The sequence below is a fragment of the Synergistes jonesii genome (genome assembly GCF_000712295.1).
Lineage (GTDB): Bacteria > Synergistota > Synergistia > Synergistales > Synergistaceae > Synergistes > Synergistes jonesii.
Genome location: NZ_JMKI01000016.1, coordinates 1 through 57,321, shown reverse-complemented (window position 1 = coordinate 57,321; position 57,321 = coordinate 1). Strand labels below are relative to the sequence as shown.

General features: G+C 53.5%; 59 protein-coding genes, 1 tRNA gene and 1 riboswitch (1 of these 61 only partly in view). Of the genes, 42 read left to right on the top strand and 18 right to left on the bottom strand.

Translation table 11 applies throughout. From position 1 onward, the window contains the following. Positions 1-649: the 3' portion of a sialidase family protein gene (locus EH55_RS04305; protein ID WP_037975085.1), read on the top strand. 428 nt of this gene lie to the left of the window's left edge; the window shows 649 of its 1,077 coding nt (coding positions 429-1,077); its start codon lies off the left edge, out of view; its stop codon occupies positions 647-649. 70 nt (positions 650-719) lie between these two features. Here the strand turns inward: EH55_RS04305 and EH55_RS04300 are convergent, their stop codons facing one another. Continuing rightward, positions 720-1,490, bottom strand: a complete 771-nt coding sequence (locus EH55_RS04300) for a class I SAM-dependent methyltransferase (protein WP_037975083.1) — start codon at positions 1,488-1,490, stop codon at positions 720-722. 210 nt (positions 1,491-1,700) lie between these two features. After that, positions 1,701-1,818: riboswitch (molybdenum cofactor riboswitch) on the top strand. Between the two features lie 76 nt (positions 1,819-1,894). Between EH55_RS04300 and EH55_RS04295 the strand changes: the two genes are divergently transcribed. The 8 genes from EH55_RS04295 (at position 1,895) to EH55_RS04260 (ending at position 11,657) form a co-directional block, all read left to right on the top strand. Continuing rightward, on the top strand, positions 1,895-2,590 hold the full coding sequence (locus tag EH55_RS04295) for a response regulator (RefSeq protein ID WP_037975081.1): 696 nt from the start codon (positions 1,895-1,897) through the stop codon (positions 2,588-2,590). A gap of 294 nt (positions 2,591-2,884) precedes the next feature. Further along, the gene (locus EH55_RS04290) at positions 2,885-5,740 is read left to right on the top strand and encodes a molybdopterin-dependent aldehyde oxidoreductase (protein WP_051682636.1); all 2,856 of its coding nucleotides are present in this window, start codon (positions 2,885-2,887) and stop codon (positions 5,738-5,740) included. 117 nt (positions 5,741-5,857) lie between these two features. After that, positions 5,858-6,298 carry a cupin domain-containing protein gene (locus EH55_RS04285; protein WP_037975079.1) on the top strand — a complete coding sequence of 147 codons (441 nt, stop codon included), beginning with the start codon at positions 5,858-5,860 and terminating at the stop codon, positions 6,296-6,298. A gap of 510 nt (positions 6,299-6,808) precedes the next feature. Continuing rightward, positions 6,809-7,951, top strand: a complete 1,143-nt coding sequence (locus EH55_RS04280) for an ABC transporter substrate-binding protein (RefSeq protein ID WP_037975076.1) — start codon at positions 6,809-6,811, stop codon at positions 7,949-7,951. A gap of 180 nt (positions 7,952-8,131) precedes the next feature. Continuing rightward, the gene (locus EH55_RS04275) at positions 8,132-9,013 is read left to right on the top strand and encodes a branched-chain amino acid ABC transporter permease (protein ID WP_037975074.1); all 882 of its coding nucleotides are present in this window, start codon (positions 8,132-8,134) and stop codon (positions 9,011-9,013) included. Between the two features lie 4 nt (positions 9,014-9,017). Then, positions 9,018-10,094 carry a branched-chain amino acid ABC transporter permease gene (locus EH55_RS04270; RefSeq protein ID WP_037975073.1) on the top strand — a complete coding sequence of 359 codons (1,077 nt, stop codon included), beginning with the start codon at positions 9,018-9,020 and terminating at the stop codon, positions 10,092-10,094. Continuing rightward, positions 10,084-10,935 carry an ABC transporter ATP-binding protein gene (locus tag EH55_RS04265; RefSeq protein ID WP_037975071.1) on the top strand — a complete coding sequence of 284 codons (852 nt, stop codon included), beginning with the start codon at positions 10,084-10,086 and terminating at the stop codon, positions 10,933-10,935. Before EH55_RS04270 ends, EH55_RS04265 begins: the two co-directional genes overlap by 11 nt. Continuing rightward, a complete protein-coding gene (locus tag EH55_RS04260; RefSeq protein WP_141730496.1) occupies positions 10,935-11,657 on the top strand; it encodes an ABC transporter ATP-binding protein in 723 nt (240 codons plus the stop codon). Before EH55_RS04265 ends, EH55_RS04260 begins: the two co-directional genes overlap by 1 nt. Positions 11,658-11,768: 111 nt before the next feature. Here the strand turns inward: EH55_RS04260 and EH55_RS04255 are convergent, their stop codons facing one another. The 3 genes from EH55_RS04255 to EH55_RS04245 form a co-directional block, all read right to left on the bottom strand. Beyond that, positions 11,769-11,999: a hypothetical protein gene (locus EH55_RS04255; RefSeq protein WP_037975070.1), complete on the bottom strand. Its 231-nt coding sequence runs from the start codon at positions 11,997-11,999 to the stop codon at positions 11,769-11,771. Continuing rightward, a complete protein-coding gene (locus EH55_RS04250; RefSeq protein WP_037975069.1) occupies positions 11,996-12,844 on the bottom strand; it encodes a ComEC/Rec2 family competence protein in 849 nt (282 codons plus the stop codon). Before EH55_RS04250 ends, EH55_RS04255 begins: the two co-directional genes overlap by 4 nt. A 184-nt stretch (positions 12,845-13,028) precedes the next feature. Then, positions 13,029-14,252, bottom strand: coding sequence for a CdaR family transcriptional regulator (locus EH55_RS04245; RefSeq protein ID WP_037975068.1), 1,224 nt, complete (start codon positions 14,250-14,252; stop codon positions 13,029-13,031). 401 nt (positions 14,253-14,653) lie between these two features. Between EH55_RS04245 and EH55_RS04240 the strand changes: the two genes are divergently transcribed. The 4 genes from EH55_RS04240 (at position 14,654) to EH55_RS04225 (ending at position 18,719) form a co-directional block, all read left to right on the top strand. Beyond that, complete coding sequence (locus tag EH55_RS04240) at positions 14,654-15,640, top strand: ornithine cyclodeaminase family protein (RefSeq protein WP_037975067.1); 987 nt, start codon at positions 14,654-14,656, stop codon at positions 15,638-15,640. A 103-nt stretch (positions 15,641-15,743) separates the two neighbouring features. Continuing rightward, positions 15,744-16,739 (top strand): TRAP transporter substrate-binding protein DctP, encoded by a 996-nt coding sequence (gene dctP, locus EH55_RS04235; RefSeq protein ID WP_051682635.1) that lies wholly within the window; start codon positions 15,744-15,746, stop codon positions 16,737-16,739. Positions 16,740-16,855: 116 nt separating this feature from the next. Continuing rightward, complete coding sequence (locus tag EH55_RS04230; protein ID WP_037975066.1) at positions 16,856-17,362, top strand: TRAP transporter small permease; 507 nt, start codon at positions 16,856-16,858, stop codon at positions 17,360-17,362. Then, positions 17,340-18,719, top strand: a complete 1,380-nt coding sequence (locus tag EH55_RS04225; protein WP_236617070.1) for a TRAP transporter large permease — start codon at positions 17,340-17,342, stop codon at positions 18,717-18,719. The genes EH55_RS04230 and EH55_RS04225 overlap by 23 nt, the downstream gene beginning before the upstream one ends. A gap of 84 nt (positions 18,720-18,803) precedes the next feature. Here the strand turns inward: EH55_RS04225 and EH55_RS04220 are convergent, their stop codons facing one another. Next, positions 18,804-19,757 (bottom strand): AEC family transporter, encoded by a 954-nt coding sequence (locus EH55_RS04220; RefSeq protein WP_141730495.1) that lies wholly within the window; start codon positions 19,755-19,757, stop codon positions 18,804-18,806. Between the two features lie 48 nt (positions 19,758-19,805). Beyond that, complete coding sequence (locus EH55_RS04215; protein ID WP_037975061.1) at positions 19,806-20,486, bottom strand: GntR family transcriptional regulator; 681 nt, start codon at positions 20,484-20,486, stop codon at positions 19,806-19,808. A 148-nt stretch (positions 20,487-20,634) separates the two neighbouring features. Here EH55_RS04215 and EH55_RS04210 point away from each other — a divergent pair, with 148 nt between their 5' ends. Further along, positions 20,635-20,931 (top strand): hypothetical protein, encoded by a 297-nt coding sequence (locus EH55_RS04210; RefSeq protein ID WP_051682634.1) that lies wholly within the window; start codon positions 20,635-20,637, stop codon positions 20,929-20,931. Positions 20,932-20,986: 55 nt separating this feature from the next. Here the strand turns inward: EH55_RS04210 and EH55_RS04205 are convergent, their stop codons facing one another. The 11 genes from EH55_RS04205 to EH55_RS04155 all read right to left on the bottom strand — a co-directional run bounded on the left by EH55_RS04205 (position 20,987) and on the right by EH55_RS04155 (position 30,127). Continuing rightward, positions 20,987-22,219 carry an MFS transporter gene (locus tag EH55_RS04205; protein ID WP_037975059.1) on the bottom strand — a complete coding sequence of 411 codons (1,233 nt, stop codon included), beginning with the start codon at positions 22,217-22,219 and terminating at the stop codon, positions 20,987-20,989. Next, positions 22,216-23,049: a sugar phosphate isomerase/epimerase family protein gene (locus EH55_RS04200; RefSeq protein WP_037975057.1), complete on the bottom strand. Its 834-nt coding sequence runs from the start codon at positions 23,047-23,049 to the stop codon at positions 22,216-22,218. The genes EH55_RS04205 and EH55_RS04200 overlap by 4 nt, the downstream gene beginning before the upstream one ends. 39 nt (positions 23,050-23,088) lie before the next feature. Next, positions 23,089-23,718, bottom strand: a complete 630-nt coding sequence (locus tag EH55_RS04195) for a hypothetical protein (protein WP_037975055.1) — start codon at positions 23,716-23,718, stop codon at positions 23,089-23,091. A gap of 168 nt (positions 23,719-23,886) precedes the next feature. Beyond that, entirely contained in the window at positions 23,887-25,179 is a 1,293-nt protein-coding gene (locus EH55_RS04190; protein ID WP_037975054.1) for a TRAP transporter large permease, read from the bottom strand. Beyond that, entirely contained in the window at positions 25,173-25,697 is a 525-nt protein-coding gene (locus EH55_RS04185; protein ID WP_037975053.1) for a TRAP transporter small permease, read from the bottom strand. The genes EH55_RS04190 and EH55_RS04185 overlap by 7 nt, the downstream gene beginning before the upstream one ends. Further along, positions 25,690-26,763 carry a TRAP transporter substrate-binding protein gene (locus EH55_RS04180; RefSeq protein WP_037975052.1) on the bottom strand — a complete coding sequence of 358 codons (1,074 nt, stop codon included), beginning with the start codon at positions 26,761-26,763 and terminating at the stop codon, positions 25,690-25,692. The genes EH55_RS04185 and EH55_RS04180 overlap by 8 nt, the downstream gene beginning before the upstream one ends. 113 nt (positions 26,764-26,876) lie before the next feature. Next, positions 26,877-27,719, bottom strand: coding sequence for a sugar phosphate isomerase/epimerase family protein (locus EH55_RS04175; protein WP_037975050.1), 843 nt, complete (start codon positions 27,717-27,719; stop codon positions 26,877-26,879). A gap of 34 nt (positions 27,720-27,753) precedes the next feature. Continuing rightward, entirely contained in the window at positions 27,754-28,260 is a 507-nt protein-coding gene (locus EH55_RS04170) for a hypothetical protein (protein WP_037975049.1), read from the bottom strand. A 35-nt stretch (positions 28,261-28,295) separates the two neighbouring features. Further along, positions 28,296-29,246, bottom strand: coding sequence for an aldo/keto reductase (locus EH55_RS04165; protein ID WP_037975047.1), 951 nt, complete (start codon positions 29,244-29,246; stop codon positions 28,296-28,298). A 106-nt stretch (positions 29,247-29,352) separates the two neighbouring features. After that, entirely contained in the window at positions 29,353-29,820 is a 468-nt protein-coding gene (locus EH55_RS04160) for a VOC family protein (RefSeq protein ID WP_037975045.1), read from the bottom strand. Between the two features lie 94 nt (positions 29,821-29,914). Continuing rightward, positions 29,915-30,127, bottom strand: a complete 213-nt coding sequence (locus tag EH55_RS04155) for a hypothetical protein (RefSeq protein WP_037975043.1) — start codon at positions 30,125-30,127, stop codon at positions 29,915-29,917. 1,243 nt (positions 30,128-31,370) lie between these two features. On the opposite strand from EH55_RS04155, the gene EH55_RS04150 reads away from it, so the two are divergent. From EH55_RS04150 to EH55_RS04025, 26 genes are all read left to right on the top strand, one after another. After that, the gene (locus tag EH55_RS04150; protein WP_037975041.1) at positions 31,371-32,504 is read left to right on the top strand and encodes a 1-propanol dehydrogenase PduQ; all 1,134 of its coding nucleotides are present in this window, start codon (positions 31,371-31,373) and stop codon (positions 32,502-32,504) included. 3 nt (positions 32,505-32,507) lie between these two features. Then, positions 32,508-32,858 (top strand): ethanolamine utilization microcompartment protein EutS, encoded by a 351-nt coding sequence (eutS, locus tag EH55_RS04145; RefSeq protein WP_037975039.1) that lies wholly within the window; start codon positions 32,508-32,510, stop codon positions 32,856-32,858. A gap of 10 nt (positions 32,859-32,868) precedes the next feature. Next, the gene (locus EH55_RS04140) at positions 32,869-33,387 is read left to right on the top strand and encodes a EutP/PduV family microcompartment system protein (RefSeq protein WP_256261491.1); all 519 of its coding nucleotides are present in this window, start codon (positions 32,869-32,871) and stop codon (positions 33,385-33,387) included. Next, the gene (locus EH55_RS04135) at positions 33,353-33,943 is read left to right on the top strand and encodes an ANTAR domain-containing response regulator (RefSeq protein ID WP_037975038.1); all 591 of its coding nucleotides are present in this window, start codon (positions 33,353-33,355) and stop codon (positions 33,941-33,943) included. Before EH55_RS04140 ends, EH55_RS04135 begins: the two co-directional genes overlap by 35 nt. A 4-nt stretch (positions 33,944-33,947) precedes the next feature. Beyond that, positions 33,948-35,387: a sensor histidine kinase gene (locus tag EH55_RS04130; protein WP_037975037.1), complete on the top strand. Its 1,440-nt coding sequence runs from the start codon at positions 33,948-33,950 to the stop codon at positions 35,385-35,387. Between the two features lie 115 nt (positions 35,388-35,502). Continuing rightward, complete coding sequence (gene eutA, locus EH55_RS04125) at positions 35,503-36,957, top strand: ethanolamine ammonia-lyase reactivating factor EutA (RefSeq protein WP_037975035.1); 1,455 nt, start codon at positions 35,503-35,505, stop codon at positions 36,955-36,957. Positions 36,958-36,998: 41 nt separating this feature from the next. Beyond that, positions 36,999-38,369, top strand: coding sequence for an ethanolamine ammonia-lyase subunit EutB (locus EH55_RS04120; RefSeq protein ID WP_037975033.1), 1,371 nt, complete (start codon positions 36,999-37,001; stop codon positions 38,367-38,369). Positions 38,370-38,393: 24 nt separating this feature from the next. Beyond that, complete coding sequence (gene eutC, locus EH55_RS04115; protein WP_037975031.1) at positions 38,394-39,287, top strand: ethanolamine ammonia-lyase subunit EutC; 894 nt, start codon at positions 38,394-38,396, stop codon at positions 39,285-39,287. 20 nt (positions 39,288-39,307) lie between these two features. Further along, the gene (gene eutL / locus EH55_RS04110; RefSeq protein ID WP_037975029.1) at positions 39,308-39,958 is read left to right on the top strand and encodes an ethanolamine utilization microcompartment protein EutL; all 651 of its coding nucleotides are present in this window, start codon (positions 39,308-39,310) and stop codon (positions 39,956-39,958) included. Positions 39,959-40,004: 46 nt separating this feature from the next. After that, positions 40,005-40,712: a BMC domain-containing protein gene (locus EH55_RS14935; RefSeq protein WP_070110079.1), complete on the top strand. Its 708-nt coding sequence runs from the start codon at positions 40,005-40,007 to the stop codon at positions 40,710-40,712. Between the two features lie 3 nt (positions 40,713-40,715). Next, positions 40,716-42,203 (top strand): acetaldehyde dehydrogenase (acetylating), encoded by a 1,488-nt coding sequence (locus tag EH55_RS04100; protein ID WP_081839425.1) that lies wholly within the window; start codon positions 40,716-40,718, stop codon positions 42,201-42,203. A gap of 21 nt (positions 42,204-42,224) precedes the next feature. Next, positions 42,225-42,512, top strand: a complete 288-nt coding sequence (gene eutM, locus EH55_RS04095; protein ID WP_037975027.1) for an ethanolamine utilization microcompartment protein EutM — start codon at positions 42,225-42,227, stop codon at positions 42,510-42,512. A gap of 24 nt (positions 42,513-42,536) precedes the next feature. After that, positions 42,537-42,824, top strand: a complete 288-nt coding sequence (eutM, locus tag EH55_RS04090) for an ethanolamine utilization microcompartment protein EutM (RefSeq protein WP_037975025.1) — start codon at positions 42,537-42,539, stop codon at positions 42,822-42,824. Between the two features lie 35 nt (positions 42,825-42,859). Continuing rightward, positions 42,860-43,690, top strand: a complete 831-nt coding sequence (locus EH55_RS04085) for an ATP-binding protein (protein WP_037975023.1) — start codon at positions 42,860-42,862, stop codon at positions 43,688-43,690. Between the two features lie 15 nt (positions 43,691-43,705). Beyond that, positions 43,706-44,326, top strand: coding sequence for a phosphate propanoyltransferase (gene pduL / locus EH55_RS04080; protein ID WP_037975021.1), 621 nt, complete (start codon positions 43,706-43,708; stop codon positions 44,324-44,326). 15 nt (positions 44,327-44,341) lie between these two features. After that, entirely contained in the window at positions 44,342-45,160 is an 819-nt protein-coding gene (gene eutJ / locus EH55_RS04075; RefSeq protein ID WP_037975018.1) for an ethanolamine utilization protein EutJ, read from the top strand. Positions 45,161-45,178: 18 nt separating this feature from the next. Next, positions 45,179-45,472, top strand: a complete 294-nt coding sequence (locus EH55_RS04070; RefSeq protein ID WP_037975017.1) for a hypothetical protein — start codon at positions 45,179-45,181, stop codon at positions 45,470-45,472. Between the two features lie 20 nt (positions 45,473-45,492). After that, entirely contained in the window at positions 45,493-45,774 is a 282-nt protein-coding gene (locus EH55_RS04065; RefSeq protein ID WP_037975015.1) for a EutN/CcmL family microcompartment protein, read from the top strand. 12 nt (positions 45,775-45,786) lie between these two features. Further along, entirely contained in the window at positions 45,787-47,157 is a 1,371-nt protein-coding gene (locus tag EH55_RS04060) for a 4Fe-4S dicluster domain-containing protein (RefSeq protein ID WP_236617069.1), read from the top strand. Further along, entirely contained in the window at positions 47,154-47,693 is a 540-nt protein-coding gene (locus EH55_RS04055) for a BMC domain-containing protein (RefSeq protein ID WP_037975013.1), read from the top strand. Before EH55_RS04060 ends, EH55_RS04055 begins: the two co-directional genes overlap by 4 nt. A 58-nt stretch (positions 47,694-47,751) precedes the next feature. Continuing rightward, positions 47,752-48,975 (top strand): ethanolamine utilization protein EutH, encoded by a 1,224-nt coding sequence (locus EH55_RS04050; protein WP_037975011.1) that lies wholly within the window; start codon positions 47,752-47,754, stop codon positions 48,973-48,975. Positions 48,976-49,011: 36 nt separating this feature from the next. After that, positions 49,012-49,449 carry a cupin domain-containing protein gene (locus tag EH55_RS04045; RefSeq protein ID WP_037975009.1) on the top strand — a complete coding sequence of 146 codons (438 nt, stop codon included), beginning with the start codon at positions 49,012-49,014 and terminating at the stop codon, positions 49,447-49,449. 143 nt (positions 49,450-49,592) lie between these two features. Next, entirely contained in the window at positions 49,593-50,408 is an 816-nt protein-coding gene (locus EH55_RS04040; RefSeq protein ID WP_037975007.1) for a Cof-type HAD-IIB family hydrolase, read from the top strand. Between the two features lie 76 nt (positions 50,409-50,484). Continuing rightward, on the top strand, positions 50,485-51,930 hold the full coding sequence (locus EH55_RS04035; RefSeq protein WP_037975005.1) for an HAD family hydrolase: 1,446 nt from the start codon (positions 50,485-50,487) through the stop codon (positions 51,928-51,930). A gap of 288 nt (positions 51,931-52,218) precedes the next feature. Further along, positions 52,219-52,533 (top strand): hypothetical protein, encoded by a 315-nt coding sequence (locus EH55_RS04030; protein WP_070113610.1) that lies wholly within the window; start codon positions 52,219-52,221, stop codon positions 52,531-52,533. Positions 52,534-52,993: 460 nt separating this feature from the next. Then, positions 52,994-54,484, top strand: coding sequence for a carbon starvation CstA family protein (locus EH55_RS04025; protein WP_037975002.1), 1,491 nt, complete (start codon positions 52,994-52,996; stop codon positions 54,482-54,484). Positions 54,485-54,603: 119 nt separating this feature from the next. Here the strand turns inward: EH55_RS04025 and EH55_RS04020 are convergent. Then, a tRNA-Tyr gene (locus tag EH55_RS04020) sits at positions 54,604-54,689 on the bottom strand. Between the two features lie 322 nt (positions 54,690-55,011). Here EH55_RS04020 and nhaC point away from each other — a divergent pair. Together nhaC and EH55_RS04010 are read left to right on the top strand one after the other, a co-directional pair. After that, complete coding sequence (gene nhaC / locus EH55_RS04015; protein ID WP_037975000.1) at positions 55,012-56,433, top strand: Na+/H+ antiporter NhaC; 1,422 nt, start codon at positions 55,012-55,014, stop codon at positions 56,431-56,433. A 106-nt stretch (positions 56,434-56,539) separates the two neighbouring features. Then, positions 56,540-57,292 (top strand): alanine racemase, encoded by a 753-nt coding sequence (locus EH55_RS04010; RefSeq protein ID WP_051682632.1) that lies wholly within the window; start codon positions 56,540-56,542, stop codon positions 57,290-57,292. Positions 57,293-57,321: the final 29 nt, after the last annotated feature.

Genomic DNA, 57,321 nt, shown 5'->3' with positions numbered 1-57,321 from the left:
CTACAACTCGGACCCGGCGCTGCACTGCGAGGGCGGGAAAATATATCTTATCTACCGCAGGAGCGAATATATGCGAAGCGGCGCTTCCGTGCGGCTTCTCGTCACGGAGACGGAGGACTGCGTGAACTGGAGCGCGCCTTCCGTCATGATGGAGGAATTCCACGGCGAAAGGGAGCTCGCCGTCCTGATGTCGCCCTCCGTCGTCAAGAGAGGCGGAGAATATTTCCTCTGGTACGTTGACGGCGCGGGCGGCGTCTTTTCGATCATGCGCGCGCGAAGCGGCGATATGCTCGGCTGGCGCGAGGCTTCGGCCGCGGAAATCAGCGGGTTGCCGGAGGGGGTCGAGCCGTGGCACGCGGAAGTCATCGAGAAGGACGAATCTGAGCTGCTGATGACGCTCTGCTATCAGCGCGCCGGAAATTATAAATCGGACAGGGGCATAGCGTTCGCGTCGAGCAGGGACGGCGGCGTGAGCTGGCGCGTCTTCGGCGACGCGATCGAGCCGGGAAAATATAATTTCTGTAAAAAGAGCCTTTACAAGGGCTCGCTGCTGAAGGACGAAAGAGGGGCGTTCAGGCTTTACTTTTCTGGGCAGGACGAAGAGAATCACTGGTTCACGGCGCTGAAGAGCTCGGGGCTCCCGCTCTGAGCGCGCCTGCCGGCGCGATAAAAGAGCGCGCCCTTCGTATCGTCGATAGGCGAAGGGCCGCTCTAAATTTTTAAGCGGAGTACGGCTGTTCCTCGGGCTTAAGCGCGAGGAAGCGCAGACGCACGTAGTCGGCCGTCCAACCGTTCTTTTCGCTGTAGAGGGCCGGACGGCAGTAACCCTCGACCTCCTTGTAGAAGCTTTCGCGTTCGTCAGCTGTGAAGCCGGCCGTATGGCTGTGGGAAAAAACTTCGAGCCAGCCGCGCAGCCCCGCCGGCAGCTGTGTCGGGCAGTCGAAGCGCGCGATATATTTTATTTTGAAGCCCTGGCTTTCGAGAATCTGCGAGAAGGCCCCGAGCGCGGGGAACTTCCAGGGGTTGCGCGCCTTGTAGTCTATGCCGCGCTTTATCAGCGCGATCTTCATACCTTCGCGGATTATGCGCACACATCCCTCGCCGCCGCACTCCGCCGCGAAGCGTCCGCCGGGCTTGAGAAGATTCCAGACGCGACGCGAAAGCGCGTAATGGTCCGGCATCCAGTGAATCGCGGCGTTGCTCATCACCGCGTCGAATTTTTCATTCGTCTTAAGGGTCTGCGCGTCGGCGACGAACGCGTCGACGCCCTCCGCCTTCGCGGCCGCGACCATTTCGGCGCTTGAATCGACACCTACCGCCGAGCAGCCCGCCTCTGCGAGCTTCTTTGTCAAAATCCCCGTGCCGCAGCCGAGGTCGAGTACTCTTTCGCCCCTCTTCGGCTCAAGGAGCTTGATAACGGCCGCTCCGAAATTCGGCACGAACTCCGCGTTCCTTTTGTATTCTCCCGGATCCCATATTTGATTTGCCATTGACAGGCACCTCTTTCATAAAGCGCTGCGGCCGGCCGGCAATACGTTTGACGCCGCGCCGTTGGATTTTGCTCCGCCACTATTATAACCGACTTGCGCCGGCCCTGCGCCGGGTGTGAATCGTCGAACTGTATTATCTAAAAAGAGAGCGCCGAATCGCAAATTTTTCTTGACGTAAACATTTATTTTGCTATAATTTTAATTGAAATTAAAAGATTAAATCCCCGAGTCAAAGCCCCTGCGAATTTTATTCATGGGACAAGACCAATGGGTGTCTTTGGAAACGGAGGCGCCTCCCGTTTTGGAAAGGGGAAGGGTTGGCAGGCCGTATTTGTTACGCCTCTATGTATTTTCGCCGATTCTTCCGCGCGCCGGACATACCGATGAAGAGAGGATGAGCGAAAATGCAGAGTTTGAAAGTTCTTATAGCCGAGTCCGACCCGCTGCTCCAAAAATTGTATTCCGACGTGATCATAAACGACAGCTCATTCACGCTTCTTAAGTGCGTCTCGAACGGCGGGGAGCTTTTCGACGCGATGAAGTGCGTCGACGTCGATCTCGTGCTGCTCGACCTCTTCCTTAAAGACTTCGACGCCATGGCCGACTTGGACGAGCTGCGCAAATCCTACTCGCGCACCGATTACATAGTCGTCTCCTCCGGAGAGAATCCGGAGCTTGTGCGCAAGGCCCTCTGCATAGGCGTCTTCGAATTCCTCGTGAAGCCCTTCTCCTTCGACAGGTTGCGCGCCGCGCTGAAAAATTATCAGATATACCATCATTCGCTGACCGGCAGGACGCGCCCGTGGCAGCAGGAGGACCTTGACGCGCTGCTTGCGATGAAGAGCCACGATCCGTCGTGGAGCGCCAACCGCTCGATACCGAAGGGGTTGCAGCTGAAGTGCCTCAACGACGTCGAAACCTTCCTCAAGGAGCACGACGCGACGTTTTCCGCACAGGAGGTCGGCGAAAGCCTCGGCCTCTCGCGCTCGACGGCGCGCCGCTATCTCGAATTCCTTACGATGAGCGAACGAGTCGTCGTGGAATACGCCTACCGCAGGGTGGGAAGGCCCGAGAAGCGCTATCGGATGGCGCTCTTATAATTACAATACAGATGGAACTCAACGGCGTTATTAAAAACAAAAAAATGGACAAAAACGGGAAGCCCGGCGAAGCCAAAGGCTTCCTTTTTTATTTTCCGTGAATTTAATTGAGCACAACTGTATCAAAAAGGCACATAATGTTTCTTTTTTAGCCTAAATGTTGCGCCATTTTCTGAACTTATGTATGCTTTGTATAGAGAATTTAGACTTTTGTTGCAACAATGTTGCAATGAAGTTTAATGGCATTAAGCGTCCATCGTTTGAAAAAAATTAAAATGTGAGAGGAGTTTTCAAATGGCAAAGGAAATGTCAGCGGCTCAGCTATCAGCAAGCTATGTAGTCAAGAATCTTACCATCAACGGGGTTCCGCGCCGTGTGATAGGCAAGCCGGACGTAACGCTGCTTACAGTCCTCCGCGAACAGCTCAAGATGACGGGTACGAAGCGCGGCTGCAACTGCGGTCAGTGCGGCGTCTGCAACGTCATCTTAAACGGCAAGGTCGTCCGCGCGTGCATCACGCGCTGGAAGAGCGTTCCCGAGTTCTCGCAGATCACGACTATCGAGGGCGTAGGCACGCCGGAGAATTTGCACGCGCTGCAGTGGGCGATGATAGTATGCGGAGCGATCCAGTGCGGTTTCTGCACGCCGGGCTTCATCATGTGCGGCAAAGCGCTCCTCGACGAGAACAAAAACCCGACGCGCGAAGAAGTCCGCGACTGGTTCGGCAAGAACTGGATGGCCTGCCGCTGCACCGGCTACAAACAGATAGTAGACGCGGTGATGAAAGCCGCGGCGATCCTGCGCGGCGAAGAGAAGATAGAAGACCTCGCCAAGATGTACAAGCCGGGCGATTCCGTTTGGGGTTCGAGTCTCCCGCGTCCAAACGCGGTATACAAGGCGACGGGCCTTTGGGACTTCGGCGACGACGACCGGCTCAAACTGCCGGAAGAATTCCTCTTCGCCTATCCCTACGCGCTTGAAGGAGTCCGTCACGCGAAGGTCAACAAGATAGACGTCAGCGAAGCGGAAAAGAGCGAAGGAGTGAACTGCGTAGTAACTTACAAAGACGTCTTTGCCAACAGAGGCACAAACCGCATATACGGTCAGGTCAACTGCGCCTCCGCCCTCACGGACGGATGGGAGCACCGCATCATGGTCGAAGAGGGCGACAAGATCCGCCAGTGGGGCGAGGTCTGCGCGGTAGTCGTCGCCGACACCGAAACGCACGCGCGCGAAGCGGCTGCGAAGATCAAGGTCGACTACGAACAGCTGTCCGAGCTGATCGACGTCTACATGGCCAAGAAGCCGGACGCCGTCAAGGTATATGACGAGATCGACGGCTATGACGGAATGCCCAATGCGTGGAACAAGCGCGTGTTCAAGAAGGGCGAAGATCCGCACGACATCATTACGAACGCGCCGTATCACATCGACGACGAATTCTACAGCTCGCGTCAGCCTCACATGGTCCTCGAAGCCGACTGCGGCTATGCCTATTACGACGAAGATGGCAAACTGACTTTGGCGACTAAGTCCATAGCGGTCTACCGCCACCAGTTCCAAATCGCGCGCGGCATAGGCGTCGCGCCCTCGCGCATCCGCGTCATCCAGAACAACCTCGGCGCCTCTTTCGGCTACAAGACCGCCCCGACGAATGAGCCGTTTCTCGCCCTTGCCCTGATCAAATCCGGGCGCCCTGTCTACATGCGTGTCAACATGAAGGAGCACAACCAGCGCACGCCGAAGCGCTCGCCCTCCCTTATGCACATTCGTGCCGGTGCGGACAAGAACGGCAAGCTTCTTGGAGTGGAGCAGACTTGGTGGATCGATCACGGCCCCTACAGCGAGTCTGCGAACGACCTCACGAACAAATCGGGGCAGTTCTTCTTTGCTCCCTATGCCTACGACAACATGAAGGCGGTCGGCTATACTGTCTGGACCAACCACCGTTGGAGCGCGGCCTTCCGCGCTTACGGCTCGCCGCAGGCCTACTGGGGCTGCGAGACGGCTATGGACATGCTGGCCTACGAATGCGGCATAGACCCCTTCGACTTTAGAGAGCAAAACCTCCTCGAATGGGAGCCCTTCACGGAGAATCCACGCGGGCAATTCCCGTCGGGCTACGCGCCGGAAGTCTTCCCGCTGCCGGAAATGATGAAAAAAGCGCGTCCATACTACGAGGAAATGAAAAAGAAAGCCAAAGAGCTTTCAACGCCGGAAAAGAAATATGGCGTAGGCGTTTCGTGCAGTATTTACAACTCGAACGACGACGGCGCCGACGAAGCGGCGAGCAACATCGAGCTCCTGCCGGATGGCAGCGTGCGCGTCATGAACACCTGGGAAGACCACGGCCAGGGCGCCGACATGGGCTGCATAGGCACCGCGCATGAGGCGCTTAAGCCGCTGCACTTGCGTCCAGACCAGATACACCTGCTACTCTCCGATACGTCGAAGGCGCCTAACAGCGGCGCCGCGGCGGCCAGCCGTTCGCAGGTCATGGTCGGCAACGCGATCGTAGACAGCTGCAATAAACTGCTCGACGCGATGCGCAAAGCGGACGGCACATACCGGACCTACGACGAAATGGTCGCGGAAGGAATTCCTACCTTCTATGAAGGTTATACACAGGCCAAAGTACTTCACAAGGACGGCACGACGGAAGTCTGCTCGGGCAACGACAAGGACACCGGCATCGGCAAGCCTTTCGGCTTCCATATGTTCGCCGTCAACCTCGCGATGGTCTCCGTCGATATGAAGACCTTCAAGGCACACTGCGAGAAGTTCGTCCTCGTAGGAGACGTTGGCAAAATCAACAACTACTTGATAGTCGACGGCCAGCAGTACGGCGGTATAGCGCAGGGCATCGGCCTCGCGCTTACGGAGGACTTCCTTGACGAGTCGAAGTACAACAACTTCGTGACGATGGGCTTCCCATACATTAAGGACATTCCTGACGATCTCACGCTGGTGCACGTGGAGACGCCTCGTCCGCTCGGGCCGTTCGGAGCATCGGGGACCGGCGAGATGCCGCTTTCCGGCCCGCACGTCGCAATATGCAACGCCATCTACGCGGCCTGCGGAGCGCGAGTAAAGACGATCCCGGCCATCCCGGCAAGGATCAAGGCCGCTCTCGACGAGATAAAGAAGTAATAGGCGCGCAAGCGCGATAAAGCCTGAGGGGCCGGCATGGAAATTTTCATGCCGGCCCTTGCCGGTTTATGGTAGACTGTTATATTTAAGAGGACTTATGATTTGGAGGGGTACGCAATGAGCGAAGAGAAAAACTACGGTTCGATATACGACCTGCCGCTGCAGAACGCGTCGGCTCTCGCACCGGACATTCAGAAGAGGACGATTTACGGTCCGGAACGCTTCTGGAAGGATTACGTGATGCGCCACTTCATACTCCCGCCGCACAAAACCATCCCCGCGCACGTACACGACTGGGACCATCTGATGTTCACACTTTCCGGCGACGGAGTCGTCGAAGTGGAGGAGGAAAAGGGCAGGAGAGTCTCCTATCAGATGAAGACCGGCTACTGGACGAGGGTGCCGGGCGGGCTCGTCCACGAATATAAAAACGACGCCGAGACACCTCTTGAATTCTTCTGCATAGTGCCTACCTGCGGCGACCCGCACGCGAAGAAATACGCGATGCGCGAAGAGCGCGCCAAGCGCAGGGAAGAGGAAAAAGCCGCAGTGAAGTAAAACGGAATAAAAGGGCGGCTGCGCACGCCTGCGAAGGCGGAGAAAAAACGGCAAGCAGCCAGCCGGAGGGGCGGTTTGTCATCGCGCAGGGCGCGGGCGGCCTTGGAGCCCCGCGCTCCCCGCCACACATGACATCCTTCCGCCTTTAGAGGTTTTTCGGAAATTATGCAAATTTTAATAATTTAGGCGATTTCACGTGCGTTTCTTACGTCGACCTTTCTTTTTCGTTTCGTTTGTCATAGGCTTTGTCGTCGCGACGATAAAAATAAATCTTAACACAATATAGCGGCGGTAAATAAAATATTATTGACTTTCACCCATCTGTAATCTATAATTCCAAAATGCGCTGGGCAAGAAGCATTCGCAGGGCGTTTTTCGCCCCGCCGCTCTTTTTCCGCGCCTATGAGACGTCCGCCGCGAAGCCTCTTCCCGCACGGCCGTAGGGAAGCGCTCCAAAGGCTGGCCGACATATTTAATAAAGCAAATTTTGCTGAAAGGGAGTACGTCCAGATGAAAAAGTTTCTTACGCTTGCAATAGCAGCTCTCACGGTCTCGGCGGCGGCAAGCTGCTCATTCGCCGCGAACGCGGCATTCAAGATCGGCGGCACGGGGCCGCTTACCGGCGGGGCGGCTATTTACGGCAACTCGGCCAAAAACGGCGCCCAGATCGCGGTAGACGAAATCAACGCCGCGGGAGGCGTTGAAGGCGTCAAATTGGAGCTGCGCTACGAGGACGACACGCACGACGCGGAGAAAGCCGTCAACGCCTACAACGCGCTCAAAGACTGGGGCATGCAGCTGTCGCTCGGCTCCGTCACTTCAAAGCCCTGTGAAGCCACGGCCGCCGAGAACTTCTCCGACCGTATATTCGCGCTGACTCCCTCCGCTTCGGCCGTAGCGGTGACGAAGGGCAAGGACAACGTGTTCCAGATGTGCTTCGTCGACCCCAACCAGGGCGCAGCCTCCGCGCAGTACATGGTCAACAAGAAGCTCGCCAATAAGGTAGCCGTCATCTGGAAGAACGACGACGTCTATTCAAAGGGCATCCACGATACGTTTGTAGCCAAAGCGAAGCAGCTCGGTCTCGCGGTCGTCAGCGATACGACCTTCATGGACGGCCAGGACACCGACTTCTCGGTGCAGCTGACGAACTCGCAGAAGAAGGGCGCTCAGCTCGTATTCCTGCCGATGTACTATCAGCACGCTTCGCTCATCCTCGCCCAAGCCGCCGGCATGGGCTTCGCGCCGAAGTGGTTCGGCGTCGACGGTATGGACGGCATCCTCACGATGGAGGGCTTCAATACCTCGCTCGCGGAGGGCGTCATGCTGCTGACGCCCTTCAACGCGGACTCGAAGGATAAGCGCACGGCCGCTTTCGTCGCAAAATATAAGAAGAAATACGGCGACGTGCCGAATCAATTCGCGGCCGACGGCTACGACTGCATTTACGCCTACAAGCAGGCTATCGAGCTCGGCAAGGCGAAGCCGGAGATGAGCGCGAAGGCCCTTTGCGACATCATGATCAAGCAGTTCACCTCCATGAAATTCAGCGGCCTCACCGGCAATAGTATGACGTGGGGCAAGGACGGTGCGGTCACGAAGACGCCGAAGGGCATGGTGATCAAGAACGGGGCTTACGTCGGTCTCGACTAAGCGTTTTTTAGCTTTTGACCGCGGCGGGGGAAAGAACGGCCATCTGACCCCGCCGCTTTTTGCGGCGCGTCTGAAAGTTTTTTGCTCAGGCTTTTCAGACGCCCTTTGGCGTGTCCGGAGTCCGGCGTGCCGAAGCTCCCGCCGGGGGCGGGATACTTATCATATCCGAGGGGTGTCTTTATGACTTTTTTAAACTTTGTCATCAGCGGGCTCAGCCTGGGCAGCGTATACGCGATCATCGCCCTTGGCTATACCATGGTGTACGGCATCGCGAAGATGCTCAACTTCGCGCACGGCGACGTCATCATGGTGGGGGCCTACGTGTGCTTCTACGCGGTGTCGCGCTTCAAGCTGCCGGCGGTAGTCGGCGTGGCGCTGGCGATGGCTGTCTGCACCGTGCTCGGCATCATCGTCGAGAGGCTTGCCTACAAGCCTCTGCGCCAGGCGCCGTCGCTCGCGGTGCTCATCACCGCAATCGGCGTCAGCTACTTCCTGCAAAACGCGGCGCTGCTGCTCTGGACTTCCAATCCGAAAATGTTCCCCCCGGTCGTCGCGAAGGGCTCGCTCAAACTCTTTGACGGCCAGCTTTCCGTTTCGTACGTCACGATGATAACCATCGTGACCTGCGTGATCATCATGCTCTGCCTTATGTGGTTCACAGGGCGCACGCGCATGGGCAAGGCGATGCGCGCCTGCTCCGAGGACAAAGGTGCGGCGCAGCTGATGGGCATCAACGTCAACGCTACGATATCCATGACCTTCGCGATCGGCTCCGGCCTCGCCGCGGTCGCCGGCGTGCTGCTCTGCTCCTCCTACCCGACTCTGATGCCGACCACCGGCTCGATGCCTGGCATCAAGGCCTTCACGGCCGCGGTCTTCGGCGGCATAGGCTCCATCCCAGGCGCGCTGTTCGGCGGTCTGCTGCTCGGGGTCATCGAAATTTTCGCCAAGGCCTATATCTCTACGCAGCTCTCGGACGCGATAGTCTTCGCAGTGCTGATAATCGTGCTGCTCGTGAAGCCGGCTGGGCTGCTCGGCGTTGAAATGCAGGAAAAGGTGTAGCGCGATGCTGAAAAGATACTTCAACCTCAAGCGGGGGAACGCGCGCCGCGTATTCGGCACTTACGCCGTCGTGACCGCCGCATTCTTGATTCTGCAGTTCATGAGCGCCGCCGGCGCGATCAGCTCCTCAATGCGCGGTATGCTTGTTCCGATATGCGCCTACATGGTGATGGCGATATCGTTGAACCTCGTCGTCGGTATCCTCGGAGAGCTTTCGCTCGGACACGCCGGCTTCATGTCGGTGGGAGCCTTCTCCGGAGTCACAGCCGCGATAATGATGCAGGACGCCGTGACCTTTGCGCCGCTGCGCCTCGCCGCCGCGATGCTCACGGGGGCCGCCTTCGCCGCGGTCGCCGGCTTCCTTATCGGCATTCCGGTTCTGCGCCTCAAGGGCGACTATCTGGCCATAGTCACGCTCGCTTTCGGCGAGATAATAAAGAACATATTCAATAACTTCTACCTCGGCATCGACAAGGAGGGCGTCAGCATGAGCATGCTCACCGACTCGACGCGCCTGCTCGAGGACGGACGGCTGATAATCGGTGGCCCTATGGGCATTGGAGGCATTCAGAAAATATCGACCTTCACCGCCGGCTTCCTGCTGACGATGATCGCTCTGATAGTCGTCTTCAATCTTGTCAACAGCCGCTCCGGACGCGCCTTCATGGCCATCCGCGACGACCGCATCGCGGCAGAGAGCGTCGGCGTCAACATCACGCGCTACAAGATGATGGCCTTCGTGACCTCCGCGGCGCTCGCCGGCGCGGCGGGCTGCCTCTTCGCTATGAACTATTCGACGATCGTCGCAAATAAATTCGACTTCAACACGTCGATACTCGTGCTCGTCTTCGTAGTGCTCGGCGGACAGGGCAACATGCTAGGCTCGATCGTCGCGGCCGCGGCCCTGACCATCCTGCCGGAAAAGCTGCGTCAGTTCGCCGACTACCGTATGCTTCTCTACGCAGTGGTGCTGATAGCCGTCATGCTCGGTACCAACAATGATGCGGTCAGGGAATTCCTGCGGCGCTTCAACCCCTTTAAGAGAAGGGCGAAAGAGGAGGGAAGCGGCGATGACATTTAAGCGCAGGCCGACGAAGCTCGTTCCGGTCCCTTCGCGGGCGCTGGTCCCCGAGCGGGATGTCAACAGATCGCCGATACTGGAGTGCATCAATCTCGGCGTCACCGTCGGTGGACTCAAGGCGGTCGAGAACTTCAACCTCACGATAGGGCGCACCGAAATAGCCGGCCTCATCGGCCCCAACGGCGCGGGGAAGACCACCGTCTTCAACCTGCTGACAAAGGTCTATCAGCCGACGAGCGGCACGATACTGCTCGACGGGCAGGACACTCACAGCATGACGACGATGCAGGTCAACCGCGCCGGCATCGCGCGCACCTTCCAGAACATCCGCCTCTTCGGCAACCTCAGCGTGGCGGACAACGTCAAGGTCGCTATGAACAACTCGATGCACTACGGCATGTTGAGCTCGATCCTCCGTCTGCCCGGCTTCCGGCGCGAGGAGCGTGCTGCGCACCGCCGTGCGCTCAGGCTGCTTTCGATATTCGACATGCAGGGCATGGCCGACGTCAAGGCCGGCTCGCTGCCTTACGGGGCGCAGAGGCGGCTCGAAATAGTGCGCGCGCTCGCGACGAATCCGTCGCTGCTGCTGCTGGACGAGCCGGCCGCCGGCATGAACCCGTCGGAGACCGTAGAGCTCATGGAGAACATCCGCAAGATACACGACATGTTCCAGATAGCCATCGTACTTATAGAACACGACATGAACCTAGTGATGAACATCTGCGAGGGCATATGCGTCCTCAACTTCGGACACATCATAGCCAAGGGCACGCCCGAGGACATACAGTCGGACCCTGCCGTCATCGAGGCGTACCTCGGCAAGCAGAGGGAGGCGCGCTGATGGCGGAACCGATTCTGAAAGTCAGCGATATCAACGTCTATTACGGCAGCATACACGCCATCAAGGGGGTCTCCTTCGAGGTGTACGAAGGAGAAGTCGTCACGCTGATCGGCGCTAACGGCGCCGGCAAATCCACCACGCTGAACACGATATCGGGGCTGCTGCACCCGAGCAGCGGCGGCATCTCCTTCTTCGGGGAGGACCTGCTGCGCGTACCGCCGCACAAGATAGTCGAACGCGGCCTCGCGCAGGTGCCGGAGGGACGGCGCATCTTCCTGCACATGACGGTCAAGGAAAACCTTGAGATGGGGGCCTACACGCGCGAAGCGCGCGGCGCCTCCGGCGTCGGCGAAGACATTGAGAAAGTCTACGGCTTATTCCCCCGCCTCAAAGAGCGCAAACGCCAGCAGGCGGGCACGCTCTCGGGCGGCGAACAGCAGATGCTCGCGATGGGGCGCGCGCTGATGAGCCGTCCGAAGCTGCTGATGCTCGACGAACCGTCGATGGGCTTAGCTCCGATACTCGTGGAACAGATATTCGACATCATAGGCGACCTGCACCGCGGCGGCGCGACTATTCTGCTCGTCGAGCAGAACGCGCGCATGGCGCTCTCGGTCGCGAGCCGCGGCTACGTGCTGGAGACCGGCAAGGTCGTCACTACGGGCACAGGCGAAGAACTGCTGGCCTCGCCAGCGATAAAAAAAGCCTATCTAGGAGGCTGAGGCGCGCCGCTGCAAAAACGGCAGGGGCAGAACATCCATATGCGCGTCCCGCCGATCGGCGGGACGCGCGCCTTAGTAGATGAAGACTTCGCCGCCGAGCGCCGCGCGGAGTTATTTTCTCTCTTTCATTTCGCGCAGCAGGGCATCCGTCTTTTCGCGGCGCCCCTTCTCCTCGTACAGCGAGGCGGTCAGCCTTATCGACTCGCCGCCGCGCACGCCGGCGGGCAGAAGCCTCAGCGGAAAGACGAACGCCGCGCCCTCCTCGGGCAAAAGCCGCGCTATTCCGCCGCTGACCGCGTCGATAAAAAGAATTGACGATTTTGTTTTCTGCCTCTCCTTCATTTGACCTCCCTCTTTCCGTCGAAAATCACCGACGTACCGTCGGTGCGCAGCTTGACGGCGCCGTCCGCCGTGTCGAAGCGCCTTACGCCGGCCTGCCTTATCGCTGCGACGGTCTCCCTGTGCGGGTAACCGTAGTCGTTCTCCTTCGCATAGCTGATGACTATGATCTCGGGCGACACCTCGCGCAGCAGCCGCGCGCTGGTGCCGTTGCTGCTTCCGTGATGAGCGGCCTTCAGCACCGTCGCGCGCGGGAGCGGCCTTATCGACGCGTACTCCTCGCGCTCCATGTCCCCCGTCATAAGGAATGAAATTTTTCCGTACGTCACGAGCATAACGACGCAATTGTTGTTCGGGTCGCTCCTCGTGTTCTTGAGGCGGCGCGCCGGCGCGAGCACCCTGAGCTCCGCGCCGCCCAACTTCGCCGCGTATCCGCGCCCCACCGTTTTAAACGGGATGTTTCTCTTTTTTATCTCGCGGTAAAACTTTTCCTGTATATGCGAGCCCCAGCTGAAGCCGCTGTCCCAGATCATGCCGACTGGGAACGCCGAAAGCAGCGCCCTCATGCCGCCGATATGATCCTCGTGGGGATGCGTCGCTACGAGCAGGTCTATTTTCCTCACGCCGCACGACTTGAGGTAGCGCGCGGTCCGCCGCGCGTTCTTCTCCGGTCCCGCGTCTATCACCATCGTTTCGCCTCCGGGCAGTATGAAAAGAGAACAGTCGCCCTGGCCGACGTCCACGCCGTAATAGCGCATGAGCGGGGCGCCGGCGGACGTGGCGATAGCCGCTGAGAGCGCCAAAAGCGCCGCGCAGATCGTGAACGCGAATATCCTTCTTCTCTTCATCGCCTTCCCCCTTCTTGCGCTTTCACCATTATTATATAACCGCAGCTCGCGTTTAACGCCGGCGCGGTGCTTCGTGCATCATATACGCCCGACGCGAAGGCTTTTTATATTATTTAGAAAACTTTTATATGGGTTTTACTATTTCCCAATTGCTTAACAGATAGCAGCTTAATAGTTTATATTATTAATCTTTCATTGCGGAAAATAAATCATATAATATTAATGCGATTTTTATTTTCGTGAAGTCATTCTGGTCTTTGAGATTGATTCCGGAAAATTCTTCTATTTTTTCGATACGATAATACAACGAATTCCTGTGGATACCGAGATTTTTGGAAATATAGCCAGGCCTGCACGGATTTTTGAGGACTTCTCGCAGAGTTTTTTCTGTCTCTTTGTCCCAGATTGGTGAATTAATGAGGCTGCCAAGCACATGGTTAATATATTTTTTTACGGTGTCTCGGTTCAGTGATAGGAACAAGTCTTCAATCTCATAATTTTCAATGTTGTATATACCCGATTTGCGTTTTACCTTATTTCCAATAGAAATGGCTTTGCATGCGCTACGGTATGAATCTGCAAGCCCTGCAATATTTGGGGAAACGGATCCAATTCCGACGATGGCGGAATACCCGAGTCGGCTCATCTCGTTGAAAACTGTTTCAGTCCTTTCTTCGACGTATGCCTTTATATCTTTGTTCAGCCGTCCGGATAGGTCAAGCAAGGCTACATATTTGTCAGAAGCTATATTTATCACAATATCCTGGGGGTTGATGAAGATGCCTCGTAGAACGCTTAGAATAGTAAGCTTGATTGTTTGCACGCGCAGTTCTGCTTCATGTGAATATCGTTCCGATCTGTGAATATTGTTGACAATGTCTGAAAAGTGGTTGATGTCGATTAAAATGATTATTTTTGCATTTTCAAAATTATATCCCAAGCTTTTTGCATATGAGACTATTATATCCGTGTTTACGTCGTCGGGTTTAAACGTAAGTATTTGGTTTACTAAATTACAGAGTGCATTTTCTTTAAGTTTTGATATCTCTGTCAACGATTTTTCTCGTAAGAACAGCTCGACCTCTTTTTGTACAAGATGTCCATATTTGTCGACTTCGTCCGGTCGTCCTGCAACTGATACGGTACCGATTGTTTCTTTCCCAAGATGTATGGGAAGGCATACTCCTTCTAGGACACCGATAGCTTTTGCTTCTTCTTCATAAAGCCCTTCAGCTGTATCATTCTGAATTACAGAAAAAGAAGAAGCATGAAGGGTGCCTATGCGCTTCTTATTTGTTACCCCTATAATAATTCCGTTTTTATCTGTAATAGTGACATTGTGCCCGATAATGGCCTCTGTATTCTCAACTATTTCTTGGGCGAACTGAGTCAGGACATCTGTGAACAAACTACGTGCTCCCCTTCATTATTATTTGTGGTTTCGAGGCGAAAATATTTAGAAAAAGTATAATGTACTTAATGTTATTATGCAAGTGCCATAAAGAATATATAAAAATAGGTTTTTCTCTTAGTGATTTTTAGGCAATATATGTTAGGCATTTATCCTAAAAAAGGTGATTTTTAGGAAAAATCTTTTAACATTATTCCAATGATTTTAATAATAGCAAACCATATAATATTTATAAAGGCTAATTGAAATATTTTTATATAAACATCGCTTGATGAAAGGTGGGAACTTTATTAATCTTAAATTTATACTAAAGATGTAGAGGAAAGTTCTAAGTTGGAAACTGTTTTCCCAAAAATATTAATTAGTAGCTGAAATATGTTAACAGGAGGGGCTATATTATGTTGAATGAAGTTTTATGGCTTTCGGAGGACGATGTTATATCGCTCAATATCTCCATGGCTGATGTCATATCGGCCGTTGAAGAAGGTTGGCGTCTTAAGGGTGAGGGCAAGGTAGAAATGCCGGCTAAGATAGGTATCCACCCAAGAGAAAATTGCTACATCCATGCTATGCCATGCTGGATAGGTGGAGGCGTGGATACATGTGGAGAGAAATGGATATCTGGATTCCCTGAAAACTTGCAGAAAAATATGCCTTATAACATCGGTCTGTTTATAATTACCGATTCAAACGATGGACACATGATTTCCGTAATGGACGCCACATATCTGACAACGATGCGCACCGGTGCTGCAAGTGCCGTCATTGCGAAATATTTCGCTGACCCCAAGAGCTCTAAACTAGCGGTAATAGGTGCCGGCACCCAGGGGCGCATCAGCGTGCATGCTATAAAGACGCAGTTCCCAGCTCTCAGAACCGTAGCTGCGTACGATCCGCTTGCTGTACAGCTGGACAAGCTTGAGGCTGACGCAAGAGCGGCGTTTAACGATCTTGAAGTAGTTAAGGCTAAGTCGATTGAAGAGGCCTGCAAGGACGCGGACATCGTGATTACATGTTGCCCAGTGCTTGCAAATCCACAGCGTTTCGTTAAAAAATCATATCTCAAGAACGATGTCCTCTGCATAGCTGTGGATCATGATTCTGCGTTCTGTGCGGACGTTATGACAGAAGCGCCGGTCTATGTAATAGACGACCGTGGTCAATATGAATATATGCAAGGTGGCGGGGTATACTTCCAGGGGTATCCTACTGAGCAAGAAATATACGCAGAGATGAGCGAAGTAATCGTTGGCAAAAAGCCTGTGGTGCTCAAGGGACGCAGAACGGCAGCCCCAATGGGCATAGCCTGCAACGACGTTATGACGGCAAGGCTCATTTATACTAAGGCCGTCGAAAAGAAAGTAGGGACTTGGGTCAAACATTAAAATAAACTAATGACTGGAAAGGACGGGGGCAATCTCTTCAATCCTATTGTGTGAGCTTTGGATCACTTTAATGTAAAAAAATATTAAGAGGGAGGATTATCTGATGAGAAACAAATTTTGTGCATTATTGGTAATGGTTTACGTTCTTTCGTTCGTAGGATTCGCCGAAGCCCTTACGCTTAGGCTTGCCGGACAAAACCCGGTAGCGCACCAGAATTCTGTACAGATGGAGAATTTTAAGAAAATCATTGAGGAGAAAACCGGCGGTAAAATCAAAGTAAAAACATATCCCGCAGGTCAACTTGGCGATTACGCACTTATTTACGAAGAAGTCAGCAAAGGCACCATTGATATGGCGCTAATAACGATTCCACCAAAGTTTGACCAGAAACAGCAGATATATTTTACTCCTTATCTTGTTTCTTCCTGGCATGAACTTTATAAACTCTTTGATCCAAACGGCTGGATGTATAAAAAGGTTAGCGGTTTTCACGACAAGATGGATATTAAGTTCCTTGGGTTTTTTATGGATGGCTTCGGTGGCCTTGGTCTGACTAAGGAGGCCAGCAAGCCGCTTGATCCAAAAGTTCCTAAAAATGTGCTGTGCCGTATTCCGAATAACGACGTAGCGAAGCTGACTATGACCAGCATGGGCTACCGCACCGTTTCTGTCCCTTACGCAGATCTCTACACGGCGCTTCAGACCGGGGTTGCTGAAGGTTGGTACGGTGGGGCGGCGGTTCACAGTTATCTCGGGTTCCGTGATGTTGTGAAATATTATTATCCGATGAATATTTACACGGAGCTTGAACAGTGGCTTATTAACAAAAAAACGTGGGATGGTCTGAGCCCGTCGGATCAGAAACTCATCGAATCAACTGTAGCCGAAATTAACAAGAACGCTGTCAAGATTGCCGAACAAGAAGAAATTATGTATCAGAAAAAACTTGCAGAAGCTGGTATAAAAGTGGTCAAAATCACGCCAGAACAGCTGAAGCCGACTGTTGACTACGTCCGTAAGATGGTGTGGCCTAAACTCGACAAGGTGCTTGGAAAAGAGCTCACACAGGAATTGATCGGGGAATATGCAAAAAAGTAATACTTAGGGGCTTTCTTCCAATCACCGTACCGGGAAAAGAACCTAACCCCATTCTTTTCCCGGGTTTTAATCTCTTATGTTCGGCTAAGTAACGCTTTAGAAAGGAAGATGTTTCTTTGGAGATTCTTCTTAAGTTACAGTCTATGCTTTTAAAATTTAAGAGAGCGGTAATGCTGTTTGTCGGACTTCTGCTCCCTGCGTTGATTACCTTAGGAGTCATATTCCGCTATGTCCTTAAGACGGATCTTTACGCTATTGAAGAAATCGAAGTCTTTATGGCGATATGGTTTTACTTTATGGGGGCAGCGTACGCAAGTTATAAACATGACCAGATAACGGCTAATATTTTGCAGACTATGGTAAAAAACTTTAAAATCAGAAAATTTCTTGCCGTAGTTGCTGCTGGACTTACCGTTGCCATAGGGTTTGCGTTCTGTTACTGGAGCGTAGACATGCTCGCGTACGCGTGGAAAAACAAGCCGATGACGGCTGTCTGGAAGCTGCCTTTAATAGGAGAGTACGCAGCTGTCGGCGTCGGCCTTTTTCTTATGCTGCTGTATGCTTTGCGTGATTTTGTAGAAGCATGTCGGCGTTCTCCTGATGCTGACGCAGTTGGCAAATAAGCGGGGGTATGTTGAAATGATTTTTATTGGAATAGTGATTTTATTTGCTGCATTGATACTTGGTATCCCTGTATGTTATGCATTCCTCGCCTCTGCTATGTTTTTTGTAATTATGGGCGATGTCAATCCCAGCTTTATGATCCCGTACGGCATAGATAAGATAAGTACGACAGTCCTCTTTGCCATTCCTCTGTTCGTAATAGCTGGAGGCCTAATGGAAAAGGGGAATATAGCGGATAAGATGATTGGGCTCGTAGAAAACTTTGTTGGTCGCATAAGGGGGGGGCTGGGAATCATAACCACTGTTTCGTGCGCCATATTCGGTTCCGTTACGGGAAGCGCTTGTGCGACGCTGACATGTATTGGCTCCATTATGTTCCCAAGGTTTGAACGCGCCAACTATCCTAAAGGCCACTGCGCCGCTTTGCTTGCTTCGACCGCTGTATTGGGAATGCTTATTCCGCCGAGCTCGATAATGATCCTTTACTCATGGACGGGAGGGCAGTCGGTCCTTGCGAGCTTTCTTGCGACAATCATTCCTGGGATCATCCTTACGACGCTGCTTGCGGTTCTAAACTGCTACATGCTCCGCAACAATAAAAACATAATTGTAGTATCAGATAAAGATATTGAAGATAAAGAAAAAGACTTTTATAGGGTTGTTCCGAAGCAGAGAAAAAAATTCTCCTTTTTCCACACTAAATTTGGCGAGGCGGTACCGGCGCTCTTTATGCCTGTAATTGTCCTTGGAGGTATTTATAGCGGCATAATGACGCCTACTGAGGCAGCCGGCGTATCAGTAATTTATGCTCTGCCGGTCGGCATGTATATTTATAAGGGGCTCACAGTGAGAGGTCTTTACAATACGATGATCGAAGCTGTGACGGCTACCGGAGCCATTATGATTATGCTCTTTGCGTGCAGCGTCCTGAGCAGAATATATATCATGGAAGACGTCCCCCAGCTTCTTTTGAAAATCCTGTATTCGATATCAACAAATAAGTATGTGATTTTGTTTATGCTGAACATATTTATGATAGTACTGGGGATGCTGATGGATGACTGCAGCGCCTGTGTGCTTGCAACACCGATACTTATCCCGATTATACAGGAGATAGGGGTGAATCCGGTGCATTTCGCTGCAATCGTCGCTGTGAACCTTGGGCTCGGCAATATAACGCCTCCATGCGCGCCGCTTCTCTACCTTTCAAGCAGTATATCAAAGGCGCCGATAAATGAAATGCTAAGGCCTACGCTGTGCTTCATTGTTTTCGGCTGGATTCCTGTATTGATCGTTACGACATATGTCCCTGCGTTGTCGTTGTTCCTACCGCGGCTCATATTGGGTGTCAATTAAGAAACACGGCCGATTAACGTTATCAGAGGCCAGTTTTTAGAGAATAAAGAAATCATATTCTTCTTTTCGTTATGCGGCAAGAAATTATACGCCGAGGAAGACAATCCACAACGGGATGGTGAGCGCGGATAGGAGCATCGTTATCACCGTCAGCTCGGCGGCGTGATCGCCGTCGAGACCAATACCGCGCGCCAGTACGAAGAGGGTCGCCGCTGTTGGCGTAGCCGTCACAAGCACGGAGACGTTTTTCAGCGACAGCTCGACTCCCGCTGCGGTGAGGCAGAGATAGAGTATCGCGGGATGAACGAAAAGACGCGCGGCGATCTCACGCCAGCAGGAGAGGAGCGCGTTGCGCGCGTTTTTCACATCGATTGAAGCGCCGAGGGCGAGAAGCGACATACCGGTGGCGGCGTTGCTCAGCATGTGAAGCGCTTTGTCAAGGCTGTCTGGGAGGCTCTTCAACCCCGCGAATACCAGCAGCATCCCGCATAGCGGCGCGGCTACCATTGGGTTTTTTATGATCCTCAGACATGTGTTTTTCAGAAAGGCTTTCAGGCTGTCCCTGCTCGCGAGAATGATTTCGCTGGCAAGCGGCGACAGCAGATTGTAAAGCGGTATCGCGACCGCGGCATAGAGGGAGAGCAGCACTACGAAGGACGAGCCGAACACTGACTCCACAATAGGAAGCCCCACGTAGATGGTATTGGGTCTCACAGAGGCCGCCGCCGTCAGAGCCATCTTACGCGCGTCGCGTTCTTTAAATATAAAGCGTTCAGTAATATAGGCGAGGAGCACGGTGGCGAGCGCGGCGGCTACAATAGCCCCTACAAATGGAAGATGCCCCGCGAGGCCGCCCTTTATATGGAAGGCATTGCGGAAGAGCAGCGCGGGGGAAATTATCCAGAAGAGGAACTTGGATACAGCTGCGATGTCGGATTTTGTTATGAATCCCTTTACGGAGAGGATATTTCCGACAGTCAGCAATATTGCCAGCGGCGATATGAGGATGAAGCCTCTCAGCAGTTGGCTAAAGGGCATAGATCGTTGCGGACAGTTTCTGCATGGTTTCGTTTTTTGCCATTCGCGTCAGTCTTCTTTTTTTGCTGTGTGCTTTAACTGATAAACCTTCAGTATCTGTGCGCAGTGTTCGCTGATGCATTCGAGCGCCTCGTTGACGTCGCCGTTCCAGAAGGCGTTTATGAGGCGGCGGTGCTCGGCGATGATCAGGTCGGCGTCCCTTTTCGGGTAGATCGACTGGACGTCGAGGCGCCTCATGTCGTCATAAATCTTGGACCAGAGCGGCGCCAGCTTCGTTATCCCGAGTTTGTCCACGATCGCGCTGTGAAATTCCATATCTTTCTTCATAAACTCGGTGGGCGAGCCCTTAAGCTTTTCCATCTCGTTCGTTATCGGGACGAGTGAACCGGCGAGCACCTGCGGCTCGCCTGATTCAATTATGCTCTTGATTGCGAAATGCTCTATCATGTCCCTCAATTTAAAGAGCTCGATGACGTCTGACTCCTTTATCTCGGAGACTACCGCCTTGCGGCGCTCCTCCCAGATGATCCATCCCTCCTGCAGCAGGAGTTTCAGCGCTTCGCGCACCGGCGTGCGGCTGATCTTAAAATCCTCGGCAAGCGTCCTCTCCATCATAACGCTTCCTGGAAGCAGTTCGCCATTGATTATCCTCTGCTTGAGCGTTTCATAAACCATTGAGGAAAGGCTCTGGTTTTTTTTATGTTCATCCTGATGCTTTGCGGCGTCCATGATCGGCGGCTCCCATTCTTGAATATTTTTGACATTCCATATCATAATTAAGCATTTTTCAGATAGATAAAAAATACCTTAATATGTATAATATACCTATATTCTACATATTATACTTTCATCTGTCAAATTTTGGAGGTTAGAAAAAATGATTACGATTTACGGCAGCGACCAGTGTCCTAAGACGGTAAAAATCCTCAAGCTCTGCAAAGAGCGCGGGATCGAGGCGAACTACAGAAATTTTGATAAAGAACTGAAAAGCATCTGGGAGTTCGTAGTCATGCGCGATGAAAACTCAAACTTCGACAAAACGAAAAAGAGCAAAAGGCTCGGCATCCCGGGCATCGTCTGCGAAAATGGCCACACATTCGACGGCGGCGAAGAGCCTTTCGACGCTGAGGCCGTCATGCACGTGATTGCGGAAAACGCAAAAGACCTGCGATAACTTACCGATAAAAGGAACATAGACAAAAACGTCGGGGTTCTTTTTGCATTCCATTTTAATAAAAGGCCCGGACCTTCATTATTTGGTAAAAACTCCAGCACTGTATTAGCAGAATAATGCCAAAGCCGAGAAGAAAGCCTTCTTCTTTATAATATCCGGGCGTCCCGGCGGGAAAGAGGTCGAGTACCGCGCCCGTGCCCCACTGGAAAACTATAACACCGAGGTAGATGAGCATGTTTATCACGCCGATAATCCCCGCGTTTTTATCGAGCGGCGCAAGAGCTCGCACAGCATTTCCCGTAAAAACATAGCCGGCGCCGTTGAAAAAACCTATCGCGAAGCCCGCCGTGCCGAAGATGGCAGTTGCGTCTCCTAAGTGCGGCGCGGCCATCCACAAAAACCAACTCAGCTGATTCAGCACACAGCAGTAGAGAAAAGCCCTCTTTTCATAGCGGGGCGGACAGCGTTTGAAGAAAACCCCGCCTACAGCCGGGCCAACGACGAGCCCGACGCTTATCAGCGTGGCGCAGAGACGCGCCGCGGAAAGCTCCGCGCCGGCCGCGCTCTGTATCCAGCTGACCGCCCACAGCCCCTGCAGCGCAGCGATGCCCGCGGCGGTCGAGGCCCAGGTTAGCATGACGACGCGCAGTGGAAAGAGGCGCCATGACGCTAAGGCCGTCGCCGCAAGCTCTGATATCACCCCTTTGACGGCAAGCCGCCTTGTGGAGAAGGCCAGGCGCGGGTCGCGACCTTTGGAGAGCAGTAGGAAGACGCCCAGCAGAAGCGCTGCGAGGGCAAGGGAGAAAAAGACGCCGCGCGGCCCGATAATGTCGAGACACCAGCCCAGCGGGGCGATCGCCGCCACTGTCCCAGAATGTCCGATCACGAGGCACATCCCTACCAGCGCCGGATAATTTTCCCGGGAAAAGGCGTAGGCGCAGTACATCAGAAGCGCCGTGAAGGTGCTCGCCATCCCCAAGCCGCAGAGGGCGCGCCCCGCGCCGATGGCGAGGACCGAAGAGGAGACCCCCATCGTAAAGCAGCCGGCGGCGGCCAGCAGTAGCGACGCCCCGCAGCAAACGAAAGGCCCTCTGTCGTCCACCAGCACCCCCCAAACTCCATAGCTTGCTCCGTAAGTGTAAAAAAAGAGGCTCGAAAGAAAGGCGACGGTGGCCGCGGAGAGCCCCATCGACCTGGCGAGCGGCGGCAGGACGACCACGCCAGATACGCGCATCAGGTTGCTCATGAAATAGGCCGCCAGCAGCGCGGCGAGAAAGAAATATTTCATCTCACCGCGCACTGCGCCGGGTAAAAGACATCCTTCAAATACGCCATCCCCTCACGCGCCACGCTGTCCCCGTCGGGAACGGGACGGCATTCTATCGTCACCCAGCCGTCATAGTCGATCGAGCGCAGCACCTCCGCCGCGGCGCGGAAGTTGAAATGCCGGTCGTCGGGCAGCAGCCGCCCGCAGTCCGAGACATGGAAAAGGGTCATCCGATCCTTTGCCAGCCGCAGCGCCGCCGCAACATCCCCCTCCTCGCTGATCATATGATAGGTGTCGGCGTTGTAGAATAGACGCTTTGAACGGAACTTTTCGATGAAGCGCAGCGTCTCGGCCGTCGAATTATAGAGGTCGCCGTCGCGCCTGTTGATCTGTTCGAAGCAGATGCGTCCGTCGATCTCGTCGGCATATTCTATCGTTTTATACATGCTCTCGGTTAGGCGCGCCTCGTATTCTTCGGCGGTGTCGTCCTTCTCCATACGCCCGCGCAGAAAACCTATCAATATCTGGCTGTCCAACTCTCGCGCGAAGTCCAGCTGGCGTTTGAGCCGTTCTACTGTCTTCGCGCGCACCGAGGCATCCTTCGCGCTCATGTTGTGCCCCTCGAAGAGATAGCTGAGGCCGGTAGTCACGGCGGAGGCGCGCATTCCGTAACGTTCCAGGCTCCTGCGCACCGCCGCGTAGTCGTAGTCCAGCGGGTTTTGTATCTGCAGTTCTATAGCCTCATATCCGAACGAGGCGGCGCGCCGCGCGCACTCCTCATAGCTGCCGCGCAAAGGGAACGGGAAGTCCGCAGGCAGCGTAATATCCACTGCTATTATGCTGAATTTCATTACTCTCAACTCTTTTTATCAAAGTTTACTTAAAAATTGTCAGCGGTCGATCTCAATCGGCATATACACGCAGTCGGTGATGCTGTGATATTGGTGCCATGGATAATAGCCGGTCTCGTCGTAAAATTTGTCGTGTACTATGCCTGGGGCCATGATTACCTCCTGATAGAAGGTCTCGTCGCTGTTTTCGGTGAACTTCTGCATTTTGCCGAAGCCGAGTATCTGCGCGTGCACCTCGTCGAAATCGGGCGTATGGGTCTGGTGCTTCCCCGACGGCGACATCGGCGCAGCGTAACAGAAATTTATCCTCCTGCCGCCGACCGTTATCTGCGGCGATTTATAATAAGGAATGCCGCGGTGGCGCTCGAAGCCGGAGACGTCGAAGAGCGACGGCCACGTTCTCTTCATAGATGCCCAGAACTCCGGCTTTTTTGCGTCCTTGTCGTAATCCCTGACGACGAGCGCCTGCTTTATCCGTGTGACGGCAACGTTCCACACGATCGTGCCCTTCAGCGGAAGAAGCGGGATCGTCTTTACAAAGATATTCTCTCCCTCGTTCACCGAGAGGTTAAAGACGAGGCTCTTTTCATTTATAAAATATTCCGTTTCGTTTTCAACATACTCTACATCAAAGAACGGTTCTGCAAAACTTAATGCTTGAATGCTCATAATAATCTCCTTTTTTAATATTAATTATTGTTATTTTTTCCGTGTCTCCACACATGGACATTATGTTGAAAGTCCACAGGTGGAGCGACAATGTTTTATTCGAGATTGTTTTTCTCGGTAGTATGATGCTTTGAATTTACATAACGCAATATAATGCTGTATTTCGACTTAGATAAGCATTAAACTGATTTGCGGCACATAGGTGATAAGCACCAAAGCAATAAAGAATACTACCAACAAAGGTACTGCTTTTTTTACTATCGGCATCGGAGGCGAATTTGTCAGAGATGCGGCAACGTACAAGTTCATGCCCACAGGTGGTGTTACGAAACCGATTGACAAGTTGACTACCATAATGATACCGAAATGAACCGGACTGATACCGACAGCCTTTACAAGCGGCAAAAAAATCGGCGTCATAATCAGGATAGCAGCGGAGGAATCCATCAAGCAACCCAAGATTAACAGAATTACGTTGATGATGACCATAATCAGAATATAGTTGTCCGCAATTCCACCCATTGCCTGATTCACCAACATGGGAACTTTCAGCAAGGTTACTGCTTTGCCGAAAATTGCAGCAGCTCCGCAAATTACCACGCAAGGTGCCGTTGTGCGTGCGGCTTCAACCGCTGTTGAAATCAGATCTTTCCACGTCATAGTCTTATAGATAAACTTGCTGACGATGAAAGCATAGACAACCGAAACGCACGCAGCCTCCGTAGGAGTGAAAATTCCACCGTAGATACCGCCCAATATAATCACCGGACACATGAGTGCCCAGAAACCATCTTTGAATACGTGGAAGAAACCACGTTCGTGAAGCGGTGTTATGACGGCATCTATTTTTTCTCTGTTGTCGGCTTTATGGCTGATGTAATAGAAAGTAACGTATGCGATCAACATGAACCCGACGAGCATTCCGGGGAGAATACCTGCCATAAACATATCACCTACCGAAATTCCACCAGCCGCATCCGCATAGAGAATAAACGGTATAGACGGTGGAATGATTACACCTAGACCACCTGCAACCGCTACAACTGCAGCCACAAACATTGGATCGTATCCCATTGAAATTAGCATTGGCAATGTCATCGTTCCGACAGCAGCGGTAGTCGCCGGTCCGGAACCGGAAATTGCCCCGTAGAACAAACACGTAAGAACAACTGCGTTGACCATACCACCCGGCATTTTTCCGACAAAGAAACCAAAAACGTCATAGAGTTTCTTTGCAATTTGTCCTCTGCACATCAAAACGCCGGAAAATATGAAGAGAGGAATGGCGATAATAGTGAAGCTGTTGAAAGCCGTAACCAAATTGCGAAAGATATACATCTCGCTCATGGCAAAAGACGGGTTTACCAAATGTGGAACATAGGACGCCATCAGCAAACAGATACCGACAGGAACAGTCAATATTATCAGCGCGAAAAACGCGACAATCATCGTTGCTAACATGGTGATTTTCCCTCTTTTCCGGACATACGTTTGAGCTTAATGCAGTTGAGGACTATGACTTCAACTGATCTTATGAGTATCAGTGCTGTCCCAACCATGAGCCACATATAAATGAAGCTCATGGCGTAGGGCAACGCCGTTGATGTCGTTGTTGCCTGACTTGCAGTTACCTTAAAACCGTAGGGCAACAGTATTGAAAAATAAACGGCAATGAGAAAGTTTGAGAAACAACTCAAGATAAGTTTCATCTTTTCGCTCATCTTGAGCATGATTATGTCAAACTTGATAGCCGTATTTTCACGAATCGAGAGAGGAAACGCCCAAATACCCATGATGATAAACATGTGGCGGCAGAGTTCTTCAGACCAGAGTATCGAATATCCGAAGATACTGCGAGCTATGATTTGGGCGGTCAGGACAGCCGTTATCGACAGAATCGCTCCGGCGATATAAACAATTTCAAAATAGGTGTCAAGCCATTTGAGAAACCTGATCACTACATTTGATTCGTTACTCATTCTTTAATTTACCTTTCACAATAGGGACTTTTCTTCCTGCCGCGGCAATCCACTTATCCAACAGAGCGTTACCGATTTTTTCGGATATATCTTTGTATGCGACATCGAATGTTGCTTTGCGGCAAGCTTCACGAAGACCGGGGATCTTATCAAAATCGATGAATTTCATACCCTTTTCGTTGATAAGCTTATTAAATGCGGTTTTCTCGTTCTTGTCGACAAATTCGTATGTTCTCTTTGTTGTTTCTTCAGCTGCACGCCACATGATTTTCTGTGCTTCCGGCGATAGGCTGTTCCATGTTTTCAAGCTAATGCATGAATTTCCGACATAGAAGATATGGTTGCTGTTTGTAACATATTTCTGAACATCGAAGAGCTTCTTGTCGACAAGCTGTCCGTAGGGGTTTTCCTGACCGTCAATCATGCCCTGTTCAAGAGCCATATAGATTTCGGAAGTTGCCATCGGTGTGGGAGCGCAACCCAATGCACGCCAGAAATTAAGGTGAACTGCATTGTTCATTGTACGCAACGAAACACCCTTTAAGCTTTCAAATGAGGTAATATTCTTGTTGCTGGTGAGTTCTCTGAACCATGTGTCAAAGAGCGGGAAGAGCTTCATTCCTGCTTTTTCGAAACCTGCACCGACTTCTTTGAAGAACGCCTTATCGGCAAGTGCTGCACGCGCTGTTTTTACATCGGAGAAAAGGAACGGCATATCGAAGACATAACCTGCGGGGACGATGTTCGTGAGAGCCGCAGGCGAACAAACCTGAAAGTCCACGGCACCTGCTTGGACATCTGAGCAAATGGAAATATCATCGCCCAACTGGCTTGAACCAAATATATCGACTTTCAGTTTTCCACCGCTGTACTTATCAAGGAGAGCTTTAAATGTTTCTGCCCAGAATTCATTGGTCGAACCCGGTGCCCCGGTATGAGCAAAGACAAAAGTACGAGACTCCAATTCTGCTGCGCTCGCAATTTTCGCAGAAGTTGCAAACCCCAACGAGAGTACCATTACCACACACAAAGCTACTTTCAGACCAAAACGCAAACTTGATTTCATTATTACATCCTCACTTTTTTAAGATATTTTTTCTATTTGGCAGATTCCCGGCAATGACCGAAAATCGAAACCAACAAGTAGGTTGTGAAACACAATATTCGTCTTTTTGACGACTAAAATTCACCGAAATAATTCTTTGTTGCCCGCAAAGCGGCTGTTGCATATTTTGCATATCCCATATCGGCAAGACGAAGCTTATTCGGAACTTCTATGCCGCGAACGGCATTCGGAATCTTCGACATCAAAAGCTTGAAATCAAAGCATCCCTCGCCGGGGAAGAGTCTTTCTTCCAACCCGGTGCGAATAAGTTCATCTGTATTTGACGGAATTTCCGCAGGACAATCACACAGATGTGTGTAACGAAACCACTGTTGCGGGAGTTTGTCCAATTCAGAAAAATCCACGCGTGAGCGATAAAAGTGCAATGTATCCACCACAATGCCCATATTGTCGCAGTTCACCGCTCTTAACAAATCAGCGGCATCTTTCAAGTCCCGAACGCCGGCCCATGTTACGAATTCCAAATTTACGGATATGTCAAATTGCTTTGCCAAATCACATAGACACCCGTATTGGTCGGTGTAGAAACTTCTGTGGTGTGACCAGATGTTCGTCAAGATATGCTTGATGCCAAGCTCCGCAACTACTTCCAAATCGGCCTCATAGTTTTTCACATCTCCGCCGTCGAAAATACGGGCGTTTTCCGTGTCGTTGAGCATAACCCCGGTTTCCTGAGCGGCATGTTTGATCTTGGCAACCATCTCCCGATCTTTTACCAAATCAAAGACGGTTTGTCCGACTTTCGATACACTTACGGCTTCCGGTGCGGTTTCGCCTGTACGTGTAGGGATCACTCGATAGCTTACACAATCAAAGCCTGCTTCTGCGGCAACATAGAGCATATCTACTGGATTACACACTGCATTTGTCAAATGAACCAGTGAATATTTAGCCATATTCTCACTCCTTTCTTTATTCGCATCACGCAGACTACAAATTCCGCATAAGATTTATTCTTTCCAACAAACCATTCTCCAATTCGGCATGATCTTTGATGTGTAACAGCACTTCATGCGTGAGCCGACCAATACCGTCAATTTTTTGATCAAGAAGAATATTCTGTCCGTTTTTCATCTGAAATCTAACAGAGCAGAATGCCATCGAGACCGATGTATCTGTTCTTGCTCTGCAAAAATCTTTCCAAGGATAAAACACTTCGCTATTCCAGATATGGTGACAGAGTCCTTCGTCTGCAACAACATAACGCAAGGTTTTCGCATAGTTCATATATATTTTACGAACTACCGCCACAAATGCAACTTCAAAGAAAATACAGAGAGAAACAAGCGGGTATCCCGACAGCCCCGGCCACGCAGCAGCCAAAGTCCGTTCGTATATGAAGTAGAACAAAAAGACAAATGCCGAAAGAATAAAATAATTTATGTTCCGAAGGCGTTTTATCTTTTGTTCGGAAGCGGAAAAGTCGAGGCTACTCATGCCGATTACACTTCAAACGTAATATATGCCTGAATTTAGCGATGATTCGAACGCAAGCTCAAATACTCGATGTCCGCAGACGTGAGCTTAATATCTGTTGCGGCGACACTGTTGAGGACTTCGCTCTTTTGGCGCGGACCGATGATTGCCGCAATTTTCAAGCCCTGATTGAGAATATACGCCAAAGCGATGTTTAAGGCACTGACACCATGTTCCGTTGCAAGTTCTTTTGCACGTTTCATCTTTTCTGCATTCGCGTCGGAGGTATATATCTGATTTGTGTCTGCCGCTTCGGCAAAGAATCCGCTTCCCTGTGAACTCCATGAGAAGATCGGCATATCAAGTTGATCTGTGTAGTATCTTGCCTGCTCATCGTTGATGTAGATGGTGCTTTTCCAGCAAGTTTCGGGCATAGTAGCCAGACTGTAAGACGGACTGCTCATGGACAAGCCCTGATAATTGTGTTCTTTGCAATATTTCACGGCTTCTTCAACTCTTGGAATTCTCCAGTTGCTGACACCATAGGCGATAATTTTACCTTCTTTACGATGTCTTTCAAGACGATCCATAATTTCTCCGACAGGGACGTCTTCTTTATCTCTGTGCGGCATGTAGATGTCCATATATTCAACGTCCATGCGATCCAAGCTGTATTCCAAGTCTTCCGTTACGAACTCACCCGAAAAACGCCAACGGCTGTCCGGTCCGTAGTAGCCTTTTCTGTTGATAAACGGATGACAGCACTTATCCATAATCATAATTTTAGAACGCATCTCCGGATATGCATGAAGCCATTCACGAATGCACACTTCCGATTCGGTACGAGCGCCGTAAAAACGACCTGTGTCCAATATGTTTCCGCCGGCTTCGACATAGGCATTCATAACATCGTTGAACAGTTCCTGTTGCTTGGTATCTCCGAACAATGTTCCCATAACCAATTCACTCACGGGTTTTGGCAACCCCATAACATTAATATACTTCAAAAAAACCACCGCCTTTATTTATGTCAATACATGACAGCATTGTTGTGTATCATATAATTCTTGCAAAAATATCGTCGATAACCGAATTTCCGTTTCTGTTGGTTGGTTAACAAATTGTTTCCGGCTTTTGGGTTACTACTTCTATGAAAGCTCCCATATCTTTGCGGCAATCATAATATGCGAACTTCATAAGTGCGCCTATTCCGTTGAATATCGGATCTCCGTATCTTTCTTTCATATAGGCATTCAGTTCATCGAACGGAATGTCATCGGTATCAAAGCAAAGATGATGAAGCCCGGCTCCGCATTCCTGAAGGAAATCATAATAGATGCTTTGGTCGTCGAGCGGCTGCATCAGCTCAATCTGCACGCCGTTAAAATCTGCAACCGCCATTGATGATTCGATCTGATGCGGCTGACCGTTCTTAAATACCGGTCCGCATGTACCTCGTGAGGAACTCAGGAAAAATTTTCGGAACCCCCCAGCACCAAGGCAGCCCCAATGCTCAATTGCCCTGTCGATATCCGTCACCACCATACCAATCTGCTTCAATCTTTTTGCTGCTATCTTCATGAAATTCACCTCAAATTTATAAGTTTTTAATCCATATGGCTCCGTCCAAAACCACTATACGATGCCGTGCTCCGCGAAGTATTTCCTGGAGCGGCTAAGCACTCGTCACAGAGGCGCCGCCGAAATGGAATCTCTTGAGATTCTTTACGACATGCTCGATGTCCTCTATTTCGATTTCGTACGGCGCGTAAAAGCAGTCCATGTCCAGCGCCTGATAGACGCTGTTGTGCAGATAAGCCGCCGCGCTTTGCCCCAGCGGATTGCCGAAAAGCCCGATAAATTTTGTGTTGACGGTCGGATTGAACATCGTTGATCACTTCTTTCTTGTGGATTTACTGTCTCTGATTCGCTAAGGTTATTTTTAGACCTTTTTGCTATGATTTAGATATCCATCGGCTTTATACCCGCCTGCCCAACGCACTTTGCCGATTTTTCAAACCATACTGTGGCTCATTTAATAATTCCCAATATACTTAACGCACACTTTCTTGTATAAAATATTTATTAATCTTAATAAGTATACCTTAATTAATATGGTGTGGATTGTCAAGCTTCAAAATGGTATTTTAAAAAGTGCCATACAGTAAAATAGTCTTCCTCCGAAAGAAAGGCGGAGGCATGCCGGAGTATTGTCATCCAAACGGGCTCAAGCGCTGTTTTGTCGCGGACTTTTTTGTATAATAGTATTAAGAAATTGCCTGTTCTCCTGTAACCCGTCGAAAGAAGATATTTATGCGAATATCACGCTTGATGTGCCGCCATTTTGCAAAAAATTCTGGTTTTTAGCATACCGTACCTTAGCAAAGGATTATAAAGATCTTCCAAAGGTTTTCGGTCCACAGTCGTATTTCTTCAAAAATTGTAGAGATAATTAAGCTGAATGACAAACAACTTACTGTATACGTAAGCCAGGTAAAAGCTAAAACATGGTCTAAATTTACAAAGAATATTGGCAAAGATACCATGCCGCAGCTCGTTAATTCAGTGAAATAGAAAACTCCCTATCATGATACTTATTATTTTTGCTTAAGTACCGACGTTGGTAGTCACTACATACTGGCCTGCACTCTCTCTAACACTGCCGAAACTTATATTGCCAAAAATCTTTGGAATGTAAGCATATGATTCTAAAAACAAAACTCTACGGTCGTACCTATAGTTTTTACGACGCGAAGGATGTTCTTGGCAAGGCTAACGAAGAACGCTCTGTGGTAACCGCATGATGCTTCTATAGTTTGCGTAAGGCATATAAAATACCGTTTGAACGGCATAGCCGCTTCATCGCTCCGCCGTTATCTTTTTTGCGCGCGCGATATTTCTCATAACATTTATGCGCTGACGTCATCGCTCGACGGCGACAATTGGAAGCAGCGACACAGGCGCAACGACACGCGACAGAAAAATCTTGACAAAAAGCACCGACCAAGTATAATCATTCCGTGTAGTGGTGTTTCTGTGACGTAGCAGAGACATTTGTGCGGATGTGATGTAGCGTTCTTGCTTTTAGGCAAGGGCGCTTTTTTGTTTTTTTGCCTTTATGAGGAGTAAAGATGGGCGTTTTTAATCTTGGACCGAAGATTTATATGGGGCCGGGTACCCTTGTGGCTGTGCTTAACGGCCTAAAGAGGTTCTTTATCGTAACGGACGAGTTTATGCGCGCAAGTAAAAAAGTGCGTTATATTACCGAGGCCGTCGACGAAGTCGGCGGAGACTCCCTGATCTTCTCCGGGGTGAAGCCGGATCCCGACACTCATATCATCGCCGCCGGAGTGAAAGAGGCGGCGTCGTTCCGCCCAGACTGTATAGTGGCGTTCGGCGGAGGCTCTGTGATAGATGTCGCAAAGGCTATACGCTTCTTTGGGAAAGAACGCATCGGCGACTGCTTTTTGGCGATAATACCCACCACAAGCGGCACCGGCTCCGAGGTGAGCAACTATTCCGTCATCACCGACGCTGAGAAAATGGTTAAATATCCTCTCACGAGCGATCTTCTTCTCCCCGACGCCGCGATACTCGACGCGTCGCTGGTGATGTCGGTTCCTCCTTCAGTTACCGCAGATACCGGAATCGACGTGCTCACTCACGCCGTAGAAGCTTTTGTTTCCAAGGGACACACAGATTTCTCCGACGCGATGGCGGAGAAGGCGATAAAACTTGTCTGCGGCAACCTTCATACCGTTTATTTAAAGCCTGACGATTACGACGCGCGTCAGGCTATGCATAACGCCTCCTGTATGGCCGGAGTTGCGTTCAGCAACGCCGGATTGGGGCTGAATCACGCTATGGCCCATGCGTTGGGCGCGGTCTTTCACATCCCCCACGGACGCGCCAACGGCATCCTCCTTCCTTATGTTATGATGTTCAATGCCGGCTGCACCACGAAGTTGACGCCGGCCGCCGAGCGTTATGCGCAAATAGCCTCCTTCCTTGACTTGGATACGTCGGCGCTGCGCCCGGCGGCGCTCAGCGTTATCAGAAGCATACGCAGCCTTATAGGCAAGATAAATATACCGACCTCCATCGGAGCGGCTGGCATTGGCAGAGATGAATTCGAAGCGAAGCTGGGCAGGCTGGCGGATGCCGCGATGGAGGATGCCTGCCGCGCGTCCAACCCGACCGACAGCAAAAGGGAAGATATACTCCATATCTATCGCGGCGCTTTCTGCGGAAGGTATCTGGTGTAAAATATGGATGAGATTTCTGCAAAAACAAGGATCATTCAGGAATTCGTTCCTGGCAAGCAGGTAACTCTTGCACATGTTATAGCGAACCCCTGTCAGTCCCTTTATGCAAAACTGGGGCTCTTCGAGAGCGAGGGCGCTATCGGGATTTTCACCATAACGCCGAGCGAAGCGGCAATGATAGCGGCGGATGTGGCATCGAAAGCGGCGGACGTCAGCATCGGTTTTATAGACAGATTTAACGGCTCCCTACTTATAACCGGCGATGTAGCTGCTGTGGAGGCCGCGATGCATGACGTCATGAATGTACTGTGTACGAATATGGGCTTCTCTTCTACCGCTATGACAAAAACATAGGTGAAATATCGTGGGTCGACAGAGGAGCGGGGAGAATTCGAGGCGTAGGAGGCGTATAATTTTAATAGGACGTACCATGTGCGGCAAGACGACGCTATGTCAGCGCATAACGGAACGGGCGATTGCGTATTGTAAAACGCAGACGCTGAACATAGTAGATGATTTTATAGTGGATACTCCGGGAGAATACCTTGAGAGGATGTCGTACCGCGGCGCGCTGGCCGTAGCTTCTGCCGATGTGGATGTCATCGTACTCGTGCAGGACCCCATGATCGATGGGAGCGATTTCCCGCCTCTGTATTCCTCGCTTTTCGCCGGCAAGCCGGTGGTGGGGATCGTGACGAAGATCGATCTGGCGGACGCGAAGGCGGTCGAGAGGGCGAAAAGATATTTGAGTCTGGCCGGCGCTGAGGAAATCTTTGCCGTTAGCGCAGTCAGCGGCGAGGGTTTGGATGATTTCATACAAGCTGTATGTCCCAAAGAGGGTGATGTCGATGAAGACAGAAAAACTAACAGTTGTTATTGCTGACGATGAACCGATAACGCGGATGGATTTGAGAGAACTCCTGCTCGACTCCGGGTACGAAGTAGTAGCCGAGGCGGGGGACGGCTTCGACGCGCTGGAGGCCTGCAGAAAGTATCAGCCGGACATTGTTTTGATGGACATAAAGATGCCGCTGCTGGATGGATTGTCCGCCGCAAAGATGATAGTTCAGGAAGACTTGACCGATGCGATAATCCTTCTCACGGCCTATAGGGAGATGGAGTTTATCGACGAAGCTAAAAAAATAGGCGTGAACGGCTATCTCGTGAAGCCTATTGACGAAAAGTCGCTGATACCGAGTATGGAGGTCATGCTCTCCAAAGGACGTGAGATAAAACGGCTGCGTAAAGATATCCAGAGGGTCTCAAGCAGGCTGGAGAACCGCGGCGTCATCGAGCGCGCCAAGGGGCGCGTGATGAGGGAAAAAGGTATGACGGAAGAGGAGGCGTATATTTATATCAGAAATTTAAGCCTGCAAAAGGGCGTCTCTATGAGGCAGATAGCGGATATAATCCTCCAATCGAAGGCAATGGCGCGATAACGGCATGAGCGTGGTAAAAGATCTGTGCCAGCAGTATACCGACCTGACCGACGAGGATATAGCTACGATAGAGGGTATGTCGGCCATCCTGAAGCCGCTGGCGAACCTTGAGGACGCGGATATTTTTATCGATTGCCCGCTGTGGAGCGAGGATGCCATCGTCGTCGCAGAGGCAAAGCCAGATTATGTGCCCTCGTCCTACAAGAAGTCGGTCGTCGGGCTGCTCGCCAAAAAGCATAACGAACCGGCTGTGGCGCGTACTTTCAGGCTCGGCGTAGCCACGAAGCAGATGAAGGCCATTACTCAGGAGAACACGCACGTCATCCAGACCGTGGAACCCATACGCAACGGCGCCGGCCGCGTCATAGGGGTCTTGATTCGTGAGAAGCGAGCGGACGAGGAGCGCGTGCAGAGCGAGAGGATACATTTCTCGCAGCAGAGTTATAAGCGCATAGCCAAAGCGATAGCGCATATGACGGCCGATGACAGCAGCTGGCTGGCGGAGTGCATCGACGAGGCCCTTATCATAGTTGACAGGGACGGCTATGTTTCTTATTGCAATTCGCTCGCCAGAGAACTTTATAAAAGGCTGGGATATGTTTACGATATTCTGGGACAGTCCTATCAGAATATTTTACAGATATATTTTCCCGAACCGCGGGGGGTGGACGACGTCGCGGGCTTCTCCGAGGTCGAAGTTGAGCTGGCGCATAGTTTCCTCGCGATCAGACGTATAGACCTCGATTCAAAAGGAATGGGCTTTGCTCTTATAATCAGGGACATAACTGACAAAAAGGAACGCGAGAAGGAGTTGATACTCAAGTCTGTGGCCATACAGGAAATGCACCACAGGGTCAAAAACAACCTTCAGACTATAGCCAGCCTGCTGCGCCTCCAATGTCGGAGGGCGCGTGATATGGAGACGCAGAAGGTGCTGCAGGAGAGTATGAGCAGGATACTGTCGATCGCCGTCACGCACGAGCTTTTGTCTCAGGTAGGCATAGACAGCGTGAATATCCGAGAGGTCATACTGAATATAAAGAACAACACGCTGCGTTATTTTTCAAATATCTATACCGATAACGTCGTGGAAGTACAGGTGGAGGGCGATGATTTTCAGGTGGACGCGGATACCTCGACATCGATAGCCCTCGTAGTGAACGAACTGCTGCAGAACTCTTTGGAGCACGCGTTTCTGGGGAAAAGGCAAAAGGGCATAGTGCGTATTTCGATAACCCACGGCTCGCTTTATTCTTCGATAACGGTGGAGGACAACGGCAGAGGCTTCAACATGAAGAAGGCCCCCGGAAATACGCTGGGGTTGAGCATAGTCAACGCGTTGGTGAAGGATAAGCTGGACGGCAGCTTTTCCATAGTGTCCACGTCTCGGGGTACATGCGCGACGTTTGAATTTAAAAACTTCAGCATCGAAGGCAATTCATAACATATCGTAACCGCACGGGGCAGTGTGGCTGCGGAAGAGCGAAGCGAGGCAGCTTCGCCGAGGGATGGGGTTACCCATCTCTTCGGCGGAGCTGCCTTTTTTAGGAGGAGCGTAAATGAGCGACAGGGCGGGAGAGCGCGGCGAAATCATCAACAGCGTGGGGATCGATATCGGGACATCCACCACGCAGCTGATTTTCAGCCGTATCACGGTTGAGAACAGGGCGGGGAGCTATATGGCCCCCAGGGTGGATATCGTGGACAAGCAGGTCGTGTACCGCAGCGATATATACTGCACGCCGCTTCTGTCTCCGACCGAGATAGACGCCGACGCCATAAAAGACATCGTTGAAGGAGAATATAGAAAGGCGGGTATGACCCCGGCGGACGTAGACAGCGGCGCCGTAATAATCACGGGAGAAACGGCACGTAAACAAAATGCGAACACGGTGCTCCAAGCCCTCTCGGACAGCGCCGGAGATTTTGTCGTGGCGACGGCCGGCCCGGACCTGGAATCCGTCCTCTCCGCGCGCGGCGCGGGAACAGACAAGCTGTCGGAGGAAAGGCGCTGTGTGATAGCGAACCTGGATGTAGGCGGAGGGACCACCAATATAGCGGTTTATGAAAAGGGGAGGCTGCTTGGCGTCACCTGCCTCGATATCGGCGGGCGTTTGATAAAGGTCGACGAGGGCAGAATCAGCTACGTTTTTTACAAGATAAAGGACCTTGCGGCCGAAAACGGCATCGCCCTCGAGGTGGGGATGCCGGCGGAGCTTTCCCTTTTGCAGCGCGTGGCGGAGCTCATGGCTGAAATCGTGGCGCAGTCGATAGGGCTCGCTCCCAAAGGGCCGTCGTTGAGGAAAATATATACCAATGACGGGAAGGGTCTCGCTTCTGTACCGAAACCGGCGGCCGTTACATTTTCCGGCGGCGTGGCCGACTGTATATACAACGCCGTTGCGGATGAAGAGATATTTATGTACGGCGATATCGGCGTGCTGCTGGGCAGGGCGATATCAAACAGCGCGAGCTTCAAAGCGGTGGCGTTCGTGACGCCGGAAGAGACGATAAGGGCCACCGTAGTCGGAGCTGGGATACACACCACGGAGATAAGCGGGAGCACGATCTCCTTTGCCGAGGGGTATCTCCCTATCAAAAACATCCCCATACTTAACGTTGCCAAAGAGGATGAAAAGAACGTGGAGGGCATAGTCTCTTCTATTCGCTCTCAAATACCTTTTCATATGTCCGACGGCAAATTGGAACAAATAGCCATATCGTTCGCGGGACGCGACTACAGTTCGTTTGAAGAGGTACAGAGCCTGGCGGACGCCGTGATCCGCGGAGCGGAGGAGGTGATAAAGAGTCGGCTGCCTTTGATAATCGTGATTGAAAAGGACATCGGCAAGGCCTTGGGACATGCGCTGAATTTTAAGCTGCGCAACGCCAAGCCGGTGATATGCATCGACGGTATCAAGACGCTGAACGGAGACTATATCGACATTGGAGAGCCGGTATGTAACGGGCACGTGCTGCCGGTAGTGGTCAAGACGTTGATATTCAACTCTTAGCCGTGAAGGATGATGATCAATCAGAGAGGTGAGAGATCGATATGAAATTAAAAACCAGGCTTTTTGGCCATGACTACGAATTCAAATCTCTCCGCGAGGTAATGGCCAAGGCGAATGAAGAGAAGTCCGGCGACAGGCTTGCCGGCATCGCCGCGGAATCGGCGGAAGAAAGAGTCGCCGCCAAGGTCGTTCTGTCGGAGGTTACTCTGGAAGAACTACGCAACACGCCGGCCGTACCGTACGAAGAAGACGAAGTGACCAGAATCATTCAGGACGCCGTCAACGAGACGATTTATGACGGCATCAAGAACATGACGGTCTCCGAGTTCAGAGAATGGATACTGAGCGAGACGACGACGCCGCGGATGATCAGACACGCTTCGAGAGGGATCACGAGCGAAATGGTGGCGGCCGTCTGCAAGCTGATGAGCAATCTTGACCTTGTCTACGCTGCGAAGAAGATCAGGGTCTCGGCTCACTGCAACACCACGATAGGGCTGCCAGGCACATTCTCCTCGCGTCTGCAGCCGAATCACACGACCGACGACCCCAAGGGGATCATCGCCTCGACGATGGAAGGGCTGAGCCTCGGTTGCGGGGACGCGGTCATCGGCGTCAACCCGGTCGACGATTCGGTCGAGAGCGTGGCGCGCATCCTGCATATGCTGGAAGATTTCAGAAACAAATGGGAGGTGCCGACGCAGGTCTGCGTTTTGGCGCACGTTACCACTCAGACGGAGGCGATTAAGAAATTCAACGCTCCGATAGGGCTCATGTTCCAGTCCGTAGCCGGCTCCCAAAAGGGAAACGAAGCCTTCGGGCTTACCTCCCAGATGCTCGACGAGGGCAGGGATATGATGCTGCACCGCAGCAGCAGTACCGGCCCCAATGTCATGTACTTCGAGACGGGGCAGGGCTCAGAGCTTTCGTCGGACGCGCATAACGGATGGGACCAGCTTACGATGGAGGCGCGCTGCTATGGATTTGCGAAGCGTTACCAACCCTATTTGGTCAACACGGTAGTCGGATTCATCGGCCCGGAATATCTGTACGACTCAAAGCAGGTTATCCGAGCCGGACTTGAAGACCATTTTATGGGTAAACTGACGGGAATCCCAATGGGCTGCGATGCTTGCTACACGAACCATATGAAGGCCGACCAGAACGACATTGAAAATCTGGCCACGCTTCTTGTCGCGGCCGGCTGCAACTATGTCATGGGCGTCCCCCAGGGAGACGACTGCATGCTCATGTACCAGTGCACGGGCTTCCACGAGGCCGCTTCGCTGCGCGAGGTCTTTGGTCTGCGCCCGATAAAAGAATTTGACGAGTGGCTCGAAAAGATGGGCTTCTCCGAGAATGGAAAGCTGACTCCGCTGGCCGGAGACGCTTCCGTATTCCTGAGCAGATAGCGATAGCAGAGGAGGGACCAGGCGATGATCGAAGAAAAAGAATTGAGATCGATAATAGAACAAGTCTTCAAAGAGATGAACATCTCCGGCATGACGGCAGAGGACATGCCCAAAAAAAACGTACCGGAGATGACGGAATGCTGCGCTGCCGACGAAGGTTATCTGCCCGACGTGACTGCGATCGATATAAGGACGCAGTATCTTGTGGAAAACCCGCAGCACAAGGAAGAGTACGCCGAACTCAAGTATAACGCGCCGTGCCGTCTGGGTATCGGCAAGGCCGGGGCCAGATACAAAACGCTGCCGGTGCTCGAATTCCGCGCCGCCCATTCCGCCGCGCAGGACGCGGTCTTCTCAGACGTGGATCGCGCGTTTATTGAAAAGATGGGGTTTTTCACGGTCCAAACGCAGTGCTCGAGCAAAGATGAATTTCTCACGCGTCCGGATCTCGGCAAAAAACTCAACGACGAAGCGGTCAAGACGATAAAGGAAAAATGCAAAAAGAACCCGGCCGTCCAGATATATGTTGCCGACGGCCTAAGTTCGGCGGCGGTGGCGGCGAATGTGGCGGACGTGCTGCCGGCGATCACGCAGGGGCTTCAGAACCAGAACATAGAGGTGGGGACGCCCTTCTTCATGGAGTACGGACGCGTCGGCGCCATGGACGAGGTCACGGAGATATTAGGGGCCACTGTAACCTGCGTACTTATAGGCGAACGCCCCGGGCTTATCACGGCGGAGTCGATGTCGGCATATATAACGTACAAAGGCACGGTTGGGATGCCGGAGGCCCGCCGCACCGTTTTTTCAAACATCCACAAGGCCGGCACCGGTCCTGTCGAAGCGGGCGCCCATATAGCGGACATAATAAAGATCATGCTGGAAAAGAAGGCCAGCGGAACAGACCTTAAACTGTAATCAGGACAGGAGGAAGTTTTATGAAGAGAGATCCAGTAAAAGCGACGGTCCTCGCCACGAGGATCATTCCGAGCGTAGACCCTGATCTTGCGAAGCAGCTTGAACTTACGCCCGACCAGAAGTCGTTGGCGCTGATCACCGCGGACTGCGACGACGTGACCTACACGGCGCTCGACGAAGCGACGAAAGCGGCGGACGTAAAGGTCGTATACGCAAAGAGTTTCTACGGCGGCGCCGCCAACGCGAACACGAAGCTGGCCGGCGAGATAATCGGGATACTGGCCGGCCCCAACCCGGCGGAGGTCAAGAGCGGGCTGGCCGCGGCCGTTGACATGATCGAGAATGTGGCGCATTTCGTATCAGCCAACGAAGATGACAGCATAGTCTATTACGCGCACTGCATTTCGCGCACAGGCTCATACCTTTCGGCCGGCGCAGGGATACCCGAAGGCGACGCACTCGCTTATCTCATAGCCCCGCCGCTCGAAGCGATCTACGGTGTGGACGCCGCCCTGAAAGCGGCCGACGTCACCTGCGCGGTCCTTTACGCGCCGCCGTCGGAGACGAACTTCGGCGGAGCCCTGCTCACCGGCACGCAGTCGGCCTGCAAGTCCGCCTGCGAGGCCTTTGCCGCGGCGGTCGAGTCAGTAGCGGACAACCCCAAATATTAAAGGCGATACGTCCGTTGAACAGCTCTGACCTGAAAGGAGGAACCAGATGAAAGCGTTGGGTATGATCGAGGTAGAGGGATATCTTGCGGCAGTTGAGGTGCTCGATACGGCGCTCAAAGCCGCCAATGTTCATACCTGCAAGGTTTCTCTCGTTACCGGCGGGCTCGTTTCCGTGTTTGTTTCTGGCGACGTCGGCGCCGTCAAGGCGGCAATAGATTCGGCGGCCGCTGCGGCGGAGCGTGTCGGCAAGATCGTATCCGTGCACGTCATCCCGCGTCCCGATGAGTCGGTCTATTCGCTGCTTGCGGCGGGAGAGGGCGCCGGCTCAGGAAGCGGGATATGCGCGGCCGTGCGCGACCAGACCCAGAAGGCCGGGCCGTGCGCGGAAGAGGACGCCCCCCCTGCCGACGCCAAGGCGGATAAAGAGCTCCCGAAAGGCCGTCCCGTCGCGGAGACGCGCGAGGCGGAGGATACGGAAGCGCCAGAGGCGGCCGATGTCGGCGCTGCGAAAGTTGAAGACGTCGAAGGGCAAAAAGGTGCGGAAGGCGAAATACCGGCCACGGAGGAATCTGACGGCTGGCGGGCGGAGGAGGAAAAGGCCGCTGCCGCAGAATTGAATAATATGTCCTTGACCGGGCTCAGAAAGCTGGCTTCGTCCATCGGAGTGAAGGGCATGACGTCCAGGGAGATACGTAAAGCCGGCAGGGACGAGCTGGTTAAAGCCATAATGGAACAAAGAAGACAGGAGGAATAATCCATGCAGCTGTACGATAAGGATCTTCTGTCGGTTCAGGAAGTTCGTGAGCTTGTGAGCGCGGCCAAGGTCGCACAGACGGAACTTTCAGGCCATGATCAGGCCTATGTAGACAGAATCGTCAAATCGATCGCCGACGCCGGCGTCCGCAACGCGGAACGCCTGGGCAGGATGGCGTGGGAAGATACCGGCTTCGGCGTCCCGGCCGACAAGACGATAAAGAATGTCTTTGCCAGCCGCGGCGTCTATGAGTATATCAAGGATATGAAGACCGTCGGCGTGCTTGAGGAGGACGAGGGGCTCGGCGTGACGGTCATAGCCGTTCCCATGGGAGTGGTGGCGGGGCTCGTGCCGTCGACAAACCCGACTTCCACGGCGTTTTACAAAGCGGAGATAGCCGTCAAGGCCGGTAACGCGATAGTCTTTTCGCCGCATCCTCAGGCCAAGCGCTGCATCCAGGAGAGCGTCAAGGTGATTCGTCAGGCTATAGCGGAGGCCGGCGGCAATGAGGACCTCGTGAGCTGCATCTCCATACCGACGCTTCAGGCGACCGACGTCCTGATGCATCATCCCGACACGGCGATGATCTTGGCGACGGGCGGTTCTGCAATGGTGCGCGCCGCCTATTCCTCGGGGACTCCCGCTATAGGCGTGGGGCCGGGGAACGGGCCGGCGTACATCGAAAAGACGGCCGATATAGCGCTCGCCGTCAAGCGCATCATGGATTCGAAGACCTTCGACAACGGCACCATATGCGCGTCGGAACAGTCCGTCATCTGTGACGACGATATGGCTCCCGCCGTCGAGGCGGAGATGAAAAGGCAGGGCGCGTACTTCCTGAACGACGAGGAGCGCGAACAGCTTGGCCGCTTCATCCTGCGCGGCGACGGCACCATGAACCCGCAGATAGTCGGCAAGAGCGTAAAGGTCATAGCCGAGCTGGCCGGCTTGAAAAACGTGCCGGCGGAAACAAGGGTACTTGTAGCGAAAGAGACGGGCATCGGACGCGGACATCCCTACTCGAACGAGAAACTGGCGCCCATCCTCGCCTTTTTCACGGCGGAGGACTATGTCAAGGTCTGCGAGCGTTCGTGCGAAATCCTCCGTTATGAGGGGACGGGACATACCTTCTCGATACACACGAAGGACCCCAAAATGGTGGAATATTTTGCCGCCAGGGTCCCAGCGTCGAGGATAGTGATCAACACGCCGAGCTCGCTCGGCGGCATAGGGGCTTCCACCGGGCTCATGCCGTCTCTTACCCTTGGCTGCGGCGCCGCGGGAGGCAGCGCTACGTCCGACAACGTCGGGCCGATGAATCTCATCAACAAGCGCTATATCGCCAAGGGGAATCTCGAGATCGAAGCCATACGCGACGCGGCGCCGCAGTGCGAACACGGTATCTGTTCATACGCGGAAAACGCCGATATGAGCAAGGTAGACGTCGAAGAGATCGTCAGAATGATAATCAAAAAGCTTAACGAAGCTTAAACATCAAAAGGAGGGTTCTTTATGGCGAACCAGCAGGCATTGGGAATGATAGAGACAAAGGGGCTCGTGGCGTCGATAGAGGCGTCGGACGCGATGGTGAAGGCCGCCAACGTCACGCTTATAGGCAAGGTTCACGTAGGCGGGGGGCTCGTCACGACGATGGTCAGAGGCGACGTCGGCGCGGTGAAGGCTGCGACGGACGCCGGCGCGGCCGCGGCGGAGCGCGTAGGGGAGCTGATCTCCGTGCACGTCATTCCGCGTCCGCACGAGGAAGTCGAGTTCATCCTGCCGACTCTCAGCAAAGATTAATAAGCAAGAAGGAGGCCGTAAAACATGGCATCGAATTATCAGGCATTGGGAATGATAGAGACAAAGGGACTCGTGGCGTCGATAGAAGCGTCGGACGCGATGGTGAAGGCTGCCAACGTCACGCTTATAGGCAAGGTTCACGTAGGCGGGGGGCTCGTTACGACGATGGTCAGAGGCGACGTCGGTGCGGTGAAGGCTGCGACGGACGCCGGTGCGGCCGCGGCGGAGCGCGTAGGGGAGCTGATCTCCGTGCACGTCATTCCGCGTCCGCACGAGGAAGTCGAGTTCATCCTGCCGAAGCTTGAAAAATAACGGTATCCGTTTTACCCGAAAGGGGGGAAAGCTCTTTGAAGGTTATCACAGAGGCGATACTGCGTGACGAGCTGCGCGCGTCACAGCCGGATTCTTACAGGGTCCCGGAGGGGAAAATCCTTTCCCCCGCCGCGCGCGAATACCTTCAGCAGCGCAAGATCAGAATAGATATGGGCGGCGCGAAGTTCAAATACAATCCGCCGAAGGCTGAAAAGTCCGCCCCTGAACAGAATGCCGCGCCCCAAAAGGACGAGGCGCCCACTTGTGCGCGGCAGGCCGAGAGCGCTGCGGCCGCCGCGCAGGGCGCCGCGAAGTATATCGATTACGATAGCGGGGCCTTTTACAGCGAGAAGCCGGAACATATGACGCAGCTGTTCGGCAACAAGCTTGTCACCAAAGATCACCCTCGTATTCTGTTCCGCGGCAAGCTTGACAGCCTGCAGGCCCTCGTCGTCCTGAATCAAGCGATAATATCGGAGAGCAGCGCCAGCCGGAGGCTTGTGGACGACCTCGGCGACATCTTGTCCGTCATGCGCGAAATGATGCGCTGCGACGTGCTCGACGTCCCGTTCGAAAACGAGCGGATAATCGGGCTCACGCATGCCGAGCTGCGCGAACGCTCTCACAATCCGATGAAATATTTCGCCGTCAAACAGATGACGCTGCCGGACTATTCCATGGGGAAGAGCTACGCTCTGCTGAACCAGCTGCGCACGACCGTGCGCGAGGCGGAGGTGGCCGCGGTCCAGGCGTTCAGGGTAAGGAGCGGCTGCGAGCGCTCGGACATCGTGGAGGGGCTCAACAGGCTTTCGAGCGCCCTACATATTATGATGTGCATGTATCTGGCGGACGAATATAAGAAGTGACGGCGGCGCGAGACGATGCATGAGACGATAGTCAAAAAGGTCATACAGGCGATGGAAAGGGCCGCGTTGGTGCTGGTGGAGGTCTCCGCCCGCCACGTGCACCTCTCGGAAGAGGACGCGAAAAGACTTTTCGGAACCTCAGCGGAGCTTACGCCGAAAAGGCCGCTCTCACAGCCCGGTCAGTTCCTCTCCGAAGAGAGGGTCTCGCTCGTCGGCCCCAGGGGCAGCATGGAGAATGTCGCCGTGCTCGGACCGCTGCGCGGCAAGACGCAGATAGAGCTCTCTAAGAGCGACTGCGTGGCTCTGGGTATAGAGGCCCCGCTTCGCGAATCCGGCGACCTGGAAGGCTCGGGGGGGATAACGCTTGAAGGGCCGAAAGGAACGCTCAGCATAGCGTCGGGGGTGATCATAGCCAAGCGCCATATCCACGTACCGCCGTACATAGCCGCGCTTCATGGATTCTACGACAAAGAGCGCGTCAGCGTTGAGCTCTTCACTGACCGTCCGGTAGTTTTCAAGGACGTCCTGCTGCGGGTCAGCTCGAAGTTCAGCTACAGGATGCACATCGATTTTGACGAGGCTAACGCCGCCGATGTCAAAGGCTTTACGCTGGGAAGGATAATAAGGCAGAGATAGACGGAGAAAATTGTCATGCTTGATCTGGAACGCATCGAATCTTATATGAGCCGCGTGTCGATGTCCGAGAGGACCACCTTCAGGCCGGCCGGTTCAAGGCTTAAGACGGGAGTCGACTTGGGAACGGCCTATATCGTTCTCGTCGTCGTCGACGAGGAAAACAACCCCGTCGCGTGCGAAAAGCAGGCGGCCGACGTGCTCCGCGACGGAGTGGTCGTGGACTACGCCGGCGCGCAGAGGATCGTCCGCGATCTTAAAAAGCGGCTTGAAGAGAGGCTGGGAACCGAACTTGCCAACTGCGCGATAGCCATGCCGGCAGGTACGGAGAGCAGCGCCCGTACGCATCAGTATGTGGCGGAGGGCGCCGGGTTCGAAGTGACCAACATCCTCGACGAGCCTTCGGCGGCAAACTCCATATACCGAATCGACAACGGCGTCGTGGTTGATATCGGCGGAGGCACTACGGGGTTGGCCGTGATAAAGGAAGGTGCGGTGGTCGACATTTACGACGAACCCACCGGTGGCATACATCTCACGCTGGTGCTCGCGGGAAATTATCACATTTCCGTAGCGGAGGCTGAAGCGATAAAAATGGATTATTCCAGGCATAGGGAGATACTGCCCGTGATCAGCCCCGTGATCGAGAAGATGGCGACGATCGTGACGCGTCATATCGACAGGGAGGAGACGGAGACGATATACCTTTGCGGCGGGACATGCTGCCTCTCGGGCATAGAGGATATATTTGAAAAGGTTGCCCGGATTCCCGTCGTAAGGCCGCGCGACCCCTTTCTGGTGACTCCCGCAGGAATTGCGGTAAACTGCAAAATCTGAACGCATGGAGGAGGAAAAATGGACTACGAATCTTTGATACAGGAAGTTGTCTCCCGCGTGATGTCCAAACTGGCCGAACTGGGAAAAGACAGTCAAGGCTGCGGGGCCGAGGCCGACCAATGCTGTACGTGCTGCGAAGCGCCTGCCGCGGTAAAAGAGAAAAAGATTACGAAAAGGGTGCTGACGGAGAAGGATGTCATCGCCGCCCGCAACGAGGGAGCAACGCGCATCGTCGCGGGGGAAAACACGATAATCACGGATCTTGCTAAGGATTACGCCGCGGCCCATCGTGTGGAGATGGTCAGGAAATAACTCGGGCAGGGGGATTACAGATGAAGATAGCGAAAGTGATCGGTAATATATGGGCAACAAGAAAAGAGCCAAGGCTGTCCGGTTATAAACTGCTGCTGCTCCAGCCGGAGAACATAATCGACGCTTCTCCTGACGGTCCCCCTATCGTCGCGACAGATCTGATCGGAGCCGGCGTCGGCGAAGCGGTCATCTATGTCGGCGGAAGCTCCGCCCGAAGCGCCAGCGGCGATATGTCGCTGCCGGTGGACGCGACGGTGATAGCCATCATAGACAACCACGACGTGAACGCGGCCTCTCTGTAAGAAGGTGTAAGGATGGCGCTGGATTTAGTTGAGAAAGTCAAATCCGCAGGAGTGGTGGGAGCGGGAGGCGCCGGCTTCCCGACGCACGTCAAGCTCGCGGCGCAGGCGGAATATTTCATCGTCAACGCCGCCGAGTGCGAGCCGCTGATCGAGACGGATAAATATCTCTGCCGAGCGTATGCGGAGCGGATAGTATCCGCGACCGAGGCGGTCGCGCTCCATCTTGGGGCGAGCCGCGCCGTCATCGCGCTCAAGGCGAAGTACGAGGATGAGATCGGTGCGCTGAAGGCGGCCGCCGCCAAGGCCGGAGAGGCGATAGAGATATGCGCGATGCCCTCTTTCTATCCCGCCGGGGACGAGCAGACGATGGTACAGTTCGTCACCGGCCGTTCCGTGCCCGAGCGCGGCCTGCCGCTCAACGTCGGCGCGGTGGTCGACAATGTCGGCACGATGCTCGGCATAGCGGATGCGCTCGAAGACCTTCCCGTCACCGACAAATTTCTTTCCGTGACGGGCGAAGTAAAGGCGCCGGTCATGCTGAGGGTCCCTATCGGTACGAGCGTCGTCGACTGCATCGCTAATGCGGAGCTTACTACGGACGGCTACGCGGTAGTCGTGGGAGGTCCGATGATGGGGAAGCTCCTTGCCGACGACGGGGAGATAGAGGCGGCGGTCGTCGGCAAAACTACGGGCAATATCCTCGTGCTCAGCAAAGAGCATTACCTGGTAAAGCGCGGGGCCGTGCCGTTTGAGCGCATCAGACATCAGAGCAGGAGCGCCTGTATCCAGTGCCGCATGTGTACGGATATGTGTCCGCGTTACCTTATCGGGCATGAGATCCGCCCCCATCTGGTGATGCGTAATTTATGGCGGGAAAACAGCATAGCGAGCGACGAGGAATATATCCGCTGCTTTGGAGACGCGCTCAACTGCTGCGACTGCGGAGTGTGCGAAATGTTTGCCTGTCCGATGGGGCTTTCGCCGCGCAGGGTGAACGTGTATTTCAAACAGAGGCTTCGCGAGAAGGGGCTCGACAAGGAACGCAATATGGCCCCGCGCGCAAGGCCGTCCCTCAAATACCGAAGAGTGCCGACCGAACGTCTCATAGCGCGTCTGGGGATGCTTAAATATTACGGCGCGCATGTGCACGGCGCGCATATCGAATTTGTGCCGGCGAAGGTTTACATTCCCTTCAGCCAACATATCGGCAGACCTGCGCTGTCCAAGGTCAAGGAGGGCGACGCCGTGACGCGGGGGTCCCTTATCGCCGAAGCGCAGGGCGCGGTGTCGGCTAACGTTCACGCCTCCGTCAGCGGCACTGTAGAAAAGTCGGATGCGCGCGGAGCGCTTATTCGCGTCGCCGGAGGGGGTGATGGCGAATGAACAACGCACTCGGGATGCTCGAGCTGGGCAGCATCGCGGCCGGAATAGAGGCCTGCGATTTTATGGTAAAGGCGGCCAGAGTCGACCTGCTGCGCGCGGTCACGCTCTGCCCGGGGAAATATATGGTGATAGTGGCGGGAGACGTCGGAGATGTCAGGGCTTCCATGGACGCCGGCGTCAAAAATGCGGGCGAACATGTCGTGGATACGCTCTTTATTCCCAACATTCATCCGCAGCTTATCCCAGCCGTCTCTATGACCTCTCAGGTGGCTCGCTTCGGCGCGATCGGGGCGCTCGAGTTTTTCTCCGTCGCGTCGGCGATAACGGCGGGCGACGTGGCCGCGAAAGCGGCGAACATTACTCTCATCGAGATACGGACGGGATATGCCGTTGGAGGCAAGGGATTCGTGACGCTCACGGGCGATGTGGGAGCGGTGCGCGCGGCGGTGGAGGCCGCGGCGAAAAACGCGGAGCTCCTCGTCGCTACGACCGTGATACCCAAGCCGTCGCCGCTGCTTATTCAGTCGCTGTTGTAGAGACAAAGGCTTCCAATTCGGCAAAATCAGGCACGCATATTTAAGGAGGAGTATGTAAATGTTTCAGGAATTAATTGACAACCTGTGCAACACCAAGGTTTTTACCGAGAGCTTCGGCGCGTGGGTGTCAAACCTTTCGATCAATTCGGTCATCGTTTTTATCATGACGATATTCATGATAGTGGGCGCGATAGATAAAATACGCGGCAACAAACTCGGCTACGGCGAAGAGTTCGACAACGGCTTCAACGCGATGGGGCCGCTGGCCATCGCGATGGCCGGCGTCGTCGCTGCCGCGCCGGTGCTGGCTATAATGCTCAAGCCTATAATAGTCCCGCTGTACAGCCTTGTCGGCGCTGACGCCTCCATGTTCGCCACTACGCTGCTGGCGTGCGACATGGGCGGCTATCCGCTCGCCATGCAGCTTGCGGCCGACAAAGCGGTAGGAAATTTCTCGGGGCTCATACTCGGCACGATGATGGGGCCGACCATCGTCTTTACGATTCCCGTCGCGCTTTCGATAATCAAGCCGGAGGACCGTCCTTACCTCGGCGCCGGCACGCTCGCCGGGCTGATTACCATACCGCTGGGCTGCATCGCCGGAGGTCTCGTAATGAATATGACGCCGTATAAGATCAGCATGGGGACCATACTTGTGAACCTCATCCCCGTCATCATCGTCGCCGGCCTCATCTGTATCGGCCTGTGGTTCGCCACGGACGCGATGATTCGCGGCTTCAACAAATTCGGGACCGCCGTCACGATACTCATCACGATATTTACGGCGATAGCCGTATTTGAATACCTCACCGGCATCCGCTTCCCGCTGTTCGACATCATGGTCGACCCAGAGAAGAATGACGGAGTAGTGCCGCTTGAAAGCGGCCTTCTGGTCTGCGGTCAGATCGCCATCGTCCTCATCGGCGCTTTCCCCATGGTCAAGTGGATAACGAGGACCTTCGGCAAAGCGCTGGAAAAGGTGGGCGGCGCTCTCGGCATGAACGAGACCGGCTCCGCCGGCATGGTCGCGAACCTGGCGAACAACATCGCCATGTTCAATATCCTCGGCGATATGAATCCTAAAGGCAAACTGCTGAACGTGGCCTTCGCGGTATCGGCGGCCTTCGTATTCGGCGACCACCTCGGCTTCACCGCGGGCAACAACCCGGATATGATATTCCCCGTAGTCGTCGGCAAGCTGGTTGCCGGTATCACGGCCGTGGTGCTCGCTTCTTTCCTCTCGCCGAAGCTCCTTTCGAAAATAGAGAGCGCCAAGAAATAGCCTGCGCCGCAGCCCTACCGAAAGGTCGTGTATAACGTGAACGTAAGTGAAGAGCTTATAAGACAGATAGTTGCCAAAGTAATAGAGCAAACCATGGCGGCGGGGCGGGAAGACTTCGTTAAAAAGGTCGACCCGAGCGGGATAATCATGGTCAAAACGGATACCGTAAAGTGCGAGCGCTTTGAAAAGGACGGCGTCGCTTTAAAGGACATACTGACGCTTGAAGAGGCGCCGCGGATGGGAGCAGGCATAATGGAGCTCGACAACTCGAGCCTTGAATGGACGCTGACGTATGACGAATACGACCTCGTCCTTGAGGGCGTCCTTGAAATAGAGATAGAGGGGCGCGTCATCTCGGCGGGGCCGGGCGATATAATCTATATACCGAAGAACAGCCATATCCACTTCCAGACGCCGCACAAGGCCCGCTACGCATACTTCGTCTATCCGGCTAACTGGGCCGAGCTGGCTTAAGCGATCGGTCACGCCAAGGCGGGCGGTAGCCAGCAGGCCGCCCGCCGGAATGGGCGAAGCGGTCAAACTTCTCTCCGTGGAAGGCCTGGCCGCCCCGCATATGATACGCGGCCGAACATATCGATGTGGCGGTGAGATGCAAAATGGGCTTCTTCCCTAAAATGATAGCGCTCGATATAGACGGGACGCTGCTTGACGATCGTGGCCTGTTATCCGCGCGCTCCAAAAGAGCGCTCGCGCTGACTATAGAGCGTGGTGTAAAGGTCGTTGTCGCCACGGGAAGGATGTTCGCGTCGGCGCGCCATGTGATATCGGAAATAGGGACGACCTCTCCGTGCGTTTTTTGCGGCGGAGCCGCCGTCGTGGACCCGCTGACGGCGGAGACGCTTTTCCTGCGGGAGATAGATGCGGAGCTGGTTTCCGAGATCGTCGCTTTCTATCATAAAAACGGCTGGCGTGTGCAGATATGCGAAGCCGATGCTCTTTGGATTCCCTTTGAAGGCGATGCAGGACATTCCGTTTACGATAGTGCGGCAAGAATAAATCGCTTCTCCTTTGAAGACGATATAAGCGCGCTGGAGATGAGGGCAGTAAAGCTGCTGGGATACTCCGCCGAGCCCGACGGATATCGGAGCATGTTCTTCAAGACGCGGGAGCGGTTTAGAGACCGCCTGCGCCTGGGACGATCCAGAGGAAAATTTATTGAGATCACGCACCCGATGGTGAACAAAGCTCACGGAGCAGACGTCGTCGCCAGATTTTTGGGCGTAGAGGGCAAAGACGTCCTTGCCTTCGGAGATGCGTCCAACGATAGCCAGCTTCTTAGATGGGCGGGGCGCGGAGTGGCGGTATCCAATTCCTGCGCCGCGGCGAAAGTCGCCGCCGACGAAATATGCCCCTCGAATAACGAAGACGGGGTCGCCAAAACGCTGGAGAAGTACCTGCTACAGCGGCGGTAAATGAAAATGGACGCAGTCGGTGACGGATATAAAAGAGCCTCCGGGCTTAATTAAAAAACAATTGGAGGAATTACTTGTGAAAAGGATTTCCAAAATCTTCTTATTTGCGCTGTTAGCGCTCGTACTGTCTTTTGCCCCGGCGTCGGGCACCGAGGCGCCGGAGCCATACTCGAGCAGGGCTACGCAGTACCTGACGGGCGAAGGCTGGGAGCCTAACGTCAAATACGTCATCAATCAGCTTTTCGACGCGTACGGAAGAAACAGCAAAAGCTACAATCCCGAGATAAGGCCGTACGCGGTTTTCGACTGCGACAATACCATCTCGCTGACCGACGTTCAGGAACAGCTGCTGATTTTCCAGGCGGAAAACCTCCGCTACGCCGTCAGGCCGGAGGACATGTACGATATCCTCACTACCGGCATCCCCGATGTCAATAAAGATCTCGGCAAAGACTACGGAGGTCATACGATAGCCGAGTTCGCCAAGGATGTGAGCGCAGCGTACCGGAAGCTCTGCGCTAAGGGCTACGTCGCGCCCGACTCCTCGAGAGCCGCTAAAAAATCAGAGTGGATCTCAGGCGACGACTGGAAAGAATTCGCTGCGAAGATACGTTTGATGTACGACGCTATAGGGGACAACTACAGCGTCTCCGTCTCATACCCATGGGTCGGCTATCACATGGCCTGCATGACGCCGGCGGAGGCGGAACGGCTCGCATACGAGTCGCACAAATTCTACACCGAGTACGGAAAGAAGGCCCCGGAAAACTGGACTAAGGGCAAATGGGAGAGCCCGAAGGGATATAGGAGCATCTGCGGTCCGGTAAGCGTGGGCTTCAGGCTCTCCACCGGAGTCTCCGACGAGATGCGCGAGCTTATCAGGAAGCTGGACGCGAATGGAATAGATGTGTGGATCAATTCAGCCTCCCCCGTTCAGACCATCCGCGCGCTGCTGCGCTGCTGGGGGCTCGCGGGGGTCCGCGACGTCGTCGCTATGACCTATAAAATCAAAGACGGCGTTTACCTGCCGGAGTATGATTATGATTTTCATGCGCAGACGCAGGGCGTCGGCAAGTCGGAGACCGTGGTCAAGATCATCGCTCCGCTCTACAACGGGCGCGGCCCGATCTTTGGAGCCGGCGACTCCCAGGGAGATTTCAATTTCATGACGGAATTCAAAGACACGGTATGCGGCCTCATCATCAACCGGCAGCGCAAGGACGACGCCGGCATCTGTTCCGCGGTCGCCGTCTATCAGAACGAGAAAGGCGTCGACCTCTACAAGGCGATGGAAAGCGGGGACATCCGTTTCCTGCTCCAGGGCCGCCAGGAAAACGGCGGGTATTTCTGGCCGCAGGCCGGCACGCAGCTGCTCGGGGCCGACAAACCTGCAATCCTCAGCGAGAAGGGCGAAGGCTGGCTTGAGCTGCTCCGCGGCGGCACGTCGCCGCGCCAGCTCATCAACGACTGCGTGAAGCTCACAGGCAAGCTCGAAGAGTACGCCGGCGTCAAAACGAGGTAGACGCGGACGCCGAAGGGCGCTTCCCTCTCTTGCAGGCGAGTATATGCCTTCAGAGTTCACGGCGTTCTGATATAACGGGCCGCTGCATTGAGCGGAATGAAGGCTTGCAGCGCCACCTTCTGTGATCCCTTGCTCGTAATGAGTTTTTGGGGTCGGGGGCGTCGCGCACGAAGGGATGACTGTACAATGCTTCTGTGCCGTGCGCAGGGCATGTGAAATCCCGTTTGAACGGCAGAGCAGCTTCATCGCTCCGCCGTTTTTAGCGCGTTTAGGCGAACTGTGGGCGATATGGCATTCTTCCGAACGATGTACGGGCTTTCAATGCGCGAAATTTCCGGCGTTGAATTTGAGAAGCCGTTCATCCCTTCTAAAGAATATTTTTCTGAGCGCGGAAAGCATCCCGAGAGCGTAGATCGCGGCGATGTGTGGAGGGCTATCCATCGCGGCAGTATGCCGGCTATGTCGGCAAATCCTGAGTATGACTGGGATGTGTATTACAGCTCCTATCTCAGGGCATATTTGGAAAGGGACGTGCGCAGCCTTTACACCGGCATCGCCGATCCGCCGCTGTACTTCTGCGCGACCATGACGGCGTCGAAATAGACCTGCTCGTCTGTGATGCCGGAACGCTGTATCCAATAGAAATAAAAGAGCACGCTGACCCTTCGGGCAAAGATATTTCCTCATTCTCGTATATTGACAGAATGCCGGGCGTCAAACGCGGCCCAGGCGGCGTGGTCTGTCTTTACGATAAGATCGTGCCGCTTGGCGAAAGCGACGTGACTATCCCGCTCGGCTGTATATGAGCGCCCGGCGGAGAGCCGCGCTGAAGCCGCTCGTTCTTCGATTGCATTTTTTGATATTTCTGACACTTAATAAAATCAGCTTTCTGAACAGAAAATACTAATCTTTGAAACGACATGCAATAATCATCCGTGAAATATTTGAGTTTAATTAAATTTCACGCTATTTTCTCTTGACTTTACAATGTAATTGTACTACATTATTTACAAAAGCGTTGGCCTGTGTCTATTAGTTAATTCAATTCAGCGAGGTGATTTTCATGTTGACGTTCTTTATCGCTTTGTTGGCGCTGGGCGCGGGGTTCATGACCTATTCCTTTTTCGTGGAAAGGCTTCTGCCTCCCGACGGCAGAGATACTCCGGCCGTCGCGCACCCGGATGGAGTGGACTACATACCGCTGCCGCTGTGGAAAGCTTTTCTGATTCAGCTCCTGAACATCGCGGGGCTGGGGCCTATCTTCGGCGCCCTTTCCGGCGCGCTTTGGGGGCCCGTCGTCTATTTCTGGATCGTCTTGGGAACGATTTTCGCGGGCGGGGTGCACGATTATTTTTCCGGGATGCTCTCCGAGCGCCACAACGGCGCGAGCATTTCTGAGATCGTCGGTATCTACCTCGGTCCGAAGATGAAGATGGTCATGCGCGTCTTTGCAGTCGTCCTGCTGGTGCTGATCGGCACCACCTTCTCTACGGGGCCGGCGGGGCTGCTTGCCCTGCTTACGCCGGAAAAGCTCAATCTTCGCTTTTGGCTGACGATTATCCTTATCTATTATTTCCTTGCTACGCTTCTGCCTATAGACAAGATAATCGGACGCTTCTATCCGCTCTTCGGCGCGGCGCTCATCTTCATGTGCGTCGGGGTCGGCGGCGGTATCGTCGCGGGCGACTATGCGCTGCCTGAAATATGGGACAACTTCGCCAATCTTCATCCGCGCGCGCTTCCCATATGGCCGCTGATGTTTATCACGGTAGCGTGCGGCGCCATCTCCGGCTTCCACGCGACGCAGTCGCCGATGATGGCGCGCTGTATAACGAGCGAATATCAGGGGCGCAAGGTCTTCTACGGCGCGATGGTGGCGGAGGGCGTCATAGCGCTGATATGGGCGGCGGCCGGGGTCAGCGTCTATAACGGCACGCAGGGGCTGTGGGAGGCCACGACGAAGCTTGCCGGGCAGTCCGCGCTCGTATACGACATCTGCATAAAGGTGCTCGGCTCCATGGGCGGGGTGCTCGCGATGGTCGGCGTTATAGTCTGTCCGATCACCTCCGGCGATACGGCCTTCCGCTCGGCGCGCCTGACGCTCGCGGACTGGTTCGGCATAGACCAGAAACCGCGCGCGAAACGGCTTACGCTCACGCTGCCGCTGCTCCTCTGCGGGGCCCTGCTCTCGAACGTAAACTTTCAGATTATCTGGCGCTATTTTTCGTGGTCTAATCAGACGCTCGCGATGATTGCGCTCTGGGCCGCCGCGGTGTTCCTCCGCAAGACTCGCCGCAACTTCTGGCCGGCGGCGATACCAGCGACGTTCATGTCGGCCGTCTCGAGCACGTACATACTCGTCGCGCCCGAAGGCTTCGGTCCTGCGATCTCAAAAATGGTGTCTGGCGAAGCCTTGAGCGGCGCAGCGGCGATCGAAGCCGCCGCGAAGGTCGGATACCCGGCGGGAATAATCTTCGCCCTCTTCTGCTTTGTGCTGTTTTGGCTGAAATGTGTCCGCCCAAACGTATCGGATGATGGGGAAGGGGTAGAGTAATCCTTTAGTATTTATTCATTCCCCAGTCCTTCCGGGTTGCAGCTTACCCGCTCGAAGCGTTTAAGTGCGAGAAATCCCGCCGCGAGGCGGGATTTTGATTTGAGAAAAGAAAGTAGGAATGGTGGTAGGAGTTGGGTTCGAACCAACGTAGACTTCCGCCGACAGATTTACAGTCTGTTGCCTTTGACCGCTCGGCCACCCTACCAAAAGATGAGACGGAGTTTTGTCTCACGAAGCAATATAATATCCGCCGCGCGCGTTTTTGTCAAATTTTTTGTTTGGAAGGTGTGAAGGGCCTGAAGACCTGAAAAAACAGAATTTGAAGAAGCCACAACGACATAAAATTGGCGACGCTATTAAATATTATCGACTTGATATATAATACAGATAATAGATGTTTTATATATTTCCATTGAATAACGAGGGGGGATGCCTATCCCTGTTGTTGTGGTGTCATACGAAAAAAGCCGTCTTGCGTCCATTTGGTTTTGACAATTGATTTGTGATTATAGGGGGGAGGTTTGATTATGTCCAAAGAAAAGCAACATAAAGAAGCGAGGCTTCCTGAGCTTTGGGAAGCGCTGCTCACATTTGCCGTAATGATTTCCGTTATGGCGGTTGGAATTATTGTTTTTCACGCTGACCCGCATATGCCCATGTTTCTGGGTACGCTCTTTGCCGCTGTAATGGCGCTTCATCTCGGGTTTAAATGGAACGAGATAGAAAAGAGCATGTTTGACGGTATCTACCGCGTACTTCAAGCGATAATAATACTTGCGATAGTGGGGATACTTGTGGGCGTCTGGTTAGTTTCAGGCGTCGTTCCCACAATGATTTACTACGGCCTACAAATTTTGAATCCATCTATTTTCCTTGTGGCGACGCTTCTGATTTGCTCTATCACCTCACTTGCGACAGGTACTTCGTGGGGGACCATGGGGACTATGGGCATAGCGCTAATGGGAGTCGCCTTAGGGCTCGGCTTCACGCCTGGAATGACGGCGGGCGCGATAATCTCCGGCGCGTACTTCGGTGATAAGATGTCGCCGCTCTCAGATACTACTAACCTGGCCCCGGCGATGGCTGGCACGGATGTCTTTACGCATGTTAAGTTCATGGCTCCTTCGACCGCGGTCACATACATAATATGCATCGTATTTTTCGCATTTTGGGGAGTCGGGCACGGCGGCGAAGCGGATCTTAGCAAGATAAATGCCATACAAGACGGGTTGATATCTCTCTTCCACATCAATCCGCTGCTGCTGATACCGCCGCTGATTGTAATAGTGGCTATAGCGTTTAAGATTCCCGCGATTCCAGGAATCGTCTTAGGTATACTTGCCGCCGGCGTGCTCGGCCCGATATTCCAAGGCGCTGACTGCACGTTCGGCGATATGCTTTCATGCGGTATGAGCGGCTTTGAAGCGAAGACCGGCATGGAGGACCTTGATTCGCTGCTCTCTTCCGGTGGGCTCATGTCCATGATGTTCTCGATTTCAATGACGATACTTGCGATGATGTTCGGAGGGATAATGGAATCGACGAAGCAGCTTGACGTTATAATAGAGCGGCTGCTCAAGTACATCCACAACGACAAGATCTTGATTGGCGTCACCGAACTTACCTGTGTTGCCTCTAACGCTACTATGCCAGAGCAGTACATTTCGATAATTCTTCCCGGCCGTATGTACGCTAAGGCCTATGAAGAGCGCGGCATAGCGCCGGAGACGCTCTCAAACGCCTTAGAGGGGGCTGGAACAGTGTCTTCGGCCCTGATCCCGTGGAATACCTGCGGGGTCTACATCCTTGGCGTCCTCGGCGTCGGCGTTGCCGACTATTTCCCATATGCGATTTTCAACTGGCTGATGCCGCTGGTCGTTTTTGTAATGGCGCTGATGGGGATAACGCTGCGTTATCAGACCAAAAAGCCGGAGCCGGAGTCCGCATAATTGTTTCGCCCGAGTTCGGCGTCGATAAGGGAAGCGAGAGGATAGAAGAGAAGTCGGTCGAAGGGCGTCGACGCGGCCTTCGGCCATTTTTAGAAAGGTGAAGCCCATGAATAGATATCCGCTGCTTGAGATAGACAGGAACGTTATCAGACGCAACGCAGGCATACTTCTTCGTGAATGCAGAAAGAGAGGCGTCGAGCCCTTCGCCGTGCTGAAAGGTTTCAACGCTATCCCCGAGATAAGGGACGCGCTGCTTGAAGCGGGGTATAAGACCCTCGCGAGCTCAAGGCTGCCGCATCTGGCCGCCGTGAAAGAAGCGGGACTTCCGGTAAAGACGCTTGGGCTGCGCATCCCGATGCTCTCCGAAGCGGCCGACGTCGTAAAGCTCTGCGATATCAGCCTCAACTCCGAAATTGAAACCATGCGCGCGCTCGACCGCGCGGCGGAGACTGCCGACGTCGTCCACAATGTGATCCTGATGAGGGATCTCGGCGACTTGCGGGAAGGGATTTTTGACAGCCGTGAATTTATCGAGACGGCGGTCTACATTGAGCGGGAACTCAAAAACCTGCGCCTTTACGGCGCGGGTACAAACCTCACCTGCTACGGCTCCGTCATTCCGACGGCAGAAAACCTCTCCCTGCTTTCCGCCGATGCAATGAAAATAGAAGAAGTCATCGGCAGGGAGCTTGAAGTTGTATCGGGCGGCGGCACCACCTCCATACCGCTCATGATGAGCGGCGGAATGCCTAAAAAGATAAACAACCTTCGCATAGGCGAGGCCAACGTCGTCCCCTGCGACTTCATCGAACGCGGGCAGTGTCCGATAGAACGCCTTTCAACAGAGGCTCGTGCTTAAAGCGGAGATAATCGAGATAGGCGAAAACC

Bases quoted from the DNA above. Each gene is read 5' to 3' on its own strand.
- EH55_RS04160 (WP_037975045.1), bottom strand. From the start codon at position 29,820: ATGAAGATAGCAGCAAAAAGATTGAAGCAGATTGGTATGGTGGTGACG.
- EH55_RS04265 (WP_037975071.1), top strand. From the start codon at position 10,084: ATGACATTTAAGCGCAGGCCGACGAAGCTCGTTCCGGTCCCTTCGCGG.
- pduL (WP_037975021.1), top strand. From the start codon at position 43,706: ATGCATGAGACGATAGTCAAAAAGGTCATACAGGCGATGGAAAGGGCC.
- EH55_RS04070 (WP_037975017.1), top strand. From the start codon at position 45,179: ATGGACTACGAATCTTTGATACAGGAAGTTGTCTCCCGCGTGATGTCC.
- eutM (WP_037975027.1), top strand. From the start codon at position 42,225: ATGGCGAACCAGCAGGCATTGGGAATGATAGAGACAAAGGGGCTCGTG.
- EH55_RS04135 (WP_037975038.1), top strand. From the start codon at position 33,353: ATGAAGACAGAAAAACTAACAGTTGTTATTGCTGACGATGAACCGATA.
- EH55_RS04060 (WP_236617069.1), top strand. From the start codon at position 45,787: ATGGCGCTGGATTTAGTTGAGAAAGTCAAATCCGCAGGAGTGGTGGGA.
- eutL (WP_037975029.1), top strand. From the start codon at position 39,308: ATGAAGAGAGATCCAGTAAAAGCGACGGTCCTCGCCACGAGGATCATT.
- EH55_RS04290 (WP_051682636.1), top strand. From the start codon at position 2,885: ATGGCAAAGGAAATGTCAGCGGCTCAGCTATCAGCAAGCTATGTAGTC.
- EH55_RS14935 (WP_070110079.1), top strand. From the start codon at position 40,005: ATGAAAGCGTTGGGTATGATCGAGGTAGAGGGATATCTTGCGGCAGTT.
- EH55_RS04055 (WP_037975013.1), top strand. From the start codon at position 47,154: ATGAACAACGCACTCGGGATGCTCGAGCTGGGCAGCATCGCGGCCGGA.
- EH55_RS04050 (WP_037975011.1), top strand. From the start codon at position 47,752: ATGTTTCAGGAATTAATTGACAACCTGTGCAACACCAAGGTTTTTACC.
- EH55_RS04205 (WP_037975059.1), bottom strand. From the start codon at position 22,219: ATGAAATATTTCTTTCTCGCCGCGCTGCTGGCGGCCTATTTCATGAGC.
- EH55_RS04190 (WP_037975054.1), bottom strand. From the start codon at position 25,179: ATGTTAGCAACGATGATTGTCGCGTTTTTCGCGCTGATAATATTGACT.
- eutM (WP_037975025.1), top strand. From the start codon at position 42,537: ATGGCATCGAATTATCAGGCATTGGGAATGATAGAGACAAAGGGACTC.
- EH55_RS04150 (WP_037975041.1), top strand. From the start codon at position 31,371: ATGGGCGTTTTTAATCTTGGACCGAAGATTTATATGGGGCCGGGTACC.
- EH55_RS04220 (WP_141730495.1), bottom strand. From the start codon at position 19,757: ATGCCCTTTAGCCAACTGCTGAGAGGCTTCATCCTCATATCGCCGCTG.
- EH55_RS04065 (WP_037975015.1), top strand. From the start codon at position 45,493: ATGAAGATAGCGAAAGTGATCGGTAATATATGGGCAACAAGAAAAGAG.
- eutJ (WP_037975018.1), top strand. From the start codon at position 44,342: ATGCTTGATCTGGAACGCATCGAATCTTATATGAGCCGCGTGTCGATG.
- EH55_RS04280 (WP_037975076.1), top strand. From the start codon at position 6,809: ATGAAAAAGTTTCTTACGCTTGCAATAGCAGCTCTCACGGTCTCGGCG.
- EH55_RS04200 (WP_037975057.1), bottom strand. From the start codon at position 23,049: ATGAAATTCAGCATAATAGCAGTGGATATTACGCTGCCTGCGGACTTC.
- EH55_RS04185 (WP_037975053.1), bottom strand. From the start codon at position 25,697: ATGAGTAACGAATCAAATGTAGTGATCAGGTTTCTCAAATGGCTTGAC.
- EH55_RS04120 (WP_037975033.1), top strand. From the start codon at position 36,999: ATGAAATTAAAAACCAGGCTTTTTGGCCATGACTACGAATTCAAATCT.
- EH55_RS04175 (WP_037975050.1), bottom strand. From the start codon at position 27,719: ATGGCTAAATATTCACTGGTTCATTTGACAAATGCAGTGTGTAATCCA.
- EH55_RS04225 (WP_236617070.1), top strand. From the start codon at position 17,340: ATGCTGACGCAGTTGGCAAATAAGCGGGGGTATGTTGAAATGATTTTT.
- EH55_RS04025 (WP_037975002.1), top strand. From the start codon at position 52,994: ATGTTGACGTTCTTTATCGCTTTGTTGGCGCTGGGCGCGGGGTTCATG.
- EH55_RS04285 (WP_037975079.1), top strand. From the start codon at position 5,858: ATGAGCGAAGAGAAAAACTACGGTTCGATATACGACCTGCCGCTGCAG.
- EH55_RS04300 (WP_037975083.1), bottom strand. From the start codon at position 1,490: ATGGCAAATCAAATATGGGATCCGGGAGAATACAAAAGGAACGCGGAG.
- EH55_RS04215 (WP_037975061.1), bottom strand. From the start codon at position 20,486: ATGGACGCCGCAAAGCATCAGGATGAACATAAAAAAAACCAGAGCCTT.
- EH55_RS04250 (WP_037975069.1), bottom strand. From the start codon at position 12,844: ATGAAGAGAAGAAGGATATTCGCGTTCACGATCTGCGCGGCGCTTTTG.
- EH55_RS04155 (WP_037975043.1), bottom strand. From the start codon at position 30,127: ATGTTCAATCCGACCGTCAACACAAAATTTATCGGGCTTTTCGGCAAT.
- EH55_RS04170 (WP_037975049.1), bottom strand. From the start codon at position 28,260: ATGAGTAGCCTCGACTTTTCCGCTTCCGAACAAAAGATAAAACGCCTT.
- dctP (WP_051682635.1), top strand. From the start codon at position 15,744: ATGAGAAACAAATTTTGTGCATTATTGGTAATGGTTTACGTTCTTTCG.
- eutC (WP_037975031.1), top strand. From the start codon at position 38,394: ATGATCGAAGAAAAAGAATTGAGATCGATAATAGAACAAGTCTTCAAA.
- nhaC (WP_037975000.1), top strand. From the start codon at position 55,012: ATGTCCAAAGAAAAGCAACATAAAGAAGCGAGGCTTCCTGAGCTTTGG.
- EH55_RS04040 (WP_037975007.1), top strand. From the start codon at position 49,593: ATGGGCTTCTTCCCTAAAATGATAGCGCTCGATATAGACGGGACGCTG.
- EH55_RS04130 (WP_037975037.1), top strand. From the start codon at position 33,948: ATGAGCGTGGTAAAAGATCTGTGCCAGCAGTATACCGACCTGACCGAC.
- EH55_RS04255 (WP_037975070.1), bottom strand. From the start codon at position 11,999: ATGAAGGAGAGGCAGAAAACAAAATCGTCAATTCTTTTTATCGACGCG.
- EH55_RS04195 (WP_037975055.1), bottom strand. From the start codon at position 23,718: ATGAGCATTCAAGCATTAAGTTTTGCAGAACCGTTCTTTGATGTAGAG.
- EH55_RS04210 (WP_051682634.1), top strand. From the start codon at position 20,635: ATGATTACGATTTACGGCAGCGACCAGTGTCCTAAGACGGTAAAAATC.
- EH55_RS04010 (WP_051682632.1), top strand. From the start codon at position 56,540: ATGAATAGATATCCGCTGCTTGAGATAGACAGGAACGTTATCAGACGC.
- EH55_RS04030 (WP_070113610.1), top strand. From the start codon at position 52,219: ATGGCATTCTTCCGAACGATGTACGGGCTTTCAATGCGCGAAATTTCC.
- EH55_RS04260 (WP_141730496.1), top strand. From the start codon at position 10,935: ATGGCGGAACCGATTCTGAAAGTCAGCGATATCAACGTCTATTACGGC.
- eutA (WP_037975035.1), top strand. From the start codon at position 35,503: ATGAGCGACAGGGCGGGAGAGCGCGGCGAAATCATCAACAGCGTGGGG.
- eutS (WP_037975039.1), top strand. From the start codon at position 32,508: ATGGATGAGATTTCTGCAAAAACAAGGATCATTCAGGAATTCGTTCCT.
- EH55_RS04270 (WP_037975073.1), top strand. From the start codon at position 9,018: ATGCTGAAAAGATACTTCAACCTCAAGCGGGGGAACGCGCGCCGCGTA.
- EH55_RS04295 (WP_037975081.1), top strand. From the start codon at position 1,895: ATGCAGAGTTTGAAAGTTCTTATAGCCGAGTCCGACCCGCTGCTCCAA.
- EH55_RS04180 (WP_037975052.1), bottom strand. From the start codon at position 26,763: ATGAAATCAAGTTTGCGTTTTGGTCTGAAAGTAGCTTTGTGTGTGGTA.
- EH55_RS04240 (WP_037975067.1), top strand. From the start codon at position 14,654: ATGTTGAATGAAGTTTTATGGCTTTCGGAGGACGATGTTATATCGCTC.
- EH55_RS04275 (WP_037975074.1), top strand. From the start codon at position 8,132: ATGACTTTTTTAAACTTTGTCATCAGCGGGCTCAGCCTGGGCAGCGTA.
- EH55_RS04100 (WP_081839425.1), top strand. From the start codon at position 40,716: ATGCAGCTGTACGATAAGGATCTTCTGTCGGTTCAGGAAGTTCGTGAG.